32 protein-coding genes (1 of these 32 running past the window's edge) are annotated in these 44,941 nt (G+C 69.7%); 17 read left to right on the forward strand and 15 right to left on the reverse strand.

From position 1 onward, the window contains the following. The 9 genes from IZR01_RS03700 to IZR01_RS03740 form a co-directional block, all read left to right on the forward strand. Nucleotides 1-3,631: the 3' portion of a non-ribosomal peptide synthetase gene (locus IZR01_RS03700; RefSeq protein ID WP_194922879.1), read on the forward strand. 2,351 nt of this gene lie to the left of the window's left edge; the window shows 3,631 of its 5,982 coding nt (coding positions 2,352-5,982); the start codon falls outside the window, past its left edge; its stop codon occupies nucleotides 3,629-3,631. Beyond that, nucleotides 3,628-5,451, forward strand: a complete 1,824-nt coding sequence (locus IZR01_RS03705) for a non-ribosomal peptide synthetase (protein ID WP_194922880.1) — start codon at nucleotides 3,628-3,630, stop codon at nucleotides 5,449-5,451. Before IZR01_RS03700 ends, IZR01_RS03705 begins: the two co-directional genes overlap by 4 nt. Further along, on the forward strand, nucleotides 5,448-7,319 hold the full coding sequence (locus tag IZR01_RS03710) for a class I SAM-dependent methyltransferase (RefSeq protein ID WP_194922881.1): 1,872 nt from the start codon (nucleotides 5,448-5,450) through the stop codon (nucleotides 7,317-7,319). Before IZR01_RS03705 ends, IZR01_RS03710 begins: the two co-directional genes overlap by 4 nt. Then, entirely contained in the window at nucleotides 7,316-8,584 is a 1,269-nt protein-coding gene (locus IZR01_RS03715) for an ATP-grasp domain-containing protein (protein WP_194891588.1), read from the forward strand. Before IZR01_RS03710 ends, IZR01_RS03715 begins: the two co-directional genes overlap by 4 nt. Nucleotides 8,585-8,640: 56 nt before the next feature. Continuing rightward, entirely contained in the window at nucleotides 8,641-8,988 is a 348-nt protein-coding gene (locus tag IZR01_RS03720; protein WP_194922882.1) for a hypothetical protein, read from the forward strand. A 1,622-nt stretch (nucleotides 8,989-10,610) separates the two neighbouring features. Then, complete coding sequence (locus IZR01_RS03725) at nucleotides 10,611-10,943, forward strand: hypothetical protein (protein ID WP_194922883.1); 333 nt, start codon at nucleotides 10,611-10,613, stop codon at nucleotides 10,941-10,943. 32 nt (nucleotides 10,944-10,975) lie between these two features. Next, complete coding sequence (locus IZR01_RS03730; RefSeq protein ID WP_194922884.1) at nucleotides 10,976-11,686, forward strand: Clp protease N-terminal domain-containing protein; 711 nt, start codon at nucleotides 10,976-10,978, stop codon at nucleotides 11,684-11,686. A gap of 80 nt (nucleotides 11,687-11,766) precedes the next feature. Then, nucleotides 11,767-13,560, forward strand: coding sequence for an ABC transporter ATP-binding protein (locus IZR01_RS03735; protein WP_194922905.1), 1,794 nt, complete (start codon nucleotides 11,767-11,769; stop codon nucleotides 13,558-13,560). After that, a complete protein-coding gene (locus tag IZR01_RS03740; protein ID WP_194922885.1) occupies nucleotides 13,557-15,518 on the forward strand; it encodes an ABC transporter ATP-binding protein in 1,962 nt (653 codons plus the stop codon). Before IZR01_RS03735 ends, IZR01_RS03740 begins: the two co-directional genes overlap by 4 nt. 145 nt (nucleotides 15,519-15,663) lie before the next feature. On the opposite strand, the gene IZR01_RS03745 is transcribed toward IZR01_RS03740, so the two are convergent. The 9 genes from IZR01_RS03745 to IZR01_RS03785 form a co-directional block, all read right to left on the reverse strand. Beyond that, nucleotides 15,664-16,005: a hypothetical protein gene (locus IZR01_RS03745; protein ID WP_194894577.1), complete on the reverse strand. Its 342-nt coding sequence runs from the start codon at nucleotides 16,003-16,005 to the stop codon at nucleotides 15,664-15,666. A gap of 122 nt (nucleotides 16,006-16,127) precedes the next feature. Further along, entirely contained in the window at nucleotides 16,128-18,062 is a 1,935-nt protein-coding gene (locus IZR01_RS03750; protein ID WP_194922886.1) for a TOMM precursor leader peptide-binding protein, read from the reverse strand. Next, on the reverse strand, nucleotides 18,055-19,521 hold the full coding sequence (locus tag IZR01_RS03755) for a hypothetical protein (RefSeq protein ID WP_194922887.1): 1,467 nt from the start codon (nucleotides 19,519-19,521) through the stop codon (nucleotides 18,055-18,057). The genes IZR01_RS03750 and IZR01_RS03755 overlap by 8 nt, the downstream gene beginning before the upstream one ends. Next, nucleotides 19,518-20,810: a nitroreductase family protein gene (locus IZR01_RS03760; protein ID WP_194922888.1), complete on the reverse strand. Its 1,293-nt coding sequence runs from the start codon at nucleotides 20,808-20,810 to the stop codon at nucleotides 19,518-19,520. Before IZR01_RS03760 ends, IZR01_RS03755 begins: the two co-directional genes overlap by 4 nt. Before the next feature lies 1 nt (nucleotide 20,811). Then, nucleotides 20,812-22,023: a thiopeptide maturation pyridine synthase gene (locus tag IZR01_RS03765; RefSeq protein WP_194922889.1), complete on the reverse strand. Its 1,212-nt coding sequence runs from the start codon at nucleotides 22,021-22,023 to the stop codon at nucleotides 20,812-20,814. Next, the gene (locus IZR01_RS03770) at nucleotides 22,020-23,048 is read right to left on the reverse strand and encodes a lantibiotic dehydratase C-terminal domain-containing protein (RefSeq protein WP_194922890.1); all 1,029 of its coding nucleotides are present in this window, start codon (nucleotides 23,046-23,048) and stop codon (nucleotides 22,020-22,022) included. The genes IZR01_RS03765 and IZR01_RS03770 overlap by 4 nt, the downstream gene beginning before the upstream one ends. A gap of 1 nt (nucleotide 23,049) precedes the next feature. After that, on the reverse strand, nucleotides 23,050-25,701 hold the full coding sequence (locus IZR01_RS03775; RefSeq protein ID WP_194922891.1) for a lantibiotic dehydratase: 2,652 nt from the start codon (nucleotides 25,699-25,701) through the stop codon (nucleotides 23,050-23,052). 12 nt (nucleotides 25,702-25,713) lie between these two features. After that, nucleotides 25,714-27,057 (reverse strand): nitroreductase family protein, encoded by a 1,344-nt coding sequence (locus IZR01_RS03780; RefSeq protein ID WP_194922892.1) that lies wholly within the window; start codon nucleotides 27,055-27,057, stop codon nucleotides 25,714-25,716. Beyond that, nucleotides 27,051-28,046: a hypothetical protein gene (locus IZR01_RS03785; protein WP_194922893.1), complete on the reverse strand. Its 996-nt coding sequence runs from the start codon at nucleotides 28,044-28,046 to the stop codon at nucleotides 27,051-27,053. The genes IZR01_RS03780 and IZR01_RS03785 overlap by 7 nt, the downstream gene beginning before the upstream one ends. A 240-nt stretch (nucleotides 28,047-28,286) precedes the next feature. Between IZR01_RS03785 and IZR01_RS03790 the strand changes: the two genes are divergently transcribed. Beyond that, nucleotides 28,287-28,481: a thiomuracin/GE37468 family thiazolyl RiPP peptide gene (locus IZR01_RS03790; RefSeq protein WP_194894586.1), complete on the forward strand. Its 195-nt coding sequence runs from the start codon at nucleotides 28,287-28,289 to the stop codon at nucleotides 28,479-28,481. Nucleotides 28,482-28,599: 118 nt separating this feature from the next. Here IZR01_RS03790 and IZR01_RS03795 read toward each other — a convergent pair whose 3' ends face one another. Next, complete coding sequence (locus IZR01_RS03795) at nucleotides 28,600-30,657, reverse strand: S53 family peptidase (protein ID WP_194922894.1); 2,058 nt, start codon at nucleotides 30,655-30,657, stop codon at nucleotides 28,600-28,602. A gap of 163 nt (nucleotides 30,658-30,820) precedes the next feature. On the opposite strand from IZR01_RS03795, the gene IZR01_RS03800 reads away from it, so the two are divergent. Further along, on the forward strand, nucleotides 30,821-31,483 hold the full coding sequence (locus IZR01_RS03800; protein WP_194894599.1) for a response regulator transcription factor: 663 nt from the start codon (nucleotides 30,821-30,823) through the stop codon (nucleotides 31,481-31,483). Nucleotides 31,484-31,487: 4 nt separating this feature from the next. Beyond that, nucleotides 31,488-32,657, forward strand: coding sequence for a sensor histidine kinase (locus IZR01_RS03805; RefSeq protein ID WP_194922895.1), 1,170 nt, complete (start codon nucleotides 31,488-31,490; stop codon nucleotides 32,655-32,657). A gap of 31 nt (nucleotides 32,658-32,688) precedes the next feature. Here the strand turns inward: IZR01_RS03805 and IZR01_RS03810 are convergent, their stop codons facing one another. The 5 genes from IZR01_RS03810 to IZR01_RS03830 form a co-directional block, all read right to left on the reverse strand. Beyond that, nucleotides 32,689-34,053: a hypothetical protein gene (locus tag IZR01_RS03810; RefSeq protein WP_194922896.1), complete on the reverse strand. Its 1,365-nt coding sequence runs from the start codon at nucleotides 34,051-34,053 to the stop codon at nucleotides 32,689-32,691. 3 nt (nucleotides 34,054-34,056) lie between these two features. Next, nucleotides 34,057-35,097, reverse strand: a complete 1,041-nt coding sequence (locus IZR01_RS49995; protein WP_228558886.1) for an avidin-fold protein — start codon at nucleotides 35,095-35,097, stop codon at nucleotides 34,057-34,059. Next, nucleotides 35,094-36,365 carry a SidA/IucD/PvdA family monooxygenase gene (locus IZR01_RS03820; protein WP_194922897.1) on the reverse strand — a complete coding sequence of 424 codons (1,272 nt, stop codon included), beginning with the start codon at nucleotides 36,363-36,365 and terminating at the stop codon, nucleotides 35,094-35,096. Before IZR01_RS03820 ends, IZR01_RS49995 begins: the two co-directional genes overlap by 4 nt. Before the next feature lie 159 nt (nucleotides 36,366-36,524). Next, nucleotides 36,525-37,589, reverse strand: coding sequence for an FAD-dependent oxidoreductase (locus IZR01_RS03825; RefSeq protein ID WP_194922898.1), 1,065 nt, complete (start codon nucleotides 37,587-37,589; stop codon nucleotides 36,525-36,527). 59 nt (nucleotides 37,590-37,648) lie between these two features. Beyond that, entirely contained in the window at nucleotides 37,649-38,017 is a 369-nt protein-coding gene (locus tag IZR01_RS03830; protein WP_194922899.1) for a cupin domain-containing protein, read from the reverse strand. A gap of 265 nt (nucleotides 38,018-38,282) precedes the next feature. On the opposite strand from IZR01_RS03830, the gene IZR01_RS03835 reads away from it, so the two are divergent. The 5 genes from IZR01_RS03835 to IZR01_RS03855 all read left to right on the forward strand — a co-directional run bounded on the left by IZR01_RS03835 (nucleotide 38,283) and on the right by IZR01_RS03855 (nucleotide 44,357). Continuing rightward, nucleotides 38,283-39,599: an ATP-grasp domain-containing protein gene (locus IZR01_RS03835; RefSeq protein ID WP_194922900.1), complete on the forward strand. Its 1,317-nt coding sequence runs from the start codon at nucleotides 38,283-38,285 to the stop codon at nucleotides 39,597-39,599. Continuing rightward, nucleotides 39,596-40,927: an MFS transporter gene (locus tag IZR01_RS03840; RefSeq protein ID WP_194922901.1), complete on the forward strand. Its 1,332-nt coding sequence runs from the start codon at nucleotides 39,596-39,598 to the stop codon at nucleotides 40,925-40,927. Before IZR01_RS03835 ends, IZR01_RS03840 begins: the two co-directional genes overlap by 4 nt. Before the next feature lie 135 nt (nucleotides 40,928-41,062). Then, nucleotides 41,063-42,442 carry a class I tRNA ligase family protein gene (locus tag IZR01_RS03845; RefSeq protein WP_194922902.1) on the forward strand — a complete coding sequence of 460 codons (1,380 nt, stop codon included), beginning with the start codon at nucleotides 41,063-41,065 and terminating at the stop codon, nucleotides 42,440-42,442. 61 nt (nucleotides 42,443-42,503) lie between these two features. Then, nucleotides 42,504-43,760, forward strand: coding sequence for an ATP-grasp domain-containing protein (locus IZR01_RS03850; RefSeq protein WP_194894596.1), 1,257 nt, complete (start codon nucleotides 42,504-42,506; stop codon nucleotides 43,758-43,760). Nucleotides 43,761-43,991: 231 nt separating this feature from the next. Next, entirely contained in the window at nucleotides 43,992-44,357 is a 366-nt protein-coding gene (locus IZR01_RS03855; protein ID WP_194894597.1) for a hypothetical protein, read from the forward strand. Nucleotides 44,358-44,941 lie beyond the last annotated feature (584 nt).

Here is a 44,941-nt window from a genome sequence, read left to right on the forward strand (position 1 = left end):
CGCGTACCGGTTCTCGGCCTACGGCAGCCCCTTCGGCCGAGTCCCGATCGGCAGACCGATCCACAACACCCGGGTCTACGTACTGGACTCCGCCATGCAGCCGGTCCCGATCGGGGTGACCGGCGAGCTCTACGTGGGTGGTACGGGTGTGGCCCTGGGGTACTGGCAGCGACCGGCCGAGACCGCGGCCCGCTTCGTTCCGGATCCGTTCGGCGACGAGCCAGGCGCGCGGCTGTACCGCACCGGCGACTTCGTGCGCTATCTGCCGGACGGCGACCTGGAGTACCTGGGACGTCGGGACGACCAGGTCAAGGTGCGCGGGCAGCGGGTCGAACTCGGCGAGATCTCGGCGGCGTTGCAGGCCTGCGAGCCGGTGCGGCAGTGCGCCGTCGACTTCAGCCGGACGGCCGACGGAACCGAGCGGATCGTCGCGTTCCTGTGCCTGCGTGACCAGTCCGACGCTGTGGACGAGGCCTGGCAGGGCGACCGGGTGGAGCAGTGGCGAAGGCTCTACGAGAATCTCTACAGCGGACCGCACGACGGCGACCCGGCCCTCAACCTGGCCGGATGGCTGAGCAGCTACACCGGCCAGGACCTGGAACCGGAGGCGATGCGGGCGTGGCTGGACGACACCGTCCGGCGGATCGTGGACCTACGACCGCGCAACGCCTTGGAGATCGGTTTCGGCACCGGCCTGATCCTGGGCCGCGTCGCTGAACTCTGCGACGCCTACACCGGTACCGAGCCCTCACTCGCCGCGGTGGACTACGTCCGGCAGGCCGTCCCGGCTGCGGCGTCGCCGCACGTCCAGATCAGTGTGGCCGCGGCGGAGCAGAGCTTCGCCGGCGCCGGGACCCATGACACCGGATCCTACGACACCGTGATCATCAACTCGGTCGTGCAGTACTTCCCATCAGTGGACTACCTCACCAGAGTCCTGCGAAGCGCGGTCGACGCCATGCCCCACGGCGGTCACATCTTCCTCGGTGACCTGCGCAGCCTGCCGCTGTTGGAGCTGTTCCATACCTCCCTGGAAGTCCACAAGGCCGATTCCGGCGTCCAGGCAGGGACGTTGCGCTCGCGGATCCGGCGCGCGATCGCCTTGGAGCCCGAGCTCTGTCTGGACCCTCGGTACTTCGCGGCCCTGCGCGCGCGATGGCCGGAGATTTCAGCGGTTCGGGTACTGCCCAAGCGGCGTGACTACGGCAATGAGCTGAGTTGGTTCCGGTACGACGTGATCCTGACGGTCGGCGGGGCGCCGGAGCCGGTTCGCGCTGCCACAGATCGGACCGACGCGTTGGACCTGGAAGCGTTGCGGGAGCGTATCGAGCACGAGCACCCGGAGCGCATCGAATTCCAAGCGGTCCCCAACGCCCGGCTCGCCGCACTGATCGGCCTGCGGCAGGCCCTGGAATCCGGTGCTGCCACCACGACGACCGGAGAGCTGCTCAAGCGCGCGGCGGGAATGGTCGGGCCGGGTATCGAGCCCGCAGACCTGTGGGAGCTCAGCGGCGACTATGACATCGAACTGAGCTGGCTCCAAGGCCGCGCCGACGGTTCCTTTGACGCGGTGCTGCGCCGTCGCGACGCGGCCCACGAACACGCCGGACCGGACTCGGTGCCGAGCTCCCACGCGGACCCCGGGCCGGAGGCGGCACTCGACCAGCTCGATCCGCTTGCCCAGCTCGAACCGTCTACCCCGCTCAACTCCTGTGCCCCGCTCGATCCGCTTGCCCCGCTCGATCCATCTGCCCCGCTCGACATGACCCGATACGCGAACAATCCGCTGTCCCAGCGCGCCCAGTCCGCCGCGGTGGCCGCGGTCGCCGCCGCCCTGCGCGAGCGCCTGCCCGATCCGCTGTGCCCGACGCACTACATCGTCCTGCCCACCCTGCCGCTGACCCCGAGCGGGAAGATCGATCGGGCCGCGCTGCGTGATCTCGCCGCCGCACCGGACTCGGCCGCGGGTCCCAGTCTGCCGGCCGCCACCGGGCCCCTGACCGAGACCGAGCTGGCGATCGCCGCGATCTGGCGTGACCTGCTCGACTGCGGCGAGCTCACGCCGGAGGCCGACTTCTTCGGCCTCGGCGGTCGCTCCCTGCTCGTGCTCCAGATGGTCTTCCGCATCCGGCGCAGGTTCGGTGTGTCCCTGAGCGCGCGGGTGCCCTTCGAACGCCAGCGACTCGGCGAACTGGCCGGCTTCGTGGACGACCTGCGCGGTGCCGTGGCTGACGACGGGCAGCGGCCCGAGCTCGTCCGCGCTGCCGACGACGCCCCCAAGAAACTGTCCTACGGCCAGGAACGCCTGTGGTTCGCGGCCCAACTGGCTCCGGGCGACTGGCAGTACAACGTCCCGGTCTTCGACCGGTTTCGCGGCCCCCTCGACGTCAGGGCCCTGTCGCTGGCGTTGGGAGAGATCGTCCGGCGGCACGAAGTCCTCCGCACGGTGATCGTCGCGCCGGACGGGTCGCCGCACCCGGAGGTCCGGCCGTACGTCTACCGCCCGCTCCCGGTCATCGACCTCGCGGCCCTGACCGCCGAGCGGCGTGAGTCCGAGCTCCGGCGGATCGTCGAGCGGGAATACCGGCGCCCCTTCGACCTCGCCGAGGACCCGCCGCTTCGCAGTCGTCTGATCCGCCTCGCCTCCGACGACCACGTGCTGATGCTCAGCTTCCACCACATCGTGCACGAGGGCCGGTCCCTGCACCTGTTCATGACGGAGTTGGCCCGGCTTTACACCTCGTTCGGCGCCGGACGGCCGTCCCCGCTGACCGAACCGCCGATCCAGTACTCCGATTACGCGCGGTGGCAGCGCGAGCTCTCCGAAGCAGGCTTCTTCGACGGCCAGCTCGACTACTGGAAGCGGCAGCTGGCCGGGGCCGAACGCCTGCCCGGGCTCACCACCGACCGCGAACGGCCGCGGCAGCAGTCCTCGGCCGGGCGGCTGGTGCCGGTCGCGCTGCCTGCCGGGGCCGGGCCTGCCGTCCGGGAACTGGGCCGGGCTTTGAACGCGACCCCTTTCATGATCCTGCTCGCGGCGTTCAGCGTGGCGCTGCGGGCCCAGGCGCCGGCGGACGACCTGGTCATCGGCACCGACGTCACGCATCGCACCGAGCCGGAGCTCGAAGGGCTGATCGGCTTCTTCGTCAACCAGCTCGCCCTGCGCCTCGACACTTCGGCGGACCCGACCTGGCGTGAGCTCGTGGACCGGGTCCGGACCGCGGTCCTGGCCGCGCTGCGGCACCAGGACGTGGCGTTCGAGCAGGTGGTGCGGGCCCTGAACCCGCGCCGCAACCGCGGCCGCTCACCGTTGTTCCAGGCCAAGTTCGTGGTCAACGAGGCGGCCGGACCCGCCGTGAGGCTGCCCGGGATCACTTCGGAGCCGGTGCCCGTGGACCTCGGAACCGCCCGCTTCGACCTCGGGTTGATCCTCAACGACGGGGGAGCGGGCTTCACCGGCTTCCTCGAATACAACGTCGAGCTCTTCCAGGAGAGCACAATCACCGGTCTGCTCGGCCGTTTCACCGCGCTGGTCGATCGACTCACCAGCGACCCGGACGGCCGGATCTCCGAGGCGACGGCGAGCCCGCCCGAGACCCCGCTGACACCGGCTTGGAGGAACCAGCCATGACGGTGACCCGCGCCGCCACACCGGTCGGCCTTCTCCCCGCCCACGAGCTCTTCGCGGACCGGCGTCGCACCTCGCCCGGGCTGCCCGCGCTGGAATACCGCGGGACGCGGACCTCCTACGAAGACCTCGGCGTGGCCGCCGACCGGCTCACCGCACGGCTCATCAGCCGGGGCGTCGTCGCGGGCTCCGTCGTCGCGATCGCGACCGAACGGTCGCCCAGCTTCCCGATCGCGGTTCTCGCGGTGCTTCAGGCGGATGCGGCCTACCTCCCCTTGGACCCGGCTGTTCCCGCAGCCCGCCTCGAGTTCATGATGCGCGACAGCGCGGCGAGGCATCTGATCGTCCCGACTGCGGACTGGATCGGACTGCCGGCGCTGCCGGTGCCATCCGGAATCCGGGTCATCGCAGTGGACGATGACACCCCGGTCGAGTCAGTCTCCGATCTTCGCCGCCGGGACACGGCCCCCGACGATCTCGCCTACGTCATGTACACCTCTGGCTCCACCGGGGTCCCCAAAGGCGTGGCGATGACCCATGGGCCGATGGCGAACCTGATCGCCTGGCAACGAACGGCTTCACAGTGTGCTGAAAGAACCCGCACCCTCCAGTTCTCCGCCGCGACCTTCGACGCCTCGTTCCAGGAGATGTTCAGCACCTGGGCCGCCGGCGGCTGCCTGGTCCTGGTGGACGAGGAGATCCGCCGCGACCCGCGTCGGCTGCTGACCTTCATCGACGACGGCGGGATCCACCGCCTCTTCCTACCCTTCGTCGCATTGCAGGCCCTGGCGGGCGCCGCGTGCAACCTGGGCCGTTTCCCCCGCTCGCTGGTCCAGGTCATCACCGCCGGCGAGCAACTCCAGATCACCCCGCAGCTGCGCCGGCTCTTCAGCGAACTGCCGGAGACCAGCCTTGAGAACCAGTACGGACCCTCGGAGACGCACATCGTGACGGCCGTCCGGCTGCCCGGCGATCCCGCCGACTGGCCCGAACTGCCGTCGATCGGCGGACCCATCGATCGGGCCCGGATATACGTGCTCGATGAAAGCGGCACACCGCTGGCGCCGGACGAAGTCGGCGAGATCGCCATCGGCGGCCCGGTCCTGGCGCGCGGATACCTCAACCGGCCCGGCCTGACCGCTCACAAGTTCGTCCCCGATCCGTCCGGTGCGCCGGGCAGCCGGCTCTACCGCACCGGCGACGTGGGCTTCATCGACGGCGACGGTCTTGTGCACTTCCTCGGCCGGGCCGACCACCAGGTCAAGATCCGCGGCCACCGGGTCGAACTCGGCGAGGTCGAGGTCGCGCTCAAGTCCGTGCCGGGGATCGCCGACGCGGTCGTGGTGGTGGACGACGGCGACGCGGTCAGCAAGCGGCTGGTCGGCTACCTGATCGGCGACCCGGCGGCGCCGACGGCACCGATGACGCCCGATGAGATCCGGGCGTCGCTGGCGGCCACCCTGCCCGAGTACATGCTTCCCGCCGCGTACGTCATGCTCGACCGCTTTCCCATGACGCCGAACGGGAAAGTGGACCGGCTGGAGTTGAAGCGCCGCCCGGTGGCCGTTCAGGGCAGCGACCGGACCGAAGCCCGCGACGCCGTCGAAGACTCGGTGCTCGCGCTGTGGACGCAGAGCCTTGAGGCCGAGGGGTTCGGGGTCCATGACAACTACTTTCTGCTCGGCGGTAACTCACTGCTGGCCCTGTCCTTGCTCACGGCCCTGGAGGAGGCGTTCGACATCAAGGTCGACCTCAGCACGTTGATCCAGCATCCGACGGTCGCGGGCCTGAGCGCCTGGATCCGCGAGGGGATGCGGGCTTGAGGACTCTGTGGACGCGGCACCTGCCCGGACCGGTCGTCGGGCTGTCGCTCGCTGAGCACAAGGGCGTCGTGGACGTTGTTCTCGGTGCCGAATCCGGCGACCTAGAGATCTCCTTCGACCTCTCGGGGAACCCGGCCGACCAGGCTCGGCAGGGTGCTGACTCCAATTCGGGGCCGGATACCGGCGACGGACATCTGAGCCTGACTGTGGACGGCTCGCATGTCTGCACCTTGGTCGGCGGAACCGTTTGGCAGCGGCTCCGGCTCGACAGCGACATCACCGCCATGACCGCCATGACCGCCAAGCGTGACAGGACTCTGGTATTCCTCGGTACCGTGGCGGGGATCCTGTACGCCATGACGCCGCTGATCACACCCGCCCGCGCTGCCGCACTGCTGCGCGACGAAGCGCTCCTGCCGACGTCCGGCGATCCGGCCGACCGCGCGGCGCGCGCCGCCAAGCTCTACGAGCAGGCGGGCTCACCCACGTTCGCGGTGTTCCGCCTCCGGCACCTTGCCGCCTCCGGCGAGGTCGATGCGGTGGACACCGATCGCCTCATCGCGGCGATCGCCCGGAAGGCGGCGCACGTGGTGTGTGCCGATCCGGCGCTGGCGTTCGAGGTCGGCGGGGCTTTCGCGCGGGTGGGGGCGTATGAAGAGGCCGTTGCCGCGTATCAGATCGCTGCGTCGTCCGAGCGTCACCGCACGGCCGCGCTGCACGCCGTAGGCGACTGCTTCAGCGTCCTGGATATCCCGGTTGCGGCGGTTGCGTCGTACCGGGCGGCCGCGGCCAGCGGCCCGAATGACGAGACCAGGAACGACCTCTACCACCTCGCACGCCGCCTCGAAGAACGTGGCCAGAGCACTGAGGCGGTCACACAGTACGAGAAGCTGCTGCCCTGGGGCGCCGGCTACCGCGATGTCTGGGCCCGCCACGGGATCCTGCGTTCGACCGAGCCGATACTGGCCGCGTCCTCGTCCGCGTCATCGTCCTCGTCCGACCCGGTCCCGCCGGACCTGGTGAGCGTGGTGCGTCAGCTCGACGGCGTCGGGTTGCTGCCGACGGCCAAGCGGACGATCGACGACTACGACGCCACCTTCTACGAGCGGTTCGAGAACCCCGCAGTGTCGGACAGCGTCAAGAAGCGCCTGGAGATGATCAACCTCTTCGGCGTCGTCGACCCGGCCCGGATCCAGACCTCCCTTGACGTCGGCAGCGGGACCTTGCGGTATCCGCAGGTGCTGGCGCGCTATGGCGTTCGCTCATATGGGATCGACCTGCGTGACGCCTGGATCCGCGACAACGCCGACGCCGAATGCAAGGGCCGGTTCGCCGTCGCCGACGGCACCGCGCTGCCGTTCCGCGACCGGTCCTTCGACCTCATCACCTGCATGATGGGCACGGTGAACCACCTGTCGGCGGCGCAACGCCGGCGGTTCTTCGCCGAATCGCTACGAACTCTGCGTCCGGACGGCCGACTGGTCCTGAGTGCCTGGGATCCGCGCTGCGACTTCCAATCGCTGCTCTCGTTCTACTCCCCGGAGGAGAGCGACGAACTGCGACGACACCTGAGCAGGCCCGAGGAGTTGGCGGCCGAGATCACCGCTGCCGGGTTCGCCGGGTTCACGGTGACGCCGTTCTTCGCGTTCCCCGACTGGCAGGTGCTGAGCTGCGACCAGCCCGCCGAGGGCGCCGCCGCCCTCGCCGTCCTGGCCGAGCTCGACCAGCTGCGGATCCAGCGGACCCCGGGGCTGGCCGGACAGATGTTTCTTCTCAGCGCCCGCAGGGACTCCGCTCCGGACTCGGCGAAGCTCGGCGAAGCGCCCCTTCCTACCGGCGCTGGGAGTGGAAGGAGAGCCAGACCGTGAGCGAGCATGACCTTCCCCTGGTTCTGGTCGTCTACGACCAAGGCAGCCTGGGCGCGAAGCAGATCATTGAGGCGGCCGGCGAAGCCGGATGCCGGTTGGCGTTCCTCGCGACCGGCTCGGAACAGGCGCAGGACCTGCGACCGGTGCTGGAGACCTACGGCACGGTGATCGACGCGCGGGACTACGGTACCCGCCAAGCCCTCCTGCACCAGCTGCACAAGCTGGAGCCGGCCGGCATCACCACCTTCGCCGAGCGACAGCTCCGCTACACCGCCGAGATCGCCGCCGGACTGGACCTGCCCTACCAAGACCTGTCCGACATCCCCGCGATCACGATCAAGGCCGCGCAACGGGAGCGGCTGCGCGTCGCCGGCGTCGATGCGTTGCCCAGCACGACCGTGACCGATCTGGAGGAAAGCGAGAAGGCGCTCCAGGAGATCGGTCTGCCGGCGATCGTGAAGCCGAACGTCGGCAGTTCGAGCCGCAACACCTTCCGCGCCGACACCGTCGAGGAGTACCGCTCCGGGATGGCCAGAGTGCTGTCGGCGCCACCCGGCGACCCCGACCACGAGGATTGTCTGGTCGTGGAAGAGGTGCTGATCGGCCGTCAGACCCCTGAGCCGTGGGGTGACTACGTCGCGATGGACAGCCTGGTCCAAGACGGCGTTGTCCACCCGCTGTTCTTCACCGGGAAGTTCTCTCCCGCCCCGCCCTTCAGAGAACGCGGCGCCTACTGCCCTCCCAAACTCACCCCGGAGGAGATGCAGGCGGTCAAGGATCTGGCCGCGCGGGCGGCGCGCGCCATGAACTTCCGCCAGGGCTTCGTAGACGTGGAAATGCGCCTCACACCGGACGGGCCCCGCATCATCGAGGTCAACGGCCGGATGGGCGGCTGGGTGGACCACCTCGCGCAGGCCTCGGGCTCCGGCAAGCCCGCTGTCATGGCCCTGACTTGCGCCCTGGGCAAGCCGGTCGACATCCGACCGCAGACCGGTACTCCGCAGCGCATCGCGTACGCCTTCCTGGCCGGCGCACCCATGTGGGCCAGGCGCGTGCGGTCGATGCCCGGCCTGGGGGAGATGCGCGCCCTGGACGGGGTCGATCGCGTGTCGCTGCACCTACGCCCCGGCGCGCCGGTGGACTGGCGCAAGGGCACTTACGGCGCGAGCCTCGCGGCGTTCCAGGGCCGCGTGCAAACGCATGAGCAGCTGGCCGAGATCGTGCGCCGGATCGAGCTGATGGACTGGATCGAGTTCGAGGCCTGAGTTCCGATTCCGAAAACAGCCGGTGAGCTGCGATTCACGGCTGCCACGATGGCGAGATGGATGTTGATCTTCTCGCCGTAGGCGCCGAGGACAAGCCCGTCACCGCCAATCTGCTGCAGCTGTATCCGCACGACTCCTCCGAGTTCGAGCCGGGGGAGCTGTCCGCGCACGGCGTGTTCGACTACGCGTGGCTCGACAGCTACTGCCGTGTCAGGCAACGTTTGCCTGGGAGTTCGCGCTTTGCTCGGGCGGGAGTCCGCGATGTGGTTCGCGATGTGGCTCGCGACGTGGTTCGCGACGTGTCGGTCGGCGGGCGGGATCCGTTGGCGGGTGGAGTTTGCTGGGGGCTGGAGTTTGCTGGGGGCTGGAGTTTGTGGGTCGGGTGCGGTTGGGCTGTGGCTTGAAAGGCGATTTTTACGGCCTTCGGTCATGGTTGTGCCGGTTCGGGGTTCGGGTCGGCGGGTTTGTTTGTCGGCTGCCGGTTCCCGCGTTCACAACCCCGCCCCACCTCAGGCCTCTTCAACTCCGGCAAGTCCGAACAAGGGCAAGATCAACAGCAAGGTCAAGGTCAAGGGCTGTGGTGAAGGGCCGGGCCTCCGGCGGGCCTCGACAACCTCAGGGAAACTAGCGCGGTTCCCTAGGGTGGCCGGGTGAGTCTCAGCGGCGGCGGTCCCTGAGGTGGTGCGGTCCGTTCCCCTCGGCCGCGTCGTCAGCCCGGGGGGTACAGCACCGGTGTCCGGGGGTAAAGTCCGCGCGCTGCGGTTGGGTGTGTGAGCTGCGGTTTCGTACGGCGCGAACTTGACCCCCGGCCACCGGCACTGTAGGCGAAGCCCTGCCGACGCGACCGAGGGGAACGAACCGAAAACCAGCCGGAAGAATGGCAAAGCCCAGTGGTTGGGTACCGGCGGCTCGGCGGATTCGGCCGCCGGTCGGGGTGCTGGTAGCGCGACAGTCGCAGGGTGCTCATTCTGTGCTGGCGGGTGCGGCTGCAGGTGTGGGCTCGCCTGGCCGCCGAGATGGCCGCCGCCGGATGGGTAGATAGACCCGGCCGCCACCACCACGATGAAGTCTGCTGGATAGCCGATTGGCCTGGCCTCCATGCTGTTGCTGGCCTATGGCGAGACCTGCCAGAGGATGTCGGTAGTCGGTAGTCGGCAGGCTGGCTGCTGCGATGAGCGCAGCCGGTCCGTTACCGCATACCGCACCCGGGCATGTTCTCGACCAACTGACTACCGGCCCGTCGCCACGCCCTCACCGGCAGCCGCACCAACCAACCCGGGTCCACGTTCCCTGCGATTGCTTTTCTTCCGGCTGGTCTTCGGTTCGTTCCCCTCGGTCGCGTCGGCAGGGCTTCGCCTACAGTGCCGGTGGCCGGGGGTCAAGTTCGCGCTGAACAAAACCGCAGCTCAGGCACCCAACCGCAGCGCGCGGACTTTACCCCCGGACACCGGTGCTGTACCCATCGGGCTGCCGACGCGACCGTGGGGAACGGACCGCACCACGTCACAAACCGCCGCCGCTGAGACTCACCCGGCCACCCGAGGGAACCGCGCTAGTTTCCCTGAGGTTGTCGAGGCCCGCCGGAGGCCCGGCTCTTCACCACAGCTCTTGACCTTGATCTTGACCGCTCTTGACCTTGCCCTTGATCTTCAGCTCTTGACCTTGCCTGTGCTGTTGATCTTGCTGTTGAACTTGCTTGCGACTCTTACTCTGACTTGCTGGAGTTGAAGAGGCCTGAGGTGCGGCGGGGTTGTGAACGCGAAAACCGGCACCTGACAAACACACCCACCACCCCGAATCCCGAACCGGCACAACTATGACCGAAGGCCGTAAAAGGCATTTGAAACCCACAGCTCAACCGCAACCCGACCCACAAACCCCAGCCCCAGCAAACCCCACCCGCCAACGGATCCCGCCCGCCGACCGACATGTCGCGGACCACGTCGCGAAAACTCCCGGGCAAACGTTGCCTGACACAGCACTACTTCACCGCACCGCACCGGACCGGGAAGCCCACCTGATCACCGTGGCCGGACGCCCGGCCGGCTTCGCGCTCGCGCGCTGCGACGTGGACGGGGACGACGGCGCGTGGAACGTCAGCAAGTTCTTCGTCGTGCGCGGACACCGTGGCTGTGGCGTGGCGAAACAGGCCGCCCGGCTCCTGTTCCAGCGCCATCCCGGACCGTGGACACTGTCTTACCTGCCCGCCAACCTGCCGGCGTCGCGCTTCTGGCCGAACCTGGTCGCGGCGGAGGCGTCCGGGCCGATATCCCGCCTCGAACAACAACCGCCCAAGGTGTCGGCACCCAAAATCCGGTTACGCTTTCGGATCGATCCGCTGGCGTCAACTACTACTTGACGCCCGTCGGCCGTCAATCTACGGTTGACGACATGAGCCCACTCAATGTCAGCCTCGCCGACCTGATCGCCCGCCTCGACGCCGAGACGCCCGCCGCCGGCCCCCTGGCCCGGGTCAGCGAGGCCCAACTGCGCAACCGGACCCTGACCGACCTCGGCGACCAACTCGTCGACTACTACGTCAGCCAGGCCAGGGACGCCGGCGCCTCCTGGAGCGAGATCGGCGAGGCCATCGGGGTGACCAAGCAGGCCGCCCAGCAGCGCCACACCCCCAACCCCTTCGAGGGGTTCACCAAGCTCAACCGGCACACCATCGTGCTGGCCCAGGAGGCCGCCCGCACGTACAAGCACGACACCATCGGCACCGAACATCTGCTGCTCGGCCTGCTCGGCGAACCGCAGGGCGGGGCGTACCGGATGCTGGTGGCGCGCGCGGGATCGGAGCGCGCCGTCCGCGAAGCGGCCGAAGCGGTGCTGCCACCGGCCGGGCCGAAGGCACTGCGCGGCCACATCGCCTTCCGGCCGGAGACCACGCAGGCCATCGGCCAGGCGTCCCGCGCGGCGGCCGAACTCGGCACCGGCTGGGTCGGCACCGAACACGCGCTGCTCGGCCTGATCCGCACCCCGGACAGCCCGGCCGCGCACATCCTGCACGGCCTCGGCTTCACGCCGGACGGACTGCTCGAAACGGTCCAGGCCGCGCTCGCCGAACGGCCCGACGAGGCCGAAGCGCCGGGCGCGTGACAAAGACGTATCCGGCAGCGAGTGCGGCCCGCCGAGCCCGAGGCACGGGGCGCGTGGCCAAGGCGTGCAAGACGTATCCGCTGTATCCGCCCTATCCGCCACCGAGCGCGGCGATCCACCCCGATCCGAGCCGCTCCTGGCTCCGGCGGGCGTGGCCGCTGGTCCGGGCACACCGCTGGCTGTTCGGCACGGCGCTGCTGCTGGCCGCGACCGGCCTGGTGGTGTCCATCCAGGTGCCGACCCTGATCCAGGACGCGGTGAACGACTCGATCGTGGCGCACCGGGTGCCGCTGGCGCACTACCTGTGGTGGCTGCTCGGGCTGACCGCGACCATGCTGGCCGTCGGCTACCTGTCCAAGCAGCTGCTGGCCGTCGCGGCGGCCCGGATCGAGTACGACCTGCGCAACATCGTGTACGAGCACCTGACCGGCATGTCGTTCCCGTTCTACGACCGGGTGCAGACCGGGCAGCTGATCTCCCGCGCCAACTCCGACATCCGCGCGGTGCAGCTGTACCTGGCGTTCGCGCCGTACCTGCTGGTGCAGTGCGGCCTGTCGCTGGTGGCGTTCGGATACATGCTGGCGATCAACGTGCCGCTGGCCGTCCTGGCGATGCTGCCGATGCCGCTGCTGTTCGTGTCCACCCGGCGCATGCAGCGCACGCTGGCCCCGGTGTCGTTCCTGGTGCAGGCCCGGCTGGCCGAGGTCGCGACCGTGGTGGACGAGAGCGTCAACGGTGTGCGGGTGGTCAAGGCGTTCGCCGCCGAACGGGGCCGGGTGGCGTTGCTCCAGAAGGCTGCGACGGGAGTCAGCTGGGCGAACGTGAAGGACGCCGACCTGCGCGCCCGCTGGACGCCGGCGGTACAGAACCTGCCCCGCGTCGGCCTGGCGTTCGTGCTGCTCTACGGCGGATACCTGATCATCCACGGGGAACTGGGCGTCGGCGCGATCCTGGCCTTCAATGCCTATCTGCTGATGCTCCAGGTGCCGTTCCAGGTGTTCGGCAACCTGATCATGCTGGGCCAGCGGTCCTCGGCCGGGGCCAAGCGCCTGTACCAGCTGCTGGACCAGAAGCCGGAGATCGTGGACGCCCCGCGGGCCCGCGAGCTCGCCGGCGCGCGCGGCGAGGTCGAGTTCACCGACGTCACCTTCGGCTACGGCGACGGTCCCGACGTGCTGAACGGCTTCTCGCTGCGGCTGCGCCCCGGCGAGACGGTGGCGCTGGTCGGCCGGACCGGCTCGGGGAAGTCCACCGTCGCTAGGCTGCTGCCGCGGTTCTACGATGTGCGCGGCGGTTCGGTCACCGTGGACGGGCACGATGTACGGGATCTGACACTGCACAGCCTGCGGGACACCGTCGGCATCGTGCTGGACGAGCCCATCCTGTTCTCCGCCTCCGTCCGGGACAACATCGCCTACGGGCGTCCGGACGCGGACATCACCGACGTCGAGCGGGTGGCCCGGCTGGCCGGGGCGCACGGGTTCATCACCGGGCTGCCCGGCGGTTACGAAACCGTGATCGGCGAACGCGGCTACACCCTGTCCGGCGGGCAGCGGCAGCGCCTCGCGATCGCCCGGGCGCTGCTGGCGAATCCGCCGGTACTGGTCCTGGACGACGCCACCAGCGCCGTCGACGTCCAGATGGAGCAGGAGATCCACGCCGGGCTGCGGACCCTGCCGGCCGGCCGGACGACATTGGTCATCGCGCACCGGCCGTCCACGATCAGCCTGGCCGGGCGGGTGGTGCTGTTGGACGGCGGGCGGATCGTCGCGGACGGGACGCACGAGGAGCTGTCGGCGAATTCGCCGCTGTACGCGGAAGTGCTGGCGCAGGCGGACCAGGCCGTCGAGGAAGCGGGAGGTGTGGTCCGATGACGATTCCAGGGGGCGGTGGCGGGGGAGCGCCAGTGCCCGGCGGCGGCGGCGGTGGCGCGCCAGTGTCTGGCGGAGGCGGCGGCGGTCGGGCGGCCGCGCCGGGTCTGCCGTTCGCCGGGGTGCCGCCGGAGATGCAGGCGGGCATCGACCAGCTGCTCAAGGGCGAGCCGAAGCACCCCGAGCCCGAGGTGGTCTTCGATCACAGTCGGCCTGATCCCGACGGCGTGACGCTGAATCTGCGGCGGCTCCTGCGTCCCCACCGATCGATGGTCCTGCTGTCGGGCGTGTTCGTGGTCGTCGAGGCGTTGACGGTGCAGGCCGGTCCGAAGCTGACCCAGGTCGGGATCGATGACGGCATCACGGCGCGGGATACCGGCACCCTGGTGTTGGTAGCGGTCCTGTATCTGCTCAGCCTGGTGATCACCGGCGCCGCGCAGGCCGCCCGGGTCAGGGTGACCGGGCGGGTCGCCGCCTGGGTGCTGAGCGACCTGCGGATCAGGGTCTTCACCCAGTTGCAGCGGCTGTCGCTGAGCTTCTACACCGGCGAGAAGGCCGGGGTCGTCATGACCCGGATGACCGGTGACATCGAGAACTTGCAGGCGCTGCTCCAGGAGGGTCTGGCGCAGTTCGCCGTCCAGGGGCTGACCATGATCGTCGTCTCGGTGCTGCTGTTCACCTACAACGTGGAGCTGGCCCTCATCACCATCGGGCTGGTGGTTCCGTTCCTGACCGCGCTGTCCCTGTGGTTCCGCCGGGCCTCCGCCGAGGGTTACCTGCGGGTGCGGGACACCACCGCGGGCGTGATCGCCGACCTGTCCGAGAGCCTGCAAGGCGTCCGCGTCGTCACGGCGCACAACCGGCAGCGGCACAACGCCGAGCGGCACCGGCAGATCATCGGCGCGTTCTACGACGCCAACGTGCGCACCGGACGGATCAACTCGGTCTACACCCCGGGCACGCAGGTCATCGGTGTCGCCGGACAGGTCGCGTTGCTGGCCATCGGTGCCGGTATGGTCCGCGACGGCCGGCTGACCATCGGGGAGCTGGTCGCGTTCCTGCTCTCCCTCGGCGCCTTCTTCCAGCCCATCCAGCAACTGGTGCAGCAGTACAACACCTACCAGCAGGGGCAGTCGTCGATCGTGAAGCTCAGGCAGCTGCTCGGCACCCGGCCGGAGGTCGAGCAGGCCCCCGGCGCCGTCGATCTGCCGGAGGTCCAGGGCGAGCTCGTCTTCGACAACGTGACGTTCGGCTACCTTCCCGACCGGCCGGTGGTCTCCGACCTGTCGCTGGCGGTCCGGGCCGGTGAGACCGTGGCGGTCGTCGGCCCGACCGGCGCCGGCAAGTCCACCCTCGCCAAACTGGTCACCCGCTTCTACGACCCCACCTCCGGCCGGGTCCTCATCGACGGCCACGACCTGCGGGACGTGCGGATGGACTCGCTGCGCCGCCAGCTCGGCGTCATGCCGCAGGAGCCCTTCCTGTTCGCCGGCCCGCTCCGCGACAACATCCGCTTCGCGGCCCTGAACGCCTCCGACGACCGGGTCTGGGAAGCGGTGCGCTCGGTCGGCCTGGCCGACGTCGTCGACCGGCTGCCCGACGGTCTCGATACCGTCGTCCAGGAACGGGGCCAGTCCCTGTCCTCCGGCGAGCGCCAGCTCGTCGCCCTGGCCAGGGCGTTCCTGGCCCGGCCCCGGGTGCTGGTCCTGGACGAGGCCACGTCCAACCTGGACCCGCGCTCCGAGGCGAAGATCGAGGCGGCCCTGGACGTGCTGCTGGCGGGCCGCACCGCGATCCTGATCGCGCACCGGCTCTCCACCGCGAGGAAGGCCGACCGGATCGTCGTCATCGACGAGGGGCGGATCGTCGAGGCCGGTCCGCATGAGCAGCTGGTCGCCGCCGGCGGCCGCTACGCGCGGATGTACGCGACCTGGACCAGCCAAGCCGCCGCCGTCCACTGACGGGGAACGCCGAACCCCCGCCCGCCTGCCGCCTGGCTACCGGCCAGGGCATCGACGCAGGTGGGCGGGGGTGTCGCGGGTATCGCGGGTATCGCGGTATCGACGGAAGCGGGGCTGTCGGCGGAAGAGCCGACGGCCGCGCCGGTCAGCCCAGCTGCGGCCCGTCGCTGAGCCGCCCGGCGTCCTCGGCGGACAGCGCGCGCGGCGTGGTGACCTTCAGGTTCAGCTGCTCGGCGGTGGTGTTGCCGTTGATGCGGTACTTGACGGTGTCGGCGACCAGGTAGCTCTCGCCGTTCGCGTTGCCGATGTAGCCGTCCTGAATGGCGCCGCCGTCCTCGATACCGTTGACGTCGGTCTCGACGATGCCTTCCCAGTCATTGAAGATGTTCAGGTACGAGGCCTCGTTCAGCGCACGCCGTTTGCCTTCGAGCACGACGTACACGATGGGGTCGTCGGCGGCCTTCACGCGGGTGCCGTTGTCAGCCATGAGCTGTTTCCTTCCACACGGGTCTGTCTGCAAGCTCTGACGCCCCCTGCTTGGATGCTATGCAGGCGGCGCGATGCGGTTCGCGTGGGCGTAGGCCGATGGGATGATGCAAGCCACAGGCATCACGGGAAGGGATGCGGCCACGGATTGACCTCACCCGCTGTCACCGCACGGTCCAAGCCCTCGATCCGCCGCAAGTGGTGCCCGAACGTCATCGGCAGCAGCCCCGGCGCCAGCACCTTCGCGCACGCCAGCCGCGCCGCCGCGTGCACCGGCGTCGTCTGGTCCACGACGATCACTTCGAGTCCGCTCGCCGCGTAGCGTCCGACCAAGGCGTCGAGGTCCGCGCGCAGGTCCGGGTCGGGCGGCCAGGCGTACCGCTCGGTGAGTTCCGTGAGGTCCAGCGGTGTCGGTGTAGGTGTCGGTGGCGGAGTCAGTGGCGGTGTCGGCGAGTCCGGGTTTCCGGCGCCGCGCAGGAAGTCCAGGCGTTCGGCGGCGACGGCGTCGCAGTACAGCAGCGCGTGGTCGTCCATCAGCCGGACCGCCTCCGAGTCCAGGCGCATCCGCTCCGCCTCGTCACGGCGCTCCGGATACAGCATGAGGTAGGCCTCGACGGCGGTGACCAGTTCGTACAGTGCCGACAGCACGCCGCGCTCGGGATCGAGCCCTGATCCCGCGGCGCAGAGCACCGCTGGCCGGTCGGGGCGGTGGACGCGGTCCCTGGCGAGCGCCCAGAAGCAGGGCACGCCCTCCTCGCCGGTGATATCGAAGACCTCTACGTCGTAGCCCTGCCGAACGCGGATCTGGTCCGCCAGCAACGGAATCCGCCGATCCCGCGCCGTCGACAGATCGATCGGCGGCGCGGGGGTCCGGGTGTACCAGGTACGCAGAAACGCGTCGCGCTCCGCCAACTCCAGCAGCCCGTAAAGCGCCGCCTCCTCGATGCAACCGCCCAGCGCGCAACCGTTGGAGATCTCGGAGACGAACGGTCGCGGCCCGCTCGCGTGCCGCTGCGTCCGGTAGTACGCCAGGCTCTCCGGCACCAGGATCGGGCGCTCGTCGGTGAGCGAGTAGCCCCACACCCACGGCATGCTCAGATCCGGATGGTAAGCCTGATAAGGAAAGCCAGGCTCCTGATAACGCGCGGGTTCGTGCATGCCGACCGTGCTCGGATCCAGCACCGCGCCCGAATGGGTCGCGGACAACTCGTGGTAGCTGCCCGAGACGACGGTGCGCCGGCCGCCCGGCCGACCGCCGCCTAGGCGCTCCAGAGCCTCCGCCACGGCGGTCACCCTGGCGGTGCGGAAGTCGAAAGCCCGGCCGTATCCGCCGTCGACCGACTCACGCGGCCCCACCTTCGACTCGACGAAAGGCAGCGTGTGTAGCCCGCGCGCCCTGAGGTCCTTGACGATCCCGGTCTCGTCGTCGACATAAAGCGTTTCCAACGCGGCCGCTTCGCTCAACAGGTCACGGACCCGGGTGCCGGCAGGGGAGGGCTTCAGCCTGACCTGCCGGGGGATAGCCGCGAGTTCCGGGCCGTCGTCGGGCATCTGGCCGCAGTGCGGGCAGTGCGGATCGGGCAGGAACCTGTGGTGCGTCACGCGCAGGTCCGCCAGCCGCAGTACGGTCACGGTACGCAGCCCGGCTCCGGACACCGACGCCCGGCCGCACAGGGCCTCGGCGAGCGTCGCGGCCAGGTCCGCCGCGAGTGGGGTGAGCAGCGGCGACACGTGTGCGCTGAACGCAGTCCCGTAGCGTTCGCTCAGGGCCCGGCTCTCCGCGTGATCCGAACGCGCCCCGGCCCGGCGCTCGGCCGAGCACAGGTCGCAGCCCGCCGTGCCGGGTCGCACCACCGGCCCGATGACGACCCGATCCAGCTCCGCGACGACAGGCAGCCAGGGCATTCCCATGGCCCGCGCGGCATCGGCCATGATCCGGCCGGCTTCGGCGGTGTCCGCAGTCAGGATCCGAATGCTGTCAGTGCTCGTATCGGCAGCCGCGAGCCTGCGGCCGACGGCGCTGCCCAGCACGCCGCCGAGCACGCTGTTATCAGGCATCGATGACCACGGCCTTCACCAGATAGGGCAGCGCCTCGACGGCGGCGGGATCGTGGTCGAGCGGTACTATCAGTGCTCGATGACGCGGCGCCGCCCCGCGCAGACTCCTGAGCGCGGTGTCCACGGCCTCATCCCACTCAAGCCCGTGTCCCAGGCCCAGGCCCCGCGAACCGGGATCCGCCTTCGCACTCGGCACGACCGCCGACACAGGCACAAGCGACGCCACTTCACGCTCCGGCGACCAAGCCCACACCGCCGGACCCGAGCGCGTCGGCACGAAGCGTCTCGGATCGAGCGCCAGACTCGCGTAGCGCGCCAGCGCCCGCCGGGCCGCCAGGATCCGCGCCGTGCCGAAGTCCGGCGCCACGCCGTAAACGCGGTGCGGCCGATCGCCCGGAGGGGCGCCGTGCGGAGCGGCACTGCCTGGAGCGACACCGCGCGGGTCGCGCACCGTGGCGGTCGTCGCGCGGCGCGGAAACTGCGGCAGGCCTTCCTCATCCAAGCTGCCGATGAGCCCGGTGTGTTCGTCGATGCAACGCGCCGCGCGCCGGGAGAACTCCTGCGCGTCCACGGCTGGCGCGGCGCGCAGGGCGGCGATCGTGGCCAGGAACTCGGACTCGCTCTGTGCGGTGGCTGGTAGCGCCGCGGGATGAGGCCGGTAGCCGTGCCGGCTCGTGGACAGGTCGGTCAGGTCGAGCCGGATCAGGACGTCTTGGCGCGCGTCGTCCTCGGCGGTGGCCAACTCGCGGAACCGGTGCGCCAGCTGAGCCGCCGCGATCTCCACGGCGACCGGTTCAACAGGACGGCGCGCCGGTGCCGCACCGTGTTGCCCGTGGATACGCAGCCAAGCCCCGATCCAGCCCCCGGCCATGCGCGCCGCACCCGGCCCCAAGACCGGCCCGATCCAGCACGCCGCATCATCAACGGCGGCCGGGACGAACCAGACGCCGTTACGCCGACAGCGATCATCGAGCTCTGCGAGAGCGGCGACCGGAAGCGGAAGCCCGGTCCCGGCGACCACGACGACGGCGTCGTGGCCGTGATCGACCGAGCCAGGGTCCTGGCTCGTCGCGACCTTCGCCACGCCGGCGTTACTGAGGTGCCGCGCGAGTGCGTCAGCCGCCGGCCCGGCGCCGAGAACCAGCACGTCGGCATCGGCGAAGGACTGCTCGCGCCGCGCGGGCCCGTCGTCGGCCGGGTCCTCGATCAGACCGAGCGCGTCCAAGCGGGCCAGGACGCCGAGCACGGCCGACCGGCGCTCGTCGTCCAGGCCCGTCACCAGGCGCTCGACAGTGCTAGCCCCGTTCAGGAAGGGGGTCAGACGCTCGATCCAGGTGTAGAACCCCGGCTCGGCGATGAGCTCGATGCCCCGGCTCGAATGGATATAAGCAGTCTGTTGGCCGCTCGGCACCACGAAGACGTCGTCGCGGAGCTTCGGTGCGGACCGGAGCGTGATCATCGGCGGTCCTCAATGGGAAGCAATGAATACGTCGGTGCGGGCACTTGACGTTCGTGCCCGATCAGTACGGTCAGCAGGACGCTGCGATCCTGATCCTCGTCCCGGATCATCCGGTCGGCCTGCTCGACGATGAAGTCGCACCTGATCCCCGCAGCGAGTCCGGTTCCCGTCGCAGCCAGTGCGATCCGCTGGCCGAGGATTCCCGCAGATGAGTTGAGCAGGCGGTACCACAGGTCGCCGTGCGTCGCGTATCCGTGTTCGTAGTCGCCCACGACGAGCAGCGCGCACGCTGCTTCGAACCCCGCGAGCTCCCCGAAGCTCCCGGCGGCGAACAACTCGCGAGGCGTGACGCCTGGGAGCCCGGGTGCGAGTTCTCCGGACGCGCCGTCGAAACGGTGGCAGCCGACGCTGAGCCCGGAGACCCGGCCCGCGACGCAATGGACCTCAGCCCCGGACGTGAAGTCGGCTTCCACGGCCTCGGTCGCCTCATCGAGGACGGCCAGAACCTGCGCACGATCGATCTCCGCGATCGCGAATCCGGATCGCGGTGTGTGCCGTCGCGGCATGCGAGTGATCACGGCGGTCGTGGCGCCGGATAGAACGTCAGGGCCCGCAGTCACGACGGCACGCACCGTCTCGGCCGTCTGGTCCAGCCCCAGGTACTTCCCCAACCGGTCATCGTCGAAGAGGCCATGTACTCGCGGCCGCAGCCCGGCCGCTTCCAGCAGGGCCGACGACTGACCGGCCAACACTCCGGTGTCCAATGCCTGGAGCCGGTGTCCGAAGCCGCCGTACCGGGCGAGGTTCGAATCGTGCCGCGAGGTGAACAACAGCAGCAGCTCGGGACGCGACTCAGGCGCCCGGCTGAGGCAGCCCGCGAGGTCGGAGCGCAGGTCGTCGGGGCGCAGTAGTTCCAGCGCATGAGGGCCGGGCAGGTAGTGACAGAGCCCGAATTCGGCCGCGACGTACACCTCACCCGGATACGCGCCGCCACCCGACGGCACCGAACGGCCCAGACCCACGCCGCCGCGCGACCACTCGATGCGATTGCCGCCGTAGAGCAGTGCTAGCAGAGTGTTTAGTCCCTCGGCGCTTGAGGGATCCACACCGTTCCACATCGGCGGCGGATAGCTCAGGGGCAGTACTTCCGCCCCGCGATGAACCTTGGCTGCCGTGTTGCGTGCGGTCAGGTCCATCGTGGGCAGCGGGCTTCCGTACTCCGCGTGGAAGCGTCGCGCCGCGCGGCCGCCGGTCTCGGCGCGGAACGGATATTCGTTCGTCGACGTCATCTCATGCATGGTCGGCGGTCGCGGATACGGGGTTGGGATTTTCTGCCACTGTCCGCAGCACCAGGTCCAGTGCGCTGACGCCGTAGACCTCCTCGACGGCGTTGGCGGCGAGATGGCAGAGCAGATAGCGAGTCAGGCCTGGAACACCGAGCCGCGTGAGGTGCAGGTAGGTGTAGTTGAGCATCAACCGGTAGCGCAGGAAGCGGGGATCGCGGTACATCATGTCCTTGTAGGCGACGTTGCCCGCGATGGCCTTGTGCAGGGGGCTGCGTTCCAGCATCGGCTCGATGCCGTTCTCGGCGTCCGTCGGGATGTTCGCTTCGGGGATCTCGCCGGCTTCGTAGAGGGCGGCCCATCGGGCACCGAGCGGTTCGATGGCCGCTATCCAACCGCGCTCGAAGGATCCGCCGCTGGCTGCTTCTGCTTCTGCCTCTGCTCCTGCCCCTGTCTCTACCTCGGGCTCCGTCACTGCCTCGTCAGCGTCGAGGACATCGACCACCGATCGCACCAGCCCGGTCAGCGCGGCGCGGTTGCCGGCGTAGTTCTGTTCGAACGTGTCGCGTGCCGTCGGCGGGACGGTGCTGAGGTAGCCCTCGGCGTGCGAGCGGAGCGAGACGAAGCCACGCCGGATCGTCGGGTCCTGGGGGTGGCGGCACAGGGCGTGCGCCGTGGCCAGCATCAGGCGCAGCGCCAGTACCTGCCGGTCGGCGCCGGCCGCGACCGCTTCGAGGTGCTCGAACAAGTGGGTGTTGGTCTTGGCGTAGAACAGGGCCAGTTCGTCGGCGCCGACCGGGCAGCCCAGCACCTCGATCCGGCGGTCGTGCTCGTGCCAGGTGATCGTGTTGTCCTGGTAGAACGGCGTGAGCGGCCCGGGCTCGCGTTCGAGTTCGGCGAGCCGGCGGTGCGCGGGCAGCACCCGCGCCACGTCGAGCTCCGGCGCGGTGGACGGATGCGCACGCAGATAGCCGCCGACGAGCTCGGTCACCGCGGGCCCGACCACGTCGTCGAAGACCGCGGGCTCGGCGTGCACGACGAGCCGCAGATGCGGTCCGCGTCGCCAGTGCCGCAGGACGTAGACGGAGTCGACGTGCGGCACGCAGCGCTCGATGGTCGGCCGGATCGCATCGAGCAGCAGCCGGTCCCGGTCCTCGGCGAAGTAGGCGATGTGCGCCGCCCGCCATTCGCCGGCCGCCGACGCTGGTGTCAGGGTCATGACAGTCCTCGTTCCGGTTCGACACGATCGGTGGAGCTGGTCGGGGAGCTTGCTGCCGGGCTTGATGTCGAGCTTGACGCGGCTACGTCGGCCAGGTTCTTCGCGGCTGGGTCCTGCGCGAGCGAGCCATGCGCTGCCAGGTCCCGCGCCGCCGAGTCCTGCGCGAGCGAGCTATGCGCCGCGACATCCCGCGCCGCCAAGTCCCGCACGGCCAAGTTCGCCAGGCCGCGCAGCACCGCCTCCTGGCCGAGCCGCAGGCCGAGCCGGTTGCAGGCCAGATGGCCCAGGCCGGCGGCCAGCGTGCTCGGATCCGCGGCGTGGACACCGGCGGTGCGGACAGAATCGAGCCAGCGCCCGGCCGGATCGCGGTCCGGCCCCGGCGGCACGTCCGGCGCGGTGCGAGCGGCGCGGGCCACCGGCAGCAACGCGGCGCGCTGACGCCGGTAGAGCTCCTGGATCGCCGAGCTGACAGCCGGGCCCGCCGGTGGCGTGGCGATACCGCCGGCCAGCAGCGCGAAGCAGTGCGCACCGCGCTGCTGCTCGCCCCAGCCCTCGCACACGGCCGCCAGCGCGAGCTCGCTGCACACCCCGAAGTGTTCCTCGACCGCGCGCAGTGCGAATCCGTACCCGTATTTGCCGTGCTCAGGCCGGTAGGGCACGAAGGCATGGCTGTCGTTCGGAGCCAGCCCACCCACCTCGACGTCCGGCTCCCACACCGTGAGCCGGCGCGCCAGTTCGACATAGTCCTGCTCGGCCATCGGCCGCGACGGGGGAATCCTCGAATAGAGCGCGGTGACGTGCGCCGATACCAGAGCACGAACTTGCTCGTCGTGCTCAGCCCCGGCGAGCCGAAGCCGAACCCTCAGATGCGGTCCGTCGGCCCAGTGCCGCAGGAAGAACCAAGACCCGATCAGGCCCTGTCCCCGCAGGTCGGACAGCAGGTCAGGAAGTAGTTCCCTGATGATCGTGTCGAGCGGAGTCATCGTGTAGACGTGGACGCCGACCCACTGATCCACTTCGTCCACGTCAGGCTCCTTCCCAGGACGAGCCCACCTCGAGGACGAACTCGGCCGCGTGCCGGCTCCCCGACGGGTAGGCGGGCGCGTCGGCGAGGTCTGGCAGCGCCTCGGTGAGCAGCAGAGGGCGCCCGGAGGCCACGGCGCTCTCGAACACCCGCACCAGATGCCGGTGTGAGAAGTCGACGTACAGCGGCTTGCGGTCCTTGTCCTGAACCGTCGCGCCGGGCAGCGCGCCAGGGGTCCGCACGGTCAGCATGCGCAGGAAGCAGCGCATCGGCACCGCATGCCGTTCGCGCCAGTCGTGCAGTTGGACCAGGAACGAGGCGTCGGAGTGCGCCGGGTCGGGGGTCGGCGCCGTGCCGGGCGGCAGGAACCAGGCGGCCCGGCGCAGCACCACCGAGCCCAGCGTGACCCGAGGCAGCCTGCTGGGCGCGCCCGATTGGGCTGCCGGAGCCTGGGCCTGCGCTGGCCAGAACTGCGGCCAGTCCGACCAGAAGGAGTACGAGGTCTGACCGAACGCCTCCACCAGAAGCCGGGCGGGCATCGGCAGAAGCGGAGTCGCGAGCAATCCGAGGTGCATCGGCCGCACCTCACGGCCGAGCGACCGGCTCTCCAGCCGAAGCTGCCGGCCGGTCGGATCGGCGGTTACCATCAGGTCGCTCGGGCTGATGCGGCCGTCGCGGTCGCGCCCGCTCCAACTCGCCGCCAGGTCGATCGCGTATCGCAACTCCGGCGTGCGTTGATTCAGGGTGCTGGCGAAGCCGGCGTCCAGTTCGGCGTACAGCGGTCCGTCCATACGCTCTTCGGCGCCGGGCTGAGCCACTCGGAGCAGCCTGTTCGTCCGAGCGCGCCAGATACCTCGGCCGCAAGCCAGAGTATTGAGGACGGCGCCGATCCGCCCTTCGCCATCGGGAAACGACTGGACGTAGCACGTGTACCGGTCGTGGCTGGCAGGCGGTTCGATCCAGTCGGCGGTCAGATCCCGCACGGACTCGGGATCGAGGCGACCCCGTTCGACGAGCCGCAGAACCGTGGCCTGCCGCTCGACGTCACGCGGGATGGGTTCATAGCTGTCCTGCTCCTCCCACCAAGACCCAAAGTTCCGCACGAACGAGACGAGCGACTGGCGGAATCCCGCGCCCGACTCCGCGACGGCGCGCTCGTACAGGGCGGTGCGACGTGGAGTGAGCGTGTCGAACGGCGCCAGCAGACGCGGCACCAGGGACAGGTGCGTCACCACGTCTCGCCAGGCGGATTGATCGAGTACCGCGGCGTCCGAACCCAGCACACTGTTGTGGAAGAAGGTGGCACGCGGGTCGAGTTCGTCATCTGATTCGATCAGCCCGATACGCCGAGCCGCACTGGCGGTGTTGCGATGCAGGGATCGTGCGATCGCGCGATGCTCGGCAGGGGCGGTACGCGGAAAGCGTTCGAGGTCCGCCGCGATGGCGTGCAGATCGTCCAACACGCCGGCCAATCGCTCACTACGGTCGTCGACCGGAGAGTTCTCATCCAGCCACGCGGCGAGTGCCGCGGCATCAAGTTCCTGGTCGGGCAGCGGCAGTAAGCGCTCTAGCAGCCCTGCCGAGATCAGCTGTGTAACAAGCGGATGGACTGTCGCCGAAGCCGCGTCCACCGGATTCTCTTGTCCAGCAGCCTCGCGCAGCGTCGCGCTCAGAACGGCCGGGGTGCGGGCTGAGCGCGTCGCGCGTAACAGAGCCGCGAGCGAGTCGTTGAGGGCGAGTGAGCGTACCGAGCCCGCCGGGCCCGGTGCTGTGAACAGCAGCCGATCGCCTCCCGCGGCCGATTCGGTGTCAGTGAACGGATTCACCCGCAGGCGGGCGACCGCGTCGAAGTCGGGAAGGTGAGCGAGGGCCGCGGCGATTCGCGACAGGGGGAGCAGGCTCAGTTCGACGGTGTGTCCGCGTTGCGTCGGCTCCAGCCGCGCCGCCGGATGCTCGGCGGTCTCCGACTCCTGCGCAGCGCTCCAGCGCCCCAGCCCGCTGGCGGCGAACGTGGACAGCGGGCTCGGCTTGGCCATGGCGCGCGCTGCGTACTTGGCCAGCCGGACGCCTGCCTTGTCCAGTTCGCGGCGGCCGGAGCCCTCGCGCAGTCGGCCGGCCCAGCGGTTCGAGTCCTCGTAGAGGTCGGGGCTCGCGTAGCTGACGCCGAAGGCGAAGTCCTCGTCGTGCAGGAGATCCGCCAGCGCTACGGCGGCTTGGCTCAGCTCGTCGGCCCGCACGCGTTCGAGCTCGCGAAAGGCTTCCGCGCGCTCGTCGCGTAGCTTCAGGTGCCGCTCGATCCGCTCTGCCAGTTGTGGGCCGAGCACTTCCGGAATGCCCGTGGTGTCGAGCAATGCCCTGATACGGATGCCTCGATGCACAGCGCGCCGCAGTCCGACCAGCGACGGTTTGAGCGCCTGGGTCTGCGCCTGCGCCTGGACATGCCCCCGCGTCAGCGTCGGCAGATCGCCGATCAGCTGATGCAGCTCGGCCGAGATCACGGCGGCGTCTTCCTCGATGTCCCGGTCCAGCCGGACGATGCCGACCGCGATCTCTGTGCTCCGCACCAGACGAGAGGCGTCGAGTGCGTCGGCGGACAGGCCGGCCACGCGTACCCCGATGCCTACGTCGGGGTGCCGGTCAGCATGGAGTGACATGTCGATCGCCGCTCAGAAGACCACGGGCAGGCGCAGGCCCGCGTGGTTGCCGACGCGGCCGATCGCCAGCTGGAACACGACCGTCTCCCCGGGGTCGGACAAGCCGAGCGCGTGGTGTGCGGCGGCCGCGTCGTACCCGTTGTGCACGCGGGCGGCCAGGCCGTGACAGGCTGCGGCGATGGTGACCCGGTGCGCGGCGGCGCCGGCCGCGAGATGCACTCTGCGAAAGGCGTCGTCTCCGTACTCCTCGACGGCTCGGGCGCGGGGAACGGCCAGGTAGACGGTCGCGGCGGCGGAACGGAAGTTCAGCGAGACCCGGCCGTCCGTCTGGCCGATGCGTTCAAGGCCGGGCACGACATCTCGTTCGGCGACCAGCTGCCAGCCACCGCATCCGGGCGTGGTGCGGTAGATGCCGCAGGGCGTCTCCGAGACGCGGTTCACGCACAGGTATGCGGAGCAGTCCGGCAGCGGAGAGGTAGCCAGCGCTAGGGCGAGGTCATCGAGCAGTGCGCGAGGAGCCGGTTCGGGCCCGGGGTCGAAGATCAGCGGGCCGGAATGGCGTGCCCTGACAATCCTCGCGAGTTCCGAGGGGATCCAGTCCTGCCCGCTCGTAGTATCGCCTGGCCGGGGTGCCACTGCGAGACCGGCCATGGCGTACTCGACGTCAGCGTCAACGTCAGCGTCGAGCCAGCCATCGCAGAGCGCGGACAGGGTATCCGGATCCTGATGAATCTCGACATCCAGACCGGAAGCGAGGGCCGTCAGGTGCAGTGCCCCGACAGTCATGCCTGCTTCCTGAGCACACAGGCGCGGCGCGTAGTCCCCATAGAGTCGCGCCGTCCGCTCGGGCCGCGAGGTGACCACCAACGCGGCGTGGGCGCCGATGTCGTCGAGCAGCCGGGCCACCGAGCCCGGGTCGAGCTCGGCTGTTCTCAGCAGGTGGTGGTGCGCGGCGTCATAGCGGTATATGCCGTGGGGCAACAGCACCTGACACTCGGTGGGGTAGAGGCAGCGGGCTGAGGCTACCGCACGGTGCAGCGGCCATCGGTCGGCCTGCGGGTCGTATCCGGTCAGGCCGACGGCGTAGTAGAGCAGCGTGGACATGCCAAGGGGGTCGCTGTCGTCGGGATCGCTGCTGTGCGGATCGCTGCCGTGGGGGAGCCGCAGTGCCGGTGGCGGCAGGGCGATCCGGACTTCGGGACGGTCGGTCGACGCCGAGGAGGCGGCCCAGGCTCCGCTCGCGTCGGCGTCATGGCCGTCAGCGTGCTGAAGCGAGGCGGGAATCGCGCGGCGCGAGTCGACGGTGTCGGCCCACACGCGGTCGCCGGCGAACGCGGACGGCGTGGCGGTCACCATGCCCGGACCTGATCGAAGCGCGCCGTCGCCAGATCGAGCTCGGCTCCTTCGTCGTCCTCGCCGAGTCCGGCGGCGAAGCCGAGCAGGTGCAGGCAGAGTTGGTGCGCCGCGAGCGCCGCGGTCGGTCCGGCCAGGTACGGGCTTATGCGGCCGTCGGGTGAAGGTGAAGATCTGTCGGCAAAGCCGGTCGCCTCGGCGGTCGTCCCCTTCCCGACCGCACTGACCGCACTGACCGCGCCGACCACGCTGATGTACGCGCGATCGTTCGCCACGAGGATCCGGCCATACGGCGCCTCCGCACGTCTTGCCAGCGCCTCGATCCGCTCTGCCATCGCCACGGTGCCCGCTCCGTCGGCATCCGCGCAGAAAAGTAGCGCTCCGGCGCCGGTTATCGCCGAGTCGAGCTCGCGGTCGGTGTCTCCGTCAGAGTGCTGAAACCGGGCTTCGGGATCGTCGTGCAGCACCGTAGCCGCACACTCCACGAGCCGATCGACGTGCGCCGAAGCTTCTTCGCCCGCCGCCGGTCCCGGTGTATGTAAGCGTACGAACTCGACCCCGGTCTGCAACAGCGCCAAGGCGACGGCACCGGCCAGCCGTCCCGACCCGAGGACCACCGGCGCGCTACGCCGATAGCGCTCGAACCGGCGCTCGGGGGAATCAGGGCTCTGAAGCTCGATGAAGTCGATCATCGCCGCGTGGCGTTCCCGGACCGCGGGACTGAGCGTGTGCGCCTCGTCCGCCGCGGCGTCGCGCACGAAGCCCTCCCGCACCAGCAGCCCGAGCACGCCGTCCACCTGCCTGGCGACCTCCGGCGGCAGGCCCGCGACCAGGTCTTCGCGGCTGCGGCCGCCGTCCAGGAACGGGCGCAGCCGCTCGATCCACGGGTACAGATCCGGCGCGCCCACCGCCGCCGTGTGCCGTGGTCCGCAGATGACGACGCCCCGCTCGGAGGGGATCAACCGGGTGTCCGGGAGCAGCCGCGGCTTCATGGCGCTCCACGCGGTTCGAGAGCGTTCAAGAGCCATGCCTCCGGGAGGGCGAGCAGCTGCCAACGGGCCAGTAGCGGGCGACGCTAGCAGCCCGAATTGGTCTAGTCCACCCTCTTCCCCGGCTCGAATTTCTCAAGTATCGTCCGCCGCGGGTCATCACCCTGATAACCCGTCACCCCACCGGCGATGCCTGGTCGAAAGGCCAGTCGTCAGCTGGTGGAACGGCCAAGGAGGAATTCGATGGACGAGTTCAAGCCCGAAGCTCCCTCGCTCACCGAAGCGCTCGGAGACCTCAGCGCGTTGAGCCTGGACCTGGACGCGCTGACCGCCGGCGAACAGGGCGAGACCCTGACCACCGGGCACGGCATGACCGAGGCCAGCGCCTCGTACTGCTGCGCCCCGCCGCCGAACTGCTGTAACTGCAGCTGCTCCTGATCAGCGCCTGAACCCGCTTGCCCGCTCGCCGCAGCAGCGGCGAGCGGGCAAGCGGGCGTGACCGCAAGAACACGAACATAAGAACACGAATACGAGAAGACGTCAGCGCCTACGCATCTCAGTGCTTACGCATCAGCGACAGATACCGCCCGGTCGGCGTGCCGAGCCCGGTCGTGGTGTCGAAGCCCGGTCCGGTCGCCGGAGTCTGCATGCTGGGCGGGGTCACGGGCATCGTGCCGAGCACCTGGTACAGGATCCAGTTCCAGGTGGTGGGGCCGACCTGGGTGTAGACCGCTGTGGCGGGCGCGGGGCCGGTCAGTGTGGTGACGTCGCGGAAGGCGCCGGCACCGGACAGCTGGTACAGCAGCGGGTTGGCGAAGCCGATCGCCTTGCCGCCCCGGGCCTGCTGCGCGAGCGCCTGCACGCCGGCGAACAGCGGGGTGGACAAGCTGGTGCCGCCCGTGCGGCGCTCGGTGTAGACCCACTTGCCGGGGTCCGGTTCCGTGATCGCGTTGACGGCGGTGCCGCCGATCAGCAGCCCGGTCCTGCCATCGGCGTCCATCGCCACGTCGGGGCCGACACGGTCGAGCTTGCCGTCCGGGCCGGTGGCCTCCTGGTCGGAGACCACGCCGCGCTGGTACCACGGCTGCGGCTGACCGGCCATCCAGCCGCCGCCCGCGCCGCCGCCGATGCCGCCGTCGATCGGCTGCCAGGACTTGCCGTCCGCGCTGAGCTGGTCGGCCGAGTCGCCCCAGCCGGTCTCCCACTCGCGAGAGTTGTCGGCGCCGACGCCCAGCGAGGTGCCGCCCACCCCGGTGACGAACTCGGCGCCGGCCTGGGGGTTGAGGTAGCTGCCGGTCGCCGGGTCGTGTCCGCCGTCGCCGCTGGCGTAGTAGAAGCCGACTCCCTGAACCGCGCCTTCCTCGTACACCGCGTTGTACGCCCGTTGCAGGTCCGGCGTCGTCTCGAACGCCACGGACAGCGAGACGATCGTGGCCGGGGTGTGATCGAGGGTGTAGACGAGGCTGTCGAGGATCGAGCCGTAGTCGGCTTCGGACGTGCCGACGGAGAAGATGTTCGCGTCCGGGGCCATGCCGTGCACGGCCTCCACGTCCAGCGTGTTCTCGATCATGCCGCCGGCGTCAGTCGCCCGGGTCGGGGCCGGGGAGCCGTCGGGAGTTGGCACCACGGTCAGCTGACCGGGGCGCAGCGGCTGCGTGCCCACCTTCTTCGCCCAAGTGTCGACGTCCTGTTGCAGGGTGTCGATGGCCGGCGTGATGACGGCGACGTTCTGCCCCTTGCCGGTCAGGTCGGCCTTGTCCAGACCGTAGACGTGGCGGAGCTGGTCGGGCGTATAGCCGCAGGGCGGTTCGTCGGGCGCCTTGCCGTTCACCGGGGGCAGGTCAGTGAACTGCTTCTGGCCCCAATACGCCCCGCAGGAATCGTCGGACGACGCGCCGGGCGATCCGCCGGAGGACGCGCCGGGTGCGACGGTGTTCGGGTACGACGCGCCTCCCAGCCGCGCCGGACGGTTCACCCCCGTGCCGGTCTTCTGGCCCGAGGCCCCGTTCGCCGAGTGCTCGGTACCGCTTTGGCCGGCTATCGGGACCGAGAACTGGGAGTCGCTGGGGGAGAAGATCAACGGGGAGACGCCGGCGGGCACGGACAGGTCCGTCGTGGGTATCTGCCAGTGATAAGGGTCCTGGGGATCCGGATCGGCGTAGTTGTGGAACGCCACGTCGAACGCCTTCTCCAACTGGCCGATCGTCCCGGTCACGCGCAGCGTGCGCCAGTTCGGCTCGCTGACGGTCAACCCGGCCGCCTTCAGCCAGTCCTCGACGATGCCGAGCTGACCCGGGGTGAGTTGGTCCAGGGCCTGGGTCTGCGCGGCGGTGAGGTAGTGCCCGTAGTCCGGACTCCCCGGCGTCGAGACCGCCCGGGCCTCGGCGGCCACCAGGGCCGGGTCGCGGACGTTGAGAAAGAGGTTGTCGGTCACCGCGATGCCGGGATCCGACGGGCCCAGGTCCGTGAGCCCGTAATCGCTCTGGTAGCCGGTCCCGGTGAGGGTGACCCGGGACTGCGCCGCGGTCGCCGTCCCGGCTCCGCTTATGGTCAGGGTGGCCGTGCAGGCACAGGCCAGCACAGCCGATGCCCATCGACGTTGATCGAACTGCACAGTGGTGCTCCGTCCGCTTCGGGGGGATGACGAAGGCAACACTGGCCCCGGGGTGGCTACGCGGGCGCAAGCAGAGTCCTTACAAAGTTCTAAGGATAGTAGTCGCCAAGTTCTAAGCAGAGTCCTTACAAAGCTCTTAGGCTTGGGCACTTGGATCGTCTCCATGCGCGTATTGGTGGTCGAGGACGAGACCCTGCTGGCCGACACGATCGCCGAGGGGCTGCGCGACCGGGGGTTCGCCGTCGACGTGGTCTACGACGGAAAGGCCGCGCTGGCCCGGCAGGTGCTCGGCGTCTACGACGTGGCCGTGCTGGACCGCGATCTGCCGACGGTGCACGGCGACGAGGTCTGCCGGGCCTGGACGTCCGCCGCCGAGCCGCGCACCCTGCGCATCCTTATGCTGACAGCGGCCTCGGCGGTTCCGGACCGGGTGGCCGGCCTGGAGCTGGGCGCCGACGACTACTTGGGTAAACCTTTCGCCTTCACGGAACTGGCGGCCCGGGTGCGGGCACTGGGCCGGGGCACCCGGGCCGCGACGCCTCCGGTCCTCACCCGGGCCGGCGTGCGCCTGGACCCGGCCCGCCGCGAGGTGACGCGGGACGACATGCCGATCCGCTTGTCCCCCAAGGAGTTCGCGGTGTTGGAGGAGCTGCTGCTCGCCGACGGCGCGGTGATCCCGACCGAGTGGCTGCTGGACAAGGCCTGGGACGAGAACGCCGACCCGTTCACCAACGTGGTCCGCGTGACCATGACCGGGCTGCGGCGCAAACTCGGCGTGCCGTGGGTGATCGAGACGGTCCAGGGCGTCGGCTACCGGATCCCGTGAACCCGTGAGGCGCCCGTCGATGCAGCTGCGGCTGGCATCCTGGTACACCGCTTTGACCATGCTGACCGGACTGATCCTGCTGGTCCTCATCTATCTGCTCGTCGTGCCCTCGATGCCGAGCTTCCTGGCCGTCGCCAGAGCCGCCCCCTTCAACGCGGCGAACACCGTGGCCGCCCCACGAAGCAGTACGAGCGTGGCGGTGAGTTCCTACAACCTGCGGGGCCGGGTGGGAACGTCGATCATCACCCTCGGCAGCCTGGCCCTGCTCACCCTGGCGGTACTGAGCGCCTGCATGGGCTGGCTCCTGGCCGGACGCGTGCTGGACCCGGTCCGTGCGGTGACCGCCACCGCGCGCCGGATCGCCGAACGCAATCTGCACGAACGGATCGCGTTGCGGCGTCCGGCCGACGAACTCAAGGAACTCGCGGACACCTTCGACGCGATGGTGGGCCGGCTGGAGCGCTCCTTCGACGGGCAGCGCCGCTTCGTCGCCAACGCCTCCCACGAACTGCGCACCCCGCTGGCCACGGCGCGCGCCGTCGCGGAGGTCGCGGCCACCGCCCCGAACGCCTCGCCGGACGCCCGCCGGCTCGGGACCCGGCTGCTGACCATCGCCGTCGCGCAGGAGCGGCTGCTGGACAGCCTGTTGGCGCTGGCGCACGACGAGTCCACCATCGACCGCACCGCCCACGTGGACCTGGCCGGGCTGGTGGTGGAAGCCGTGGCCGCGCACCTTCAGAGCGCCCAAGCGGCGGGCGTCGAGCTGCTTACCGAACTGGTCGCGGCCCCGCTGTCCGGCGACGCGGCGTTGCTGACCCGGGTGGTGCACAACCTCGTCGACAACGCGATCCGCTACAACCGGGCCGAAGGCGGCTGGGTGCGGATCCGGGTCGGGGTCGGCGAGGACGGCCGGGCGCGGCTGTCCGTCGTGAATCCGGGTTCGATGATCGACCCGGCCGATGTCAGTGCCCTGTTCGAACCGTTCCGCCGGCTGCATTACGACCGCACCGACCATCCCCGCGGCTCCGGCCTGGGTTTGTCGGTCGTGCGCGTCGTCGTGCAGGCCCATCACGGCACCGTGCGTGCCGAGCCCCGGGCCGGAGGCGGGCTGGAGGTGCACGTCGCCCTTCCCCTGTGCCCCGAGGACGCCGACGACGAGCCGCCTCGCTCGTGATGAGGAGGCGGCTCGTCGCGTGTCGCACAGCTCAGCCGGTGGCGTGCAGGGCGGCGGCGGCCCGGGAGCCGTTGGCGAGGCTGATGACGCCGGTCGTGCTCGTGGCGTCGGCGACGGCCCGGCCGTACGTGCCGCCGTAGCCCCGCGCGGTGGTGAAGGTGCCCCACATCACCGAGTAGGGCTCGATGTCCCCGTCCTCCGTCGGGAAGTAGTCGGGTGCGGGCGGCACCAGCCGTTGGATGATGTGCGCGCCGTCCAGGCCCTGGCGGACCTGTTCCTCCCAGTATTCCTGGGTGACGTGCGGGTCTGTTCCCAGCACCACGCCGATGCCGCCGTGCATCAGCGTCGGCTTCAGGACCAGGCCGGTCCGGTTGTTCAGCGCGTACTCGACCAGGTCCACCTTCTCGCCGTCGTCCAGGGTGCCCTCGCCCTCGGTCAGGATCCTGGTCCACGGCAGCAGCCGGTCCAGGCTGGCCTGTTCCCCGGTGTTGAACAGGTGGCGGTTGGCCTGGTCCGCGACCATCGCCAGCGCGTTCTTGCTGCCGAAGACCTCGGCGTCCAAAGGGGTGAAGATCTGGATTTCGCCCCTTTCCGCCGCGTCCATCAGGGGTGCCATCACGGCGGCTTCGTGCGGGCGCGAGACCAGGTTCTCCAGCATGAACACGCGCCAGACCGCGTCGACCCGCTGCCCCCGCAGCCAGACCGAACCGTCGTCGTACTCCAGTTCACCCAAATGGCAGGCGTCAGCGCGGATTCCGTAGCGCTCGCCCCAGGTCTCGGCGGCGCTGTGCAGGTACTTCTCCAGGGAGGGGAAGCTGCCGGGGGAGTCCACGATCGCGATGAACGGATCGCCCTCGCGCGCGACTCCGGTCTCGGCGAACAAGGTGTGCAGCGCCTCGACCCGGGTGTCGGTGTACTCCAGCGCGTGTTCGGCGGCGAAGGCGGCCAGCGTCGGGTGCTCCAGCATCACCCGCGCCAGTTCGGCGATGTCCACCCCGCCGACGGTGCTGCCCATGTTGAACTCGACGACCTGGAACCCGCCCGGCACGGCCAGCAGATCGGCCCGGGCGAACCGGGTCACCTCCGGGCCGCGGCCGCGCGAGGCCATGTCGATCTGGGTGTCGGTCATCCCCACGGCGCGGGCGAAGGCCGCCAGGTCCCCGCCGAAGAGCCGGTCCGGCAGGCTGACCAAAGCGGTACGCAGGTTGACCAGGTCCTCGGTCAGCCGGGTCTTCTCCTGCGCGGTGAGGAACAGCGGGCACGGCATGAAGCGGCCGGAGGCGAACGCGTCCAGTTCCTTCGCCTCGGCGGCGACCGGGCCGAGTAGTTCAGAGGGCTTGTGCCCGTTGCGCCGTACCAGGTCCAGATAGGCGGCGCTAAGTTCGTCCCCTGCCATGGATCAGCGATCCTCTTCCTCGTCGAGACCGCTGACCGCCGTTCCGGTCCGCGCGTCGTGTGGTTCCTCGGACTCGAACTTCAGCAGATCGGCGAGCACGGGCCGGTGTGCGTGGGGCGCGCCGGATGTGTCCGTACCGATCGAGAAGAACGGGACCTGCTGGCTTTCAGGGCCCTGATGGGCCTCGGCGGTCGAGGCGGTGATGACGGCGTCAACGCCTTCGCCCACCCGGTCATCCTGCGCGTTCACCAGTTCGCACCAGGGGTCCTCGTGCAGACCCAGCACCTGCGAGGCGCGCTCGATGTTGTCCGCCACCGTCCGGGACGGCGGTTCGGCCCGGCGCCCCGTCACCGTGCGCATGACTCCCGTCACCGCGCGCAGGACGAAGGTCTCGTCGTGGACCCGAGCCGTGATCAGCTGCATGGCTCGGACGAACGCCAGCGTGTACGTCCCGGCCGCGTCCCCGTCGTGCGCGACCTGGACCGTGAGCTCGCTCGGGATCCGGCCGTCCAGGCATTGGTCGAGCAACCGAGTCGCGCACCGCGTGGCCGCCAGGACGTCGGCTGTTCCGAGGTGGGTCCGCAGCTGGCGGTAAATCTCATCCCTGAGATACCCCAACTGTGCCGAGGACAACGGTCCGCCGCCGGGGGCGTCGATCTGCTCGATCACCGAGACGCCGCTGGAACCGTCGGCGCGCCGCCAGTGCTCGTGCAGCCGGATCCGGCCGTCGGGCAGCCGATCCGGGACGCTCACCAGCGTGCCGGCCGCGCTCCGCCCGTCCATCGAGACCTGGCAGTAGGCGCCGTCGATGGTGCCGTCCGGACGGATGGCGCCGACCAGGCGGCCGGTGCGCACCTTCCCGCCGGCGAACTCGGCCCACAGCTCGTCCCCGCGGCTGTGGTACAGCCCGACGGTGGTCGGTGCGCCGGGATCGTGCCCTGCTTCGACCGGCCGGAACCGGACGCCGTCATAGGCGAAGCCGGCCTCGCCATGCTCCTGCTCTTCGCCTTGCCCGTGCTCACTGCCTTGCTCGTGCATGTTCATCCCCACGTCACCGCGCACAGGTTCTTCGGGAGGCGGTAGACCTCGCGTTCGAGCATCGAGTTCACGATCAGCGCCGAGCGCACCGGCAGCAGCGTCAGGTTCGCGTCCGGGATGCCGTGGCTGAAGCGCGCCCGGTTGAGCGCGTAGATCCGGTGGCCGTTGCTGCCCTTCCACCGGATCGAGTAGTCGGACTCGACGATCACCTCGCCGTTGTCGTCGAAGTCCACGCGCTCGCGCAGTTCGTCGTCGAACGGGATCGGCGTGCGCTCGCGGCCCATCGCCACCACCGCGTAGGCGACGGGTATCTCAGGGTGCTGTTCGGAGGTCTCGCAGCGCAGCACGACCCGGTCGTCCTCGGCCGTGGCGCCCACGACGTCGTGCCCGACCATGATGTTCGCGGCGAAGCTCCCGGTCTCCAGCAGCGCGTGGTAGTTCGCCTGGTAGACCGCGCGCATCCCACCCGGGGTCAGCGCGTCGCCGGTGGAGCGCTGGCCGCGCACGAGCTTCTCCCGGCTGGACAGCGTCAGCCCCTGGAGGAACTGCTGGTGTTCGGGACGGTAGAACTCGTTCGCGATCGGGGAGTCGTCGATGGTGCGGAACCACTGCCCGCGCCCGATCCAGCGGACGTCGGTGAAGCCCTCGCCGATCAGCCGCAGCACGGCCTCGCAGCCGGTCTGGCCGCCGCCGAGCACCGCCACCGGCACGGTCTTGTCGACCGCCATCTCCGGCAGTCGGTGCACCAGCTTGTCGGCGATGAACACCCGGTCCTCGGGCAGCCCGGACAGCTGCGCCGGGATCGCCGGCCGGGTGCCGACACCGACCACCACGTGCTCGGACAAGGAGCGGGGGACGCCGGCCGAGCTGAGCTGGAAGCCGTCGGCGCCCAGTGAGATCTCGTCGATGTCCACGCCGAAGTGCAGGTTGTCGATCTGGCCCGCGGCCCAGCCCAGATAGCGCTGGTACTCGCGCCGGGGCAGGCTGTCGAACTGGGAGTTGTTCAGGGCGTAGAAGCGGCCCGAGGTCACCAGGTAATTCAGGAAGCTGAGCCGGTGGGTCGGGTCGACCACCGTGACCAGGTCCTTGAGCCAGGAGGTCTGCATGTCCACGCCCGGGTGCAGCAGGGCGGCGTGCCAGGACGGTCCGGGCTGTCGGTCGAACAGGACCATGCTGCGGTCCTGGGTGGAAGCCTGGTAGAGCGCGGCCAGGCTCAGGTTGCTCGGCCCGGCGCCGATGGCCGCCACGTGAAAAACAGGAGTGTTTTCGGACACGACGTGGTTCTCCTCATCAGTTGGAAAGACGTTGCCGCGCCGCGGGCCGGGTACGCGAAGGTGACACGTTCGGCCGCGTGCGTGTTGTGGATGTGGTTGCGCGGGACGTGCGTCGCTCGCGCCGTGAGGACTTTCGGCGCGTGCGTACTTGGTGGATGGTTACCCGTGCAGGAGTTGTTCCGCCGCGTGTGTGCTCGCGGGCAGAACGGTCTTGGCCGAGCCACCAGACCCGGCCGAGAAGGTGAAGACCCCGCCCCCGGCCGCCGCCACCGGCTCCAGGGTGAGCCCGGCGCGGTCGCCGTAACAGTCGGCGGCCACGACCGTGCGCAGGCGCGCGGTCGGGGTCAGGCCCGGAAGCCGTTCGGCCGCCAGGTGCAGGGCCCGGTCGGTGAGTTCCGGGTCGGTGTCGAGCCGATCCGGGTCCACCCCCCAGGATTCGGTGGGGACGCCCAGGAGCATCACACCGTCCGCGGCGGGCCGTCCGAACAGCCCGCTGGTCTCGTCGATGAACGGCGCCGGCCGGTGGCCGGCGACCTCGACGAGCGTGTACTGGATCGCCTTGGTGGTCAGCCCGGCCGCCCGCCAGCCCTGCCGGTGCAGCAGGGCCGGGGTCCAGGCGCCGGTCGCGAGCACGACGACGTCGTACTCCCGCGAGCCGCCGTCCGGCGTCCGCACGTTCCACGAGCCGCCGCTATGCGTCCGCTCCAGGTCCACAACGGGGCCCGCGAGCAGGACGCTGCCGGATCTGACCGCGAAGTCGACGGTCAGCGCCTTGCGGAACTCGTGCGGCGAGATGTAGCCCGCCTCGTGTTCGAACGCTGCGACAGCGTGGTCGGGCAGGCCGCGCCAGCCTTCGGCGGCCAATTCCGCGGCCTCGGCGATCCGGACGCCGGCCATGGCCCGGGCCGCGGCCAGCGCCGCCAGCTGGTCGGGCCGGCTGGTGTCCAGGATGTAGGTGGATCCGGCCCGGCGGTATCCGGCCCATTTGCGCAGCAGCGGATCGGCCAGCAACTCGGCCAGGCCGGCCTCGGCGTTGCCGCGGTGCCAGGGGTCGACGTCGAAGGCGCGGACCAGCCCGCCGGAGGTCCGGCTGGCGTCGCGCCGGCCTTCGGAGGAATCGCCGACAAGGGTTATCTCGGTCCCGGAACAGCGCGAACAAGCCAGTCGCCAGGCCAGTGCGGCGCCGGCCAGGCCCGCGCCGATCACACAGACCCGCGCGCTCATGGATCAACGCATTGGGAAAGGAATAAAGGATTTGTCTCAGGGCTCATTGGTCTATACCCCTACCGTTCTCGCGTCCCGGTATTGTCGGGGTCCCCGTCGGGCATCCAGTAAGCGCTGAAAACCACCACCGGGGTGTCCGGCGAGCTGTTGTGGACGATGTGCGACTCGTTGCTCGCCAGAAGGAAGCCGGAGCCGGCCGGAACCGCGGTGATCGTGCCGTCCGCCGCCTCGACCTCGGCGACGCCGCCGAGCACCAGGGAGAGCTCGACATCGGGGTGCTGGTCCTTGGCACTGGAGCCCCCCGGGGCCACCGAGTACCACATTCCGCCGAAAGGCAGCTGGTCGGCGCCCTGGAACTGCTCCCACCTGATGACCTGGACTGCTCCGGTCGTGCTGGCCTGTGCGGTGGATCGATTGAAGACGTGCATGTAGTGCCCCCTTCGCCCGTGACCTTCCCCCCGCCGAAGGATCCCTCCGGTGAGGCGAGATGCTAGCAGCACTCTTAATCAGTGATCCAGGGTTCTGATATCGGTATCTATGTGTATCGGGGATATGACTACGAGTATTCATTGAATCTCCGACATTTCGCGGCCCGCCGGCGCATAGTGGTGCCGTACCCGAGACCCCTGATATGTTCCGGTCCCTCGGTCTACGATCTGGGCCGCTGACACAGCGAGGAGAGCGCGCGAAGTCATGGCAGATCCCGCACTGGCCGCGCCGGAAGACCGGCCGTTCGTCATCGTCGTATCGAGCCTGGGAGCCCTGTTCCGGGAGCCGTTCCACCAGGCCCTGGCCCCGCACTACCGGGTCTGGCTGTTCGTCGGCGGCGCCGGCCGCGACTCGGCGGTGACCTGGCAGAAGCCTTATATCGTCGGATCTACGCACGTTGACACACTCGACGCCGAAGCGATGCTCGGCGCGGCCCGCGAGCTCCACGAGCGGCTGCGGGCCGAGCACGGCCGGGGAATCGAGGGCGTGCTGAGCTACGACGAGTCCCGGATCATCGACACCGCGGCGCTGGCCGAGGGCCTGGGCCTGCCCACGTCCGGGGCCGAGGCGGTGGCCCGGTGCCGGGACAAGCACGCGACCCGGCAGGCGCTGGACGCGGCCGGCGTCCCGCAGGCCCGCTCGATCGCGGTGGGCAGCGCCCAGGACGCCGTGCGGGCCGCCACCGGGCTGGGTTTCCCGGTCGTGGTCAAGCCCCGCAACCTGGCCGCGAGCTTCGGCGTGGTCCGGGTGGACCGGGCCGAGGACATCGCGGCGGCCTTCCACGCGGCCGCCGGGATCGAACTGGCCGAGGAGAAGGCGAAGTACGAGGAGTCCGTGCTGGTCGAGGAGTACCTCGACGGTCCGGAGATCAGCGTGGAGGCGGCCTGTTTCGACGGCCGGGTGGCCGTCCTCGCGGTCGCGCGCAAGCAGCTCGGCTTCGCGCCGGCCTTCGAAGAGGTCGGACACGTCGTGGACGCCGCCGATCCGCTGCGCACCGACGCCGACCTGGCCGCCCTGGTGGCCGCGGCGCACCGCGCGGTGGGGTTCCACACCGGCGTCACCCACACCGAGCTGCGCCGCACCGCCGCGGGCTACAAGGTGGTCGAGATCAACGCCCGGCTGGCCGGCGGCCACATCCCGCTGCTGGCCCTGCTGGCCGGCGGGATCGACGTCAACCGGATCGCCGCCGACGTCGCGTGTGGCCGCGAACCGGAGCTGACCGACTCTGCACGCCGGGTCGCCGCGATCCGGTTCTACTACCCGGAGCAAGACGGCGTGCTCGCCCGCGTGGACATCGACCGGGACGCGCTGCCCGCCGCGATCGAGCAGGCCCAGGTCCTGGTGGACCCGATGACCGAGGTCAAGCTGCCGCCGCGGGGCGTGGCCTGGCTGAGCCGGGTGGCCCACGCCATCGCCGTCGCCGACACCGCCGACGAGTGCGTCTCGGCTTTGGACGCCGCGCAGAAGGCGATCACGATGGAGCCCAGCACCGGGGAACCGAGTATCGAGGCCGCTCGATGAGCACCAGCCCGCCGGCCGAGTCGGCCGCCGAAGAGGCCGCCGTCGGTGTCCTGGAGACATTGCGCGGCGTGCCACTTGTTGTCCGGGTGCTGCTGATCGGTGTGTTCGTCAACCGCCTCGGCGCGTTCCTCCAGGCGTTCATGGTGCTCTACCTCGTCCATCGCGGGTTCAGCGCGACCGAGGCCGGGGTGGCGCTGACCGTCTACGGCGCGGGTTCCGTGGTCGGCCTGTTCGGCGGCGGCGGCCTGGCCGACCGCTTCGGGCCGCGCCTGACCATCGCCGCCTCGATGCTGGCCGGCTCGGTGCTGGTGGCGTCGGTCAGCCTGGTGTCGGTGTATCCGGTGATCCTGGTGGTGCTGTTCTTCACCGGGGCGATCGGCGTGTCCTACCGGCCGGCCACCGCCGCGATCCTGGCGGCCAACACGCCCAAAGCCCGGCAGACCATGGTCATGGCGTTCAACCGTGCCGCGTCCAACGTCGGGTCCACCGGCGGCCCGCTGCTGGCGGTGTGGCTGATCCAGGTGTCCTGGAACCTGATCTTCTGGATCGACGGCGCGACCTCGCTGGTCTTCGGTCTGATCGCGCTGGGTGTGCTGCCCCGGGACGCGGCGCGCGGCGACCGGCCGGCCGCGAAGCGGCCCAAGACCGGGTACCGGATGGCCTTCCAGGACCGGCGCTTCGTCTATTACCTGGTGATGGTCTTCGTCAACGCCGTGATCTACGTCCAGATGATGGCGGTGCTGCCGCTGTCGGTCCGGCACGCCGGGCACGGGACCATCGTCTACAGCTCCCTGTTCAGCCTGAACGCCGGACTGGTCATCGCCTTCGAGCTCTTGATCACCAAGTTCGTCCAGAACTGGCCGCCGAAGGCGGCGGTGATGACCGGCTTCGTGCTGCTCGGCGCCGGCATGGTCGGCTTCGGACTGCCCGGCGGGGTGCCGATGCTGTGGATCGCCATGCTGATGGTGACCCTCGGGGAGATGGTGGGCGGCCCCAGCGTGTTCTCCTGGCCGGCCCGGGTCGCGCCGGAGGGCGGGACCGGTCGCTATCTGGGCACGATGCAGTCGGTCTTCGGGCTCGGCCAGGCGGTGGGCCCGGCGATCGGCGTCGCCCTGTGGAACACGACGCACCAGCAGGTGTGGTGGTGGACCGGGGCCATCGCGGCGGTCGGCATCGCGATCGGCTACGTCGGGATGCGCGAGTCCGAGGCTGTTCCGCCGACTACTTCGGAGACCACTTCTTCGGAGACTACTTCTGCGGAGACCACTTCGCAGGTCACCGCGCCGGCCGCCTCGGCGACGGACGACACCGAGACCGTCCCGGCCTGACCGCTCGAACAGTTGAACACCGGGGCCGCCCCCGGCCTGATCGCCTGAACAGTTGAACGGCCCGCCCTCGCCGTCGGCAAGACCCTGATTCCAAACACCGGATTCTAAATACCGGCTCTGAGAAAGGTGTTCGCGGTGCAGTACTCTGTCCCGGCCCGGACCGGCGTCAAGCTCGTCATCTCCCCGCAGCCCACGCCGAACGGCCCGCTGCACGTCGGCCATCTGTCCGGGCCGTTCCTCGCCGCCGATCTCGCCGCGCGCGCGGCCCGGGCGGCCGGTGAGGACGTCGTGTACTTCTGCGGGCTGGACCCGCACCAGAACTACTCCCTGGCGCGCGCCGACCAGCTGGGCATGCCCGTGCCGGACATGCTCAAGGTCTTCGGCGACCGGATCCACCGGGCCATGGAGCTGGCCGGATTCGACTTCGACCTGTTCAGCGATCCCACCACCGACGCCGATTACCGGGCCGCCGTGCCCGAGTTGCTGACCGGACTGCTCGCCTCGGGCGCCGTGCAGGAGAAGGAGACCCCGGTCGCGCTGTGCTCGGCGTGCAAGCGGACGCTGCACCACGTCCGCGTCACCGGGTCCTGCGGGATCTGCGGCGAGGGCGCGGCCGGCGGCTGTTGCGAGGGCTGCGGCGGTTTCACCTCCGCGCTCAATCTGGTGGACCCGATATCAAGCTGCTGCGATGCCCCGGCCGAGTTCACCACGGCGGTGCTCCCGGTGCTGATCCTGGAGGACCTGCGCGAGCCGCTGCGTGAGGCGTGGCTGACCGAGCAGCTTCCGGCTTGGGTGCGGCAGGTGCTGGACCACTACCTTCGGGCCGGGCTGCCGGAGATCCCGATGGCGTACGAGACCGACTGGGGCCTGCCGTGGCGGGGATCCTCGGGCGCACAGCTGCGGATCGACGTCTGGTGTGAACTCGGGCTCGGCTACCTTTACACGATCGCGCGGCATCTTCGACCCGGGGTCCAGGCGTCCCCGGCCGCCTGCGCCGCGGCCTGGGAGGCGATCTCAGAGGTCTGGCACTTCCTCGGGATGGACAACTCCTTCTACAACGCGGTGTTGGTCCCGGCCGTGCTGGCCGCCGCCGGCGTCTCGCCCGCCAAACACGCCGGGATCATCTCCAACCAGTTCTACCGGCTCGACGGCCTGAAGTTCTCCACCAGCCGGGACCACGCCATCTGGGCCGATGAGTTCCTGGCCGCCGAGGACCCGGCCGTGGTGCGGGCCTATCTGGCCTGGGACCGGCCCGACCACCACGGGACCGACTTCACCACGGCTTCCTTCGAGGCGTTCAAAGAGCACCTCGGCGCGGTGCTGGACGGCAGTGCGGCCGGTGCATACCGGGCCGGTTCCCCGTTGGCCGAGCTGGATGCCGAGCGCGGGCTGCGCGCGCTGCGGCTGGAGTCCTTCGACCCGCCGCTGGCGGTGCGCTGCGCGCTGGCCGCGTACCCCTCGGGTGGGGAGTCGGCCAGGGTGCTGATGTCCTGCATCACTGGCACAGAGCACTGAGTGGGTTCGAACCCGCCAAGACCAATCCTGAAGAAGGCTCTGAAGAAAGCGTAGTGGGAGCATGGAACGGAACATCGTCATCGTCGACCCGCTGTCCACCGGGCAGGAACTGGCCCCCGCCTTCGCCGAGCGCGGGGTGCGGGCGATCGCCGTCATGAGCATGCTGGACACGCCCGCGGCCGTGCTCTCCGGCTGGTTCCCGGAGAACTTCGAGCACATCCTGGTCTGGAACGGGACCGAACGGGGCCGCCACGTGCTGGCCGAGCACCTGCGGCAGTTCGACCCGCTGGCCGTGATCCCGGGCAGCGAGTTCGGGGTGCTGCTGGCCGAGCACCTGGCCGCCGAGGTCACCCCGGACCTGGCGAACGACCCGGCGCTGATCCTGGCCCGCCGCGACAAGTGGGACATGGGCCAGGCGGTGGCCGCCGCGGGCATCCCCACGCTCAAGCAGTTCCGCGCCGAGAGCGTCGAGCAGGCCGCCGCCTGGATCGAGCAGGAGGGGCTGGGCGGGTCCAAGCTGGTGCTCAAGCCCACAAACAGCTGCGCCACCGACTCGGTGCACTTCGTCGAGGCCGGCGGCGACCTGCGCACGCCGTTCGAGGCGATCCTCGGCCACACCAACATCACCAACCAGGTGAACACCACGGTCCTGTTGCAGGAGTTCGCCGAGGGCGTCGAATACATCGTCGACCTCTACGCGGTCGACGGCGAGTACGGCCTGGTGGACGTCTGCCGCTACACCAAGGCGGTCCGCTACGACAAAGCAGACCACGGCCGCACCGGCATCTACGAGCGGGTGGACTTCCTGCCGCCGGACTCCCCGGAGGTCCCGGAGCTGTTCGCCTTCGCCCAGCAGGTGGCCAAGGCGGTGGGGATCCGCAACTTCAGCGCGCACGTCGAGGTCATGCTCACCGCCGCCGGCCCGCGCCTGGTGGAGATCGGCGCCCGCCCGGCCGGCGGCGGCCACCAGATGGTCACCCGCCTGGCCACCGGCGACGCCCAGATCCAGCGCACCGTCCGGCACCTGGTGGACGGCGAGTTCAAGCCCGGCTACGACTGGCTGCGCCACGTCCGCGCGGCCTTCCTCACCGCCCCCCGCTCCGGCACCTGGCGCAACGGCGACCTGTTCGACCAGGTGGACGGCCTGCCGACGTTCGACTGCAAGCACATCCCCTACGGCACCGGCGACGTCGTCCCGGCCTCGACCGGCCTGTTCGACGCCTTCGGCTGGGTGGTCTTCGCCGACCCGGACCTGGACGCGGTCGAGGCCGACTTCGCGAAGCTGAAGGAGTTGGAGGCGCAGATCATTCTGGACTGAGGCGCGGCGCCGCCTCCTGAGAGATCAAGGCTCTGATGACTGCCGGCGTGGCGGCAGCAGTACCTGATCGACAGTCCGGACTCGTACGGATTCCTTGGTGTGGCCGGATGTTCTCCATGAAGATCGATCCGACGGGAAACATCGGCGCCCAAGGCCACTTTGCCCACTGCGAAGTGGCTTCGGCGGCTACTTCCCGACGATGAGGACCCACACGGGAAAGAGGAGCACCAGGTGAAGAATTCACTCTCCGTCCGCCGCTTCGGCGCTGCCACCGCATTGACCGCGCTCACCCTGGTCGGTGGAGGCGTGGCGATGGCGTCCACCGCATCGGCCAGCACCGTCGCCGCGACCTCGGTTTCGGCCAGCGCATCGGCGGAGGCCGTGGTGACGCCCGATGGCGACGCCACGGGTTGCTATTCAGTGCTGTACAACTTCGATGAACTCACCACTTCGACAAAATTGGTCTGCGTCACGACGGCTGTCGCGGCGGTGATCAATGCCTCGGCTGCCTACGGCCACTGCGTGTTCACGATGTCGGGCCTCGGCGTGAATTCGAGGGTTGCGGTAGCGGCGTGTACTTTCGCGGCGTTCAATTAGAGTCCAGACCGATGTAGGCGCGGCCCCGGGGTTGACCGCCCGGGGCCGGCGCCGGCGGACTACTGCCGTGTCAGGCAACGTTTGCCCTGGTGATGACTTGGCCTGGGCGGAGGTTGTCGGTGTGGCGGTTTCGCTGGATTGCCGGCGGGATGCGGTAGCGCGGTCGAGGGTCGGTTTGGGGTGTTCGGGTTCGGAACTTTCTTGGGGGTTGCAGTTTGCGGGCCGGGTTGCGGTTGGTGTGTGGGTTGAAAGGCGATTTTTTTACGGCCTTCGGTCATAGTTGTGCCGGTTCGGGGTTCGGGTCGGTCGGTGTGTTTGTCGGCTGCCGGTTCTCGCGTTCACAACCCTGCCGGACCTCAGGCCTCTCCAACTCCAGTAAGTCAGAACAAGGGCAAAGGCCCAGATCAAGAGCAAGATCAACGGCACAGGCAAGATCAAGAGCTGAAGATCAAGAGCAAGATCAAGTGTGTCACGAACATGGATCGGAGCTGATGTGTAGGTAGTTGCTTCGTGATGTGGTGTTCCACGGGAGATGAAGGTTTTGTGGCCCTTCGGGACCGTCCTTGCCGGGGTGGTTCCAAACC

The sequence above is a fragment of the Catenulispora pinisilvae genome, assembly GCF_015356865.1.
In the GTDB taxonomy this organism is placed as follows: domain Bacteria; phylum Actinomycetota; class Actinomycetes; order Streptomycetales; family Catenulisporaceae; genus Catenulispora; species Catenulispora pinisilvae.

Coding starts and splice junctions, on each gene's coding strand:
- IZR01_RS03705 (WP_194922880.1), top strand. CDS start 3,628: ATGACGGTGACCCGCGCCGCCACACCGGTCGGCCTTCTCCCCGCCCAC.
- IZR01_RS03720 (WP_194922882.1), top strand. CDS start 8,641: ATGGATGTTGATCTTCTCGCCGTAGGCGCCGAGGACAAGCCCGTCACC.
- IZR01_RS03730 (WP_194922884.1), top strand. CDS start 10,976: ATGAGCCCACTCAATGTCAGCCTCGCCGACCTGATCGCCCGCCTCGAC.
- IZR01_RS03740 (WP_194922885.1), top strand. CDS start 13,557: ATGACGATTCCAGGGGGCGGTGGCGGGGGAGCGCCAGTGCCCGGCGGC.
- IZR01_RS03745 (WP_194894577.1), bottom strand. CDS start 16,005: ATGGCTGACAACGGCACCCGCGTGAAGGCCGCCGACGACCCCATCGTG.
- IZR01_RS03750 (WP_194922886.1), bottom strand. CDS start 18,062: ATGCCTGATAACAGCGTGCTCGGCGGCGTGCTGGGCAGCGCCGTCGGC.
- IZR01_RS03755 (WP_194922887.1), bottom strand. CDS start 19,521: ATGATCACGCTCCGGTCCGCACCGAAGCTCCGCGACGACGTCTTCGTG.
- IZR01_RS03760 (WP_194922888.1), bottom strand. CDS start 20,810: ATGACGTCGACGAACGAATATCCGTTCCGCGCCGAGACCGGCGGCCGC.
- IZR01_RS03765 (WP_194922889.1), bottom strand. CDS start 22,023: ATGACCCTGACACCAGCGTCGGCGGCCGGCGAATGGCGGGCGGCGCAC.
- IZR01_RS03775 (WP_194922891.1), bottom strand. CDS start 25,701: ATGTCACTCCATGCTGACCGGCACCCCGACGTAGGCATCGGGGTACGC.
- IZR01_RS03780 (WP_194922892.1), bottom strand. CDS start 27,057: ATGGTGACCGCCACGCCGTCCGCGTTCGCCGGCGACCGCGTGTGGGCC.
- IZR01_RS03785 (WP_194922893.1), bottom strand. CDS start 28,046: ATGAAGCCGCGGCTGCTCCCGGACACCCGGTTGATCCCCTCCGAGCGG.
- IZR01_RS03790 (WP_194894586.1), top strand. CDS start 28,287: ATGGACGAGTTCAAGCCCGAAGCTCCCTCGCTCACCGAAGCGCTCGGA.
- IZR01_RS03800 (WP_194894599.1), top strand. CDS start 30,821: ATGCGCGTATTGGTGGTCGAGGACGAGACCCTGCTGGCCGACACGATC.
- IZR01_RS03810 (WP_194922896.1), bottom strand. CDS start 34,053: ATGGCAGGGGACGAACTTAGCGCCGCCTATCTGGACCTGGTACGGCGC.
- IZR01_RS49995 (WP_228558886.1), bottom strand. CDS start 35,097: ATGAACATGCACGAGCAAGGCAGTGAGCACGGGCAAGGCGAAGAGCAG.
- IZR01_RS03825 (WP_194922898.1), bottom strand. CDS start 37,589: ATGAGCGCGCGGGTCTGTGTGATCGGCGCGGGCCTGGCCGGCGCCGCA.
- IZR01_RS03830 (WP_194922899.1), bottom strand. CDS start 38,017: ATGCACGTCTTCAATCGATCCACCGCACAGGCCAGCACGACCGGAGCA.
- IZR01_RS03835 (WP_194922900.1), top strand. CDS start 38,283: ATGGCAGATCCCGCACTGGCCGCGCCGGAAGACCGGCCGTTCGTCATC.
- IZR01_RS03840 (WP_194922901.1), top strand. CDS start 39,596: ATGAGCACCAGCCCGCCGGCCGAGTCGGCCGCCGAAGAGGCCGCCGTC.
- IZR01_RS03850 (WP_194894596.1), top strand. CDS start 42,504: ATGGAACGGAACATCGTCATCGTCGACCCGCTGTCCACCGGGCAGGAA.